Below are 56,999 nucleotides of genomic sequence, written 5' to 3' on the forward strand. Positions count from 1 at the left end.
CCGCCGCGCTGGCCGAGACCACCGCCGTCCTGACCCGACTGGACGTCGCCCAGTGGCGACCCGAACTGGCCGGGGCGCTGGCCGCGCTGCGCCGCCCCGACGGCACCACCGACCTGCCCCCCGGCTTCGACCCGCGCGCCCGACGGCTCTTCGCCCGCGCCGCCGTCCTCGACCGGGTCCTGGCGTTGGCCGGGCACGCCGCACCCGGCGGGGCGGTCAACAACTACGAGGCACAGCTGCGCGACGCGGCCCTGCGCCCCCTCACCGCCGCCTGCCGACAGGCCCTGGTCGCCGCCTGCAACGCCCCGCTGCGCCCCTGACCGTACGGGTAGCGCTCCGCCTCCGCCCGGGAGCTGATCCCGGTCAACACCCGGATCGTCTCCAACCCGGCCCCCAGACCACACAGGACGTCGGTGTCCATCCGGTCACCGATCATCGCGGTGCTCTCCGAGTGGGCGTCGATGGTGTTCAACGCCGACCGCATCATCATCGGGTTGGGCTTGCCCACGAAGTACGGGTCGACCCCCGTCGCCTTCGAGATCATCGCCGCCACCGACCCGGCCGCCGGCAGGGTGCCCCCGGCACCGGCTGCCCCTCGTGCACCAGCACGCCGTCCATGTCGGTCAGCCAGCTCTCGACCGGCTTGCGTTCGGTCATCGTCCCTCCCCTCGCGGCGTCGTCGACGCGGGCGAGGGTCGACGGGCGGGCACGCAGCACACCGTCGGGCAGGTGTCCCAGATCGGCAGCTCACCGAGGCGGCGTCGCCGGTCCACCCCGTCCGGGTCGATCCGCTCCTGGACCAGTTCCCGGATCATCGCCACGAACCGGGGATCGGTCTCGGGGGTGCCGGCGCGGACGAAGTCAAGGCCGAGCCGGCGGGCGGTCTCCAGCGCCTCGGTGTCGAGGTCCCACACCACCTCCAGGTGGTCGGAGACGAAACCGATCGGGCTGACCACCACCGACGAGGTGCCCCCCTCGGCAAGGGCGGCCAGGTGGTCGTTGACGTCCGGCTCCAGCCACGGCACGTGCGGCGGGCCGGAACGGCTCTGCCACACCAGGTCGTACGGCAGGTCCGGGGCGGCCTCGGTGGCCACCAACCGGGCCGTCTCCCGCAGCTGGGCCTCGTACCGGCCGCCGTGCGGACCGGCGTTGGCCGCCATCGAGGTGGGGATCGAGTGGGCGGTGAACACCAGCCTGGTGGTGTCCCGGCGGGCCGGGTCGAGCCGGGTCAGCGCCGCCCTGACCGCGTCGGCGTGCGGCTGGACGAAACCCGGGTGGTCCCAGAACTGCCGCAGCTTGTCGATGGCCGGCGCGTCCGGGCCGACCGCCGCACGCGCGGCGACGACGTCCTCCTGGTACTGCCGACACGACGAGTACCCGCCGTACGCGCTGGTGACGAAGGCCAGGGCGTGCCGGACCCCGTCGTCGCGCATCTGTGCCACGGTGTCGGCGAGCATCGGGTGCCAGTTCCGGTTGCCCCAGTACACCGGCAGGTCGAGACCGTGCTCGGCGAAGTCCTCACGGATCGCGGCGAGCAGGTCCCGGCACTGCTGGTTGATCGGGGACACCCCACCGAAGTGCTGGTAGTGCTCGGCCACCTCGGCGAGTCGCTCCGGCGGGACCCCCCGCCCCCGGGTCACGTTCTGCAGGAACGGCATCACGTCCTCGGGCCGTTCGGGGCCACCGAAGGAGACCAGCACCACCGCGTCGTACGCCATGGCACCATTCTGGCCCGCCCATCCCGACGGCCCGCCGACACCCCTCACTTCCTCACATCTCAGGCGCCGGTGGCGTGGTACCCGCCGTCGACGTGGACGATCTCGCCGGTGGTGGCCGGGAACCAGTCCGAGAGCAGGGCCAGGCAGGCCCGGGCGGCCGGCTCGGCGTCGGTGAGGTTCCAGCCCAGCGGGGACCGCTCGGTCCAGGCCTGCTCGAACCTGTCGAAGCCGGGGATCGACTTCGCGGCGATGGTCCGCAGCGGTCCGGCGGCGACCAGGTTGCTCCGGATGCCCTTCGGCCCCAGGTGCAGGGCGAGGTAGCGGGAGGCTGACTCCAGGCCGGCCTTGGCCACGCCCATCCAGTCGTACACCGGCCAGGCCTTGGTGGCGTCGAAGGTCAACCCGACAACGGCCCCGCCGGGGGACATCAGCGGCAGCGCCGCCATGGCCAGGGACTTGTACGAGTACGTCGACACCTGCAACGCCGTCGCCACGTCCTCCCACGGCGCGTCGAGGAACCCACCGCCGAGGCAGCTCTGCGGGGCGAACCCGATCGAGTGCACCACCCCGTCGAGCCCGTCGACGTGCTCGCGTACCTTCCCGGCGAGTCCGGCGAGCTGCTCGGCGTCGGTGACGTCGAGTTCGATCACCGGGGCCGGTTCGGGGAGTCGCTTGGCGATCCGCTCGACCAGGGAGAGCCGGCCGTAGCCGGTGAGCACTACCTGTGCGCCGTTCTCCTGGGCGAGCTTCGCCACCGAGAAGCCGATCGAGGCGTCGGTGATGACGCCGGTGACCAGCAGTCGCTTACCGGCCAGCAGTCCGGACATGTGGTGTTCCTCCGTGTTTTCTCAGTGACCCATACCCAGGCCGCCGTCGACCGGGATCACGGCGCCGGAGATGTAGCTCGACCCGTCCCCGCCCAGCCAGGCGACCACTGCGGCGACCTCCTCCGGGCTGGCCAGTCGGCCGGCCGGGATGGCCTTGACGTACTCGGCCCGACGCTCCTCGGGCAGGGCGGCGGTCATGTCGGTGTCGATGAAGCCGGGCGCGACCACGTTGGCGGTGATGTTGCGGCTGCCCAGTTCCCGGGTGATCGACCGGGCCACGCCGACCAGGCCGGCCTTGCTGGCCGCGTAGTTCACCTGACCGGGGCCGCCGTAGAGACCGATCACCGAGGAGATGAAGATCATCCGACCCCACCGGGCCCGCAGCATCTTTCCCGAGGCCCGCTTGGCGCAGCGGAACGCGCCGGTCAGGTTGGTGTCCAGCACCCGGGTGAACTGTTCCTCGCTCATCCGCAGCAGCAGGGTGTCGTCGGTGATCCCGGCGTTGGCCACCAGCACCTCGACCGGCCCCAGCTCGGCCTCGACGGCGGTGAACGCCGCGTCGACCGAGGCGGCGTCGGTGACGTCGCATTTGACCCCGAAGAGTCCCTCCGGCGCGTCGCCGGAGCGGTGGGTCACCGCCACCCGGTCGCCCTGCTTGGCGAAGGCCTGGGCGATGGCCAGGCCGATCCCCCGGTTGCCACCGGTCACCAGCACGGTACGGGCCACGGGTCCCCCTCGGAGTGTCGCTGATCCACGTCGGTGGGGAGCCTAGGCGTTACCGGCAGGTAAGCGCTAACCCACCACGCCCGGCACCCCACCGGCTGGAACCGGTGCCACGTCGGGCTCAGATGATCCGGGAGGTCCAGAGCAGGCTCGTCGCCCCGGCGCAGAGCGCCAGCAGCAGCGCCAGGCCGGCGTACCACTGGGTGATCTCGCGGGCCTCGGTCCGGAACCCGATCGAGCTGCCCATGTCCTGGTAGACCTGCTTGAGTTCGGTGACCGAGGCGGCCTCGTAGAAGTAGCCCTCGGTGGTCTCGGCCAGTTGGGCCAGGGCCATCCGGTCCACAGGCACCCGCTGGAGCTGACCGCCGATGTCGACCATCCCGGTGTCGGTGCCGAAGGCGATGGTGGAGACCGGGACGTTCGCCGCCTGCGCCGCGCTGGCGGCCTCCTCGACCGACCGGCCGGAGGTCCGGAACCCGTCGGAGAGCAGCACGATCCGCGCCGGGGGGATGCCCGCCGCCCCGTCGGCCGGCACCGACCGGATCGCCTCCAGGCAGGTGAAGACCGCCTCACCGGTCGCCGTCGCCTCGGCCAGCACCAGCCCGTCGATCGCCCCGGTCACCGCGGCCCGGTCCTTGCCCGGCGGCACCAGGACGTTCGCCGACTTGGCGAACGACACCAACCCCAGGTTGTACGTCTCCGGAAGCTCGTCGACGAACTGCTTTGCCGCCTCCTGGGCGGCCTCCAACCGGTTCGGGGAGACGTCGTCGGCCTGCATCGACAGGGACACGTCGATGGCCAACATGATGGTGGCCCGCTCCAACGGCTCCCGGGTGTCCAACGCGGGCCGGGCCAACGCGCTGGACAGGACCAGCAGACAGAGCAGGAACGCGGTGGCCGGCACGTGCCGACGCCAACCCAACCCCTTCGGCGCGACGGTACGCAACAGGTCCACGTTGGCGAACCGGACCGCGTACGCCCGCCGGTTGCGCTGCCGCCACACGTAGAGGGCGGCGAGGGCCAGCACCGGCAGCACGGCCAGCAGCCACCACGGTTGCAGAAATCGGATCATCGTGTCGTCCCCCGGGTGCGGGCGTGCCGCTGTGCGGCGACGAAGCGCACCATGTCCAGCAGCCAGTCGGTGTCGGTACGCAGACGCAGGTGCGCGGCCCCGGCCCCGCGCAGCTCCCGGGCGATCGCCGTCCGCTGGGCCGCAGCCGCCTCGGCGTACCTGCGGCGCAGCCCCGGATCGGCGGTCTGCACCTCGTGCAGCTGCCCGGTCTCCGCGTCGACCACCGGGAGCACCCCGACGTCGGGCAGTTCCAGCTCACGCGGGTCGACCACCTCGATGGCCAGCACGTCGTGGCGGACCCGAAGCTTACGGACCGGTCGGCTCCACTCCTGCGGCGGGGCGAGGAAGTCGGAGATGACCACCGCGACCCCCCGCCGTCGCGGCGGCCGGTTCAGCATGTCGACGAGCGCGCCGAGGTCGCTGCGTCCCGGCCGGACCGGGGTCCGGGCCAACGCCCGCAGGAGCCCCTGCGCCTCCTTGCGGCCGGACCGGGCCGGAACCCGGACGGTCACGCCCGGCCCGGGCTCCGGGGGTGGGGTGGATCGTCGCCACCGCCGGGCCGGTGCCGGCGGCGTCGCCGGGCCGGTGCCGATCACCGCGCCGATCCGGTTGCCTCCACGCACCGTCAGGTGGGTCATCGCCGCGGCCGCCGCGATCGCCACGTCCCGCTTGAGCCACTGCCCGGTGCCGAAGTCCAGGCTCGCCGAGAGGTCCACAGCGAGCCACGTCTCCAACTCCCGGTCGGCCACGGTACGCCGCACGTGCGCGGTGGTGGTCCGGGCGGTGACCGGCCAGTCCATCCGGCGTACGTCGTCACCGGGGCGGTACTCCCGCGACTCCCCCGCCTCGCTGCCCGGTCCGGGCAGCAGACCGGCGTAGTCGCCCTGGAGCAGGCCGTCGAGTTTGCGGGTCACCATCAGTTGGAGGCGGGACAGGACGGCCTCGGTCCGGGGCGCGACAGCCGGGGTGGAGGGTCCCGAACCGGTGGGGGTGGACTCGGTCACGGCTACTGTCCGGGCCACCCGCCGCCCGGCGCACCGACCGGGGGTGGGGTGGCCTGCTGCCGGGGGGCCACCGAGGGCAGCGGGATCGTCGACATCACCCGGTGCACCACGTGGTCGGCGGGCACGTCGTCGGCGAGCGCGTCGTAGCTGAGCACCAGCCGGTGCCGCAGCACGTCCGGCGCGATGTCCTGCACGTCCTGGGGCAACGCGTAGTCCCGACCGCGCAGCAGGGCGATCGCCCGCGTCGCCCGGACCAGCCCGAGGGAGGCGCGCGGGCTGGCACCGTACTGGATCAGTTGCGCGACGTCGGGCATCCCGTGCTCCGCCGGGGTACGCGTGGCGAGCACCAACCGGACCGCGTAGTCGACGAGCGCGTTGTGCACGAAGACCTGGTCCGCCTTGCGCTGGAGGGCGATCAGGTCGGTGGTGGTGAACACCCGCGCCGGGACCGGTGGGGCCACGCCCATCCGGTAGACGATCTCCCGCTCCTCGGCGTCGGTCGGATACCCCACCACCACCTTCATCAGGAACCGGTCCCGCTGCGCCTCGGGCAGCGGATAGACCCCCTCCTGCTCGATGGGGTTCTGGGTGGCCATCACCAGGAAGGGATCCGGCACCCGATGGGTCTCACCGCCGATGGAGACCTGCCGCTCGCTCATCACCTCCAGCAGGGCGGACTGCACCTTCGCCGGCGCCCGGTTGATCTCGTCGGCGAGGAGGAAGTTGACGAACACCGGCCCCAGCTCGACGTCGAACTTCTCGCTGGACTGCCTGTAGATCCGGGTGCCCATCACGTCGGCGGGCACCAGGTCCGGGGTGAACTGCACCCGGGCGAACGAGCCGCCGACCACAGTGGCCAGGGTCTCCACGGCGAGGGTCTTCGCCACCCCGGGCACCCCCTCCAGCAGGCAGTGACCCCGGGCGAGGAGCGCGACGAACATCCGCTCCACCATCCGGTCCTGCCCGACGATCACCCGCTTGATCTCGAACAACGCCCGCTCCACCAACGTGGCGTCCTCCGCCGGGGTGGTGACCGGAGCGGAGGGGCCCTGCGGGTCGCCGTCGGTCGGCGTCGGGGCGTCGGGTGTGGTCGGCTGGGCCACCGGTCCTCCACAGCGTGGTCGGTCGTCGTGTCGTCGTGCCGTACAAGACTCGCATGCCCGGCTGAGAGCCGAGACACGGAGAAGCCGATTTTCGCCCTCCCGTCCCGGGTGCCCGAAACGCCGCCACGGGTGGACACGGAGGGGTCCGGCACGTGTACGATTCATCCCGTCGCCGGGCGGCTCCCCCCGTGGCCGCCCGGCGCTCGAACTCCCGGCCGCCCGACCTGATCCGGCCGCCGGTCACCCCCACCGCACAGGCGTTCTCGCCGCCCTCCCCCTGCGTTCTCGCCGCCTCCCCGCCACCTGCCCGCGTCGCCCTGCCCGGTGCCCTGCATCGCTCAGCCGGTCGGGTGCCTCCGCCGCTCAGCCCAGAGCCTTCGCCGCTCAGCCGGTCGGGGCCTTCGCCGCTCAGCCGGTCGGGGTCGACGGCGTTAGACTCGCTCGGATGAGCGCCCCCGTCGAACCGCCGCCCGTCTGTTCGGCCCGCGGCTGCCGCGCCGGGGCCACCTGGGCGTTGCACTGGAACAATCCCCGCCTCCACCAGGCCGATCGGCGCAAGACCTGGATGGCCTGCCCGGAGCACCGGGCCTTCCTCGGGGACTTCCTCGGTGCCCGTGGCTTCCTGCGGGAGGTCGCGGCGGCACCCGGATCGCCTACGCTCGACACGTGAGCGCACCCGACAGATCACCGACGGTCAGTGGCGGCGAACCGGCCGGGGCCGCCCCGGTCAGCCCGCTGGAGCCGTGGCCGGCCACCGTACGCTGGCAGTCGATCTCCCACGACCAGATCTGGGTGGAGTTGATCCGGTTGTCGATGACCCTGGCCGTCCTGCTGTTCGGCACGGCAGTGGGGTGGGCGTGGACGGGTCACTGGCTCTTCGGCACCGCGCTCGGTCTCGTGGTGCTGATCGGGGTCCTGCGGGTGATCGGGATCGTCCGCGCGGTCAGGGCCTGGGGGTACGCCGAACGCGAGAACGACCTGCTGGTCCGGCACGGGCTGCTGGTCCGACGGCTCTCCATCGTGCCGTACGCCCGGATGCAGTTCGTGGACGTCAGCGCCGGTCCGCTGGAGCGCGCCTTCGACCTGGCCACCGTGCAGTTGCACACGGCAGCGGCGGCCACCGACGCCCGGGTGCCCGGGCTGCGTCCGGCCGAGGCGTCCCGGCTCCGCGACCGGCTCACCGCGCTCGGCGAGGACCGGGCGGAGGGGCTGTGACCGCAGCCGCCGGACCGGCACCGTCGAACGGCCGACCCGACCCCGATCCGACGACCGGACAGTTCGGCGCGGAGCCGGCAGACCGGCCCGTCCCCGCCCCACAGCCCGGACAGTTCGGCCCGGAGCCGACAGACCGACCCGTCCCCGCCCCACAGCCCGGACAGTTCGGCCCGGAGCCGACACCGCCGCCGGGCGAAGCGTTCGACCCGACCGACGCCGGCACCCCGACCGACGACGCACCAGCACCGGCACCGGCACCGGCACCGGCGGTACCCGACGCTCCGGTGCCGTCCGACGCTCCGGTGCCGGCGGTGCCCGGCGTTCCGGTGCCGGTGACGACCGGGGTGGTGCACGCCCTCGCCGGAGGGGTGATCAGTGGGCCGGCCGGACAGCCGGTCCACCCGCCACCCGGTGGGCCGCACGTCGGCGTCGGCCCGACCGTGGAGCCCCGGCAACGACTGCATCCGCTCAGCCCGGCTCTGCAGGGAGCCAAGTCACTGGTCGTGGTGATCGCCGGGCTGTCCTGGTCGACCCTGTCCCGGGTGGGCTTCGGCTGGTTCGCGGTGATGGTCGCCGTGCTGGCCCTGGGCGCCACCATCCTGGCGGTGATCAGCTGGTACAACACCGGATACCACGTCGTCGGCCGGGAACTGCGGGTCTACGAGGGGCTGCTGTGGCGGCGTACCCGGGCCATCCCGTTGGAACGGTTGCAGGCCGTCGAAGTGGTCCGGCCGCTGCTCGCCCAACTCACCGGCCTGGCCGAGCTGCGGTTGGAGGTGGTGGGCGGCGGCAAGACCGAGGCCCCGCTGGCGTACCTGACAGTCGCCGACGCCACCGCGCTGCGCGCCCGGCTCCTCGCCCTGGCCGGCGGGGTGACCGCTCCGGCCAGGGCGAACACGCCCGAGTCCACCACCACCGACGCCGCCCCGGCACCCGCCCCGGCCGGTCGGCCCCTGCACGCGGTCCGCAACCAGCATCTGTTGATCAGCCAGCTGCTCACCCCGCAGGCGATCATGCTGCCCCTCGGCGTGGCGTTCGTGACGACCCAGTTCCTCTCCGAGGGTTCCTGGTCCTTCGTCGCGGTGGCGAGCACGCTCACCGCGATGGCCGGGGTCGTCCTGCAGCCGATCCGACGGGTCCTCGACGACTGGGCGTTCCGCATCGCCCGCGACGACGAGGTGCTCCGGATCCACAAGGGGCTGCTGGAGACCCGGGCGCAGACCGTTCCGCTCAACCGGGTCCAGACTGTCGCGGTCACCTGGCCGCTGCTCTGGCGGTTCAAGGGATGGCTGCGGCTACGACTGGAGGTGGCCGGCTACTCCGCCGGCGAGTCCGACGACCGCAACCGACCCGACCGACTGCTGCCGGTCGGTGACCTCCCCACCGGGGAGATGATCGTGGCCGAGGTGCTGCCCGGGGTACGCCTGGCCGACCTGCCGATGGCCCCGCCCCCGCCCCGGGCCCGCTGGCTGAACCCGCTGAGCCGGGCCCGGTTGGGCAGCGGACTCGCCGACGAGGTGTTCGCCGCCCGGTCCGGTCTGCTGACCCGGAACCTGGCCCTCGTGCCGTACGCCCGGATCCAGAGCGTCCGGGTGGTCCAGGGGCCCTTGCAGCGGCGGCTGCGCCTCGCCACAGTGCACGCCGACACCGCCGGTGGGGCGGGTGCCGCCGCCAAGGACCGGGACCTCGCCGAGGCGTGGGCGTTGGCCGCGGAGCTGACCGACAGGGCACACGCCGCTCGTACCCGCCAGTGACGGCCGCACCCGACACTGGCGGCCCCATCCGAACGTGGCGGCCGGGTTCGACAGTGGCGGCCGGGTTCGGTGCTGACTGTCGTATCCGACACTGACGCCCGCCCGGCCCGCATCGGTGCGGGTCGGACGGGCGTCGGGTGTCGGTGTCCGGGTTGGTCGGGGCGGGTTGCTCAGCTGACCGGCACGCCCGGGGTCCCGGTCGGGGGTCGGCCCTTGGTGTCCGGATCCACCCCCGGCTCCGGGTCTGCTGTCGGCTTCGGCTTCGGCTCCGTCCCCGGCTTCGATTCCGCCGTCGGCTCCGGCTCCGTTCCCGGCTCCGATTCCGCTGTCGGCGTCGGCTTCGGATCCGTCCCCGGCTCGGAGACAGCCACCGGCTGCCGGTCCGTCTCCGGGTTCGTGCCGCTCGTCGTCGGCGGGGTGGCCCCGGAGTCGGCGTCCCGGGCGGCGGCCTCCGCCCCCACCGCTGCCCGGTCGTAGTCCGGCCCGGCGGCCTCCTGTGCCGGCGTACGTCGTCCACGGCGCTTGCGCCACCACCGCTCGGCCAGTCCGACGACGAGGAACGTCATGCCGACGTACACCCAGCCGACCAGGACGTCGATGATGTAGTGCTCCCCGGAGTAGACCAGGGTGAAGGTCATCGCCAGCGGGTAGAGCAGCAGCAGCGGCCACCAGCGGCGGCGTACCGAGGGGAAGAAGAACAGCACCACGAACAGCGCCCAGGCGGTGTGCAGCGACGGCATCGCCGCGACCGGGTTCGAGGCGATCTGGCCGGCGTTGAGCAGGTTGCCCGCCCCGCCCATGCCGAACGCCCGCCAGCCTCGCGTGGAGATCCGGGCGACCTCCTCGATCAGCCCGTACTGCGCCGCCCACCAGGGCGGGGCGGCCGGGTAGATGAAGTAGGTGGCCAGCCCCGAGGCGCACAGGAACCCGAACCGGCTGATGAACGCGATCCACCGGGCCCGGTTGCGCATCCAGAGGACGGCGGCGGCGGCGAAGGCCACCACGAAGTGGGAGAAGTACACCCAGCTGACCAGTACGTCGTACCACTGGACGGTCGGCTGGTAGAGGTGCTGCTGGAGCCAGACGGTCGGCACGACACCGCCGGTGAGCCACCCGAACATCACCAGGTCGGCGACGATCAGGTCGTACGAGTACGGGATCGCGCCGTTGTCGGCGAAGCCCCGGGAGAGGTTGTAGATGACGAGCAGGATCACCACCGGCGCCCAGTCCCGACCGAACCGCAGGTGGCTGCGCCACGGGCGGGCCGAGTTCCAGGCGATGGTCGCCGCCCAGATCCACACGAAGGCATAGACCGGGTCGGTGGGCAGGCCGATCGTCAGCCAGCCGGTGACGAAGGCGACACTCCAGATCGACATGGCGATCAGGCGACGTCGCCCACCGTCGTCCGGTACGGGCGTGTCGGTGCGGGCGGGGGGCTGGGGGTCAGTCACGACGGCCATCGCGGTCAAGGTTAACGGCGTAAGTCGTATCGATGGACGCCGACCACCCCCGATGACCGACCCCGCTGCTCGGGTACCGGATGGTCCTGCTCCCCGGCGGGCCCGGACCCGCCTAGGCTGTGGGGCATGCGGGAGGAATCCCTCGCCCCGGGGTTGAGCGGCCGGGTCGAGCTGACGGTGACCGAGTCCGACACGGCACTGGCTGTCGGCTCGGGGGACGTGCCGGTGCTCGGCACCCCCCGGGTGCTGGCCCTGACCGAGGCGGCCACCGTGGCGGCCCTGGCACCCCGGCTACCTCCCGGGTCGACGAGCGTGGGGGTCCGGGTGGAGTTGGAGCACCTGTCGGCCACCCCGGTGGGCCGGACCGTGGTGGCCGAGGCCCGGCTGACCCACGTACAGGGACGGCGGTTGACCTTCGAGGTGACCCTCACCGAGGGTGCCGAGACGGCGGCCCGGGGGCGGGTGGAGCGGATGGTCGTGGACCGGCGACGCTTCCTCGACCGGATCGGCCAGGCAGCCCCCGGTACGCCCCCGGACGGGCCCGGTCCCACCGGAACCCCCGGTCCCACCGAGACGGCCGGTCCCGCCGGAAATGCTGGTCCCGCCGGAACGGCCGGTCCCATCGGGGGGTCGGCGTGAGCCTGCGCTTCGTCGAGGTCGCCGACCGGGTGTACGTGCTGCAGGAGCCCCTGCTGCGGGTCAACGTCACCCTGATCTGCGGGGAGGGTGCGGCCCTGCTGGTGGACACCCTCTCCACCCCGGGGCAGGCCGCCGCACTGGCCGCCGCCGCCCGGGAGGTGACCCCCCACCCGTGGAGCATCGTCAACACCCACCACCACTTCGACCACTGCTTCGGCAACGCCACACTGGCCGGGGATCCTCCCTGCCCGGTCTGGGCCCATCCGTTGGCCGCCGAGGCCCTCCGGGAGCAGCCCGGGCGGATCCGTCGGGAGGGGGCCGAGGAGATCCGGGCCGAGCTGCCGGGGCTCGCCGCCGAGCTGGCCGAGGTGGAGGTGCTGGCCCCGAACCGGACGGTGCGTACCGAGGAGTGGATCGACGTGGGGGGTCGGCCGGTGCTGCTGCGCCACCCCGGTCGGGGGCACACCGCCGGGGACGTGGTGGTCCGGGTACCCGACGCGCAGGTGCTCGTCGCAGGGGACCTGGTGGAGCAGGGGGCACCCCCGGACTTCGCGGACTCGTACCCCCTGCACTGGCCGGAGGCGGTCGCCGACCTGCTCCGGTCGAGCACCCCGGGGACGCTCGTCGTCCCCGGCCACGGGGATCCGGTGGATGTGGCCTTCGTTCAGGAGCAGCACAGCCGGCTCGCCGAGCTGGCCTGGCTGATCCGGTCCGCCCACACCGCCGGGGCCCCGCCGGAGCGGGTCGCGGCGGAGGCCCCCTTCGGGGCCCGTGCCGCCCTCACCGCCGCCCGACGGGGCTACCGCCACCTCGACGGCGAAGACTGACCCGGGCACCTCCCACCCGCGCGCACCCCGGACCCGCCCACCTCGGCATCGCCTGCGCGGGTGACGGGAAAGGGGTGCCCTTCTCTACCGGAGGCGTTAAGAAGGGGCCCTTCCTTACCCAGGGAAGCGGGTGTGGACCTGGGGGCGGGTGGGCATGGACGTCGCCCCGCCGGGGGACTCGCAGACCACCGCGGCGACCCGGAGGGCGAAGGCCACCCGGTCGGCCCATCCGGCGAGGTCGGCGGGTTCTCCGTCGGCGAGCAGGTCGGCGACGAGCGCGGCCATCACCGAGTCACCGGCCCCGGTGGCGTCCACCGCCTCGATCTTCGGGGCGGGTACGCGTACCGTCTCGGTGCCGGTGGCGACCAGCGCGCCCTGCGCACCGAGGGTGACCACCACTGCCTTCGCCCCGAGTTCCCGCAGGTACGCCGCGACCGACTCGACGGGCTGGCCGGGGTAGAGCAGTTCGGCGTCGGCGGCGCTCAGCTTGACCAGGTTCGCCCCGGCGGCGAACTCGGCGACCACCGCCCGCAGCGCGTCCCACGCGTCGGGGCCGTCGAGCAGGCGGGGGCGGACGTTCGGGTCGAAGACCCGCAGCCCACCGGCGAGCGACCAGGCTCGGCGGGCGGCGGCGAGGGTCGCCGGGCAGAGCAGCACTATCGACCCGGCGTAGAGGACGTCGGCCCCGGCGACCAGGTCGGTGTCGAGCGCGTCGGCTTCGAGCAGCCCGTAGGACGGGGGGTCGCCGTAGAAGCGGAAGTCGGGTTCGGGACCGGCGAAGGTGGTCACGGCCAGGGTGGTCGGGGCGGCGACGGTGACGGTGCCGGCCAGTCCGACGCCGGCGTCGGTGAGGAAGGACCGGATCCGGTCGGCCAGGGTGTCCTCGCCGAGCGAGCCGACGAACTGGACCTGTCCTCCGAGGCGGGCCACGCCGACGGCCACGTTGAGGGGGCCGCCGCCGATCGCCTGTCGGAAGACGGGGGCTCCGTCGTGCTCGGAGTCGAGCAGGTCGACAAGTGCCTCGCCGAGCACCACCGCGTGTCCCATTCGGAGTCCCTTCACCGCACCGCGTCCGTACCGCCCGCCGGTCGGGGCCGACGGCGTCTTGATCACCGTACCGGTGTCGGGGCGGGCGCGCCCCGCGCCCGGGGCGGGGGTTCCACCGGTCTGGGCTGTGCCGCCCCTGACGTGGGCGATCACCCCCGACACATCGAAGTGAGGCTATTGCACGTGGGGGGTTCGGCGTGGTGAGATGAGGGTGGTCGGACGACGCGGGGGGCTGCCGCGTTCGCCGATCGCGGGTAAGAGCCAACGCGAGGGCACCCGGTCCGTGTGACGGACCGACGCGACAGACGCTCGCCCGGCCCCACCGGGGCTGTGGTGCGTCACGCGATCGTCGATTCCGCTCGTCAGCGGGTCGGTCGGTGACGGCCGTTCCGCGAGTCAGGAGAACTTCCGTGAACCGTTCCCGTACGGCTGCGTTGCTCACCGCGGCCGTGACCCTCGCCGTCGGTGCCCTCACCGTGGTGATCCACTCTTCCCCGGCCGCCGCGCACGGCGCGGCCATGACCCCGGGCAGCCGCACCTACCTGTGTTGGCGCGACGGCCTCAGTCAGACCGGTGAGATCAGGCCCAACAATCCGGCCTGCTCCTCCGCCGTCAACACCAGCGGGACCAACTCGCTGTACAACTGGTTCAGCGTGCTGCGCTCCGACGCCAACGGCCGGACTGTCGGCTTCATCCCGGACGGCAAGCTGTGCAGCGGCGGCAACACCGGTTTCAGCGGGTACGACGCGGCCCGTAACGACTGGCCGCTGACCCACCTGACCGCCGGGGCCCGGATGGAGTTCAAGTACTCCAACTGGGCACACCACCCGGGCACCTTCTACTTCTACGTCACGAAGAACAGTTGGAGCCCGACCCGGCCGCTGGCCTGGTCCGACCTGGAGGAGCAGCCGTTCCTCCAGGTGACCAACCCGCCGCAGCGCGGCGCTGTCGGCACCAACGACGGTCACTACTACTTCAGCGGGAACCTGCCGGCCAACAAGAGCGGCCGGCACATCATCTACTCCCGCTGGGTCCGCTCGGACAGCCAGGAGAACTTCTTCGGTTGCTCGGACGTCACCTTCGACGGTGGCAACGGTGAGGTCACCGGGATCGGCTCGGGCGGCAACCCGCCCACCACGCCGCCGACGACCCCGCCGACCACTCCTCCCACCAACCCGCCGACGACTCCGCCGACGACGGGCCCGACCACCCCGCCCACCACGCCCCCGAACAACGGTGCCGGCTGCATGGCCGTCTACAAGGTCACCAGCACCTGGTCCGGTGGGTTCCAGGGTGAGGTGGAGATCATGAACCACACCTCCAACACGTGGTCGGGATGGTCGGCGACCTGGACCCTCCCGGCGGGACAGACGATCCACAGCGTGTGGAACGGCTCGTCGACCCTCTCCGGTTCGACGATCACCGTCGCCAACGCGGGCCACAACGGCGCCCTCGCACCGGAGGGACGGACCAGCTTCGGGTTCGTGGCCGGCGGTACGGGCGCACTGCCCACTGTCACCTGCACCGGCCGGTGACCTGAGTCCACCACGACGGACCGAGGGGGCCGTTCCCGTGACGGGATCGGCCCCCTCGTTCGCTGCCTGTAGGGCCGCAGGACGACGGACGGGTCAGCGGACCATCGAGCCGACCACCGGCTTGGTGAGCAGGGCGGACTGGTTGCGCTGGATACCCGGGTCGAGGGTCTTCGCCACGAAGATCGAGTGCCAGATGCAGAAGATCAGGACGGTCCACACCTTGCGGGAGTGGTCGGCCTCCTCCCGCTTGTGCTCCTCCAGCAGCCGCATGGCGTACGACAGGTCGATCAGGTCACCGGCACCGGAGTTGGACAGCACCCACCGGGCCCACTCGTACATCTCCCCGCGCAGCCAGACCCGGGTCGGGGTCGGGAAGCCCAGCTTCTTGCGGTTGACGATGGCCGGGGGGACCACGCCCTGCAACGCCTGACGCATGGCGTACTTGGTGGCCTCCGAGCGCGGCGGGAGCTTGAGGTCCACCGGGATGGTGGCCGCCACGTCGAACACCTCCTTGTCAAGGAACGGGACCCGGACCTCCAGGGAGTGCGCCATGGAGATCCGGTCGGCCTTGACCAGGATGTCGCCCCGCAGCCAGGTGTACAGGTCGACGTACTGCATCTTGGTGACGTCGTCGAGTTCGGTGCACTCGGCGTAGATCGGGGCGGTGACGTCGGTGTAGCGCACCGAGGGGTCGTAGCGGCGCAGCAGGTGCTGCTTCTCCTCCTCGGTGAACATCCGGGCGTTGCCGTAGTAGCGCTCCTCCAGCGGGGTGGTGCCGCGCTCCAGGAAGCTCTTGCCCTTGACGCCCTGCGGGATGGCCCGGGAGACCGCCCGGAGCCCCTTCTGGACCCCGCCGGGCAGGCCGTTGACGCTGCTGAGGGAGAGCGGCTCCCGGTAGATGGTGTACCCGCCGAAGAACTCGTCGGCCCCCTCGCCGGAGAGGACCACTGTGACGTGCTCGGCGGCCTTCTTCGCCACGAAGTAGAGCGGCACCAGCGCCGGGTCTGCCACCGGGTCGTCGAGGTGCCAGATGATCTTCGGCAGGGCGTCGATCATGTCCTGCGGCCCGATCTTGGTCGGGATGGTGGTCACGTCGAGGTGCCGCGCCGAGTCCTGGGCCACGTCGATCTCGGAGTAGCCGGGGACGTCGTACCCGACGGTGAAGGTGAGGATCTTCGGGTTGAACTCCCGCGCCAACGCCACCACGGCGGTGGAGTCGATGCCGCTGGACAGGAACGAGCCGACCGGCACGTCGGAGCGCATGTGCATCCGGACGCTCTCCCGCAGCGTCTCCCGGATCTGGTGGTAGAGCCGCTGCTCGTCGGCGACCGGGGCGGGCCGGAACACCGGGCGGTACCACCGGCGCACGTCCAGTCGCCCGTTCGGTGCCCAGGAGAGGTACTCCCCCGAACCGATCCGGTTGATCCCCTTGTGCAGGGTCCCCGGCTCCGGCACGTACTGGAGGGTCAGGTAGTGGCTGAGGTTCGCCGTGTCGATCCCGGCGTCACCGGCGTACGCGGACTGGGCGAACGGCAGCAGCGCCTTCTTCTCCGAGGCGAGGTAGAGCCCGTCGGCGGTCTCCAGGTAGTGCAGGGGCTTGATGCCGAAGTTGTCCCGGGCACCGAAGGCCCGCCGTTCCTGGCGGTCCCAGATGACGAAGGCGAACATACCGCGCAGCCGGGTGAGCACCTGCTCGCCCCAGTAGTGGTAGCCCGCGACGATCACCTCGCCGTCACCGGCGGTGGCGAACTGTGCCCCGTACTGCCGGATCAGCTCCTCGCGCAGCTCGATGTAGTTGTAGATCTCACCGTTGAAGGTGAGCAGGTAACGGCCGCCCGCGTACGGCAGGGGCTCGTGACTGGAGGCCACGTCGATGATGGCCAACCGCTTGTGCGCGAAGACCCCGTCCGCGTAGTGGCCGGTGGCGTCGCCGATGACCTCGACCCCTGTCTCGTCCGGTCCGCGGTGGTGCAGGCATTCCAACGCCCCCGCGATGTGGTCGCGGTGGGCGGCGGCGTTGCCGTTCGCGCTGAAGAAGGCCAGGAGTCCGCACATGGCCGCCATCTTTCCACGTGCCCGCGACTCCCCGTCGCGGCACCGGAGGGTCTCCACCCCACCCCCGCACGCAGGTACCGTCTGGACCAGTGGGCGACGGAAGGGAGCGGACTGATGAACGAGGAGCGGACCGGTGGAGAACCCACCGACGGCACCGAATCGCACGACCCTGATTTCCCGGAGGCCTTCCTGTCCTTCATGCGGCAGGGATGGCGGGACACCACCCTCCCGGTGGCCCCCCGGCCGCAGGCGCCCGACCACGCCAAGCGCCGGGCCGCGCTCTCCGCGGCCTTCCCCGGCGAGACGCTGGTCATCCCCACCGGCGGGGAGAAGGTACGCGCCAACGACACCGACCATCCGTTCCGCCCCGGCAGCGACTTCGTCTACCTGACCGGTGACCACGACCCGGACAGCGTGCTGGTGATGCGGCCCACCGGATCGGGGCACGACGCCACCCTGTACATGCGACCCCGGTCGTCCCGGCAGACCGACGAGTTCTTCCGCAGCCGCCACGGCGAGCTGTGGGTCGGCCGACGGCACACACTGGCCGAGAAGTCCACCGAGCTGGGTCTGCCCACCGCCGACCTGACCGAGTTGGAGGCGGCGCTGGCCGACCTCGCCCCGGCCCGTACCCGGGTGCTGCGCGGCTTCGACGACCGGGTCGACGCCGGGGTGCGCCAGTACGACGGTCCCCGCGCCGAGGGGCGGCCCGCCCGCGACCGGGAGCTGGCCGTCGCCGTGTCGGAGCTGAAGCTGGTCAAGGACGAGTGGGAGATCGCCCAGCTCCAGGAGGCGATCGACGCCACGGTCCGGGGGTTCGAGGACGTGGCGCGGGTCCTCCCGGCCGACCGGTCGGTCTCCGAGCGGCTGTTGGAGGGGGTCTTCGCGCTGCGGGCCCGACACGACGGCAACGACGTCGGATACAGCTCGATCGTCGGGGCCGGCGAGCACGCCACGATCCTGCACTGGGTGCACAACCACGGTGCCACCCGACCGGGTGACCTGCTGCTGATGGACATGGGGGTGGAGGGGCGCAACCTCTACACCGCCGACGTCACCCGGGTGCTGCCCGTCGACGGCCGGTTCACCCCGTTGCAGCGCCAGGTCTACGACATCGTGTACGCCTCACAGCAGGCCGGCATCGACGCCGTCAAGCCGGGGGTGGCGTTCAGGGAGGTCCATCTGACCTGCATGCGGGTCCTCGCCGAGGGGCTGGCCGACCTGGGGCTGCTGCCGGTGAGCGTGGACGAGGCGATGGACGAGAAGTCGTCGGTCTACCGGCGGTGGACGCTGCACGGCTTCGGTCACATGCTCGGCCTCGACGTGCACGACTGCTCCAACGCCCGCAGGGAGACCTACCGGGACGGGGCGCTCGGGGAGGGCTACGTGCTCACCGTCGAGCCGGGGCTCTACTTCCAGCCCGAGGACGAGTTGGTCCCCGAGGAGCTGCGCGGGGTGGGCGTCCGGATCGAGGACGACGTCCTGGTCACCGCGACCGGTGCGGTGAACCTGTCGGCCGCGCTGCCGCGTCGGTCCGACGAGGTGGAGACCTGGTTGGCCCAGCAGCGGGAGGCCGGACCCCGGCTGCCCGGGTGACCCGACGCCGACAGGCGGCTCGTCCCCGGACGGCAGGTACGCCCCCGATACGGACTTTCCTCGGTTAAGTCCGCCTAGTGGCGATTCGCCCGCTACGGTGGGTTTCAGGACGTGAACACGACAGTCCTTCTGCTCCACCCGTTGGTTGCCGTCGCCGGACCGTACCGGCGAGCCGCGCCGAGACCGCCCCGACGGTGCTCGGCTGATCCACATAGCTCGGGGCCCATGCCGACGGAGACCCTCCGTGGCACGGGCCCCGACCCGTACCCGGCCGGGTCGCGGCATCTCCCGAGAACCGGCCTTTTCCTCCCGCTCTCGCCCATAACCAGGCGGTAAATGCCCGGTTGTGGGCTTTTTTCGTATATGCCCTCGAAGCGAGGGATGCTCTCCTACGGTGGTTTTCAGCAGCTACAACCGATTTGTAGCCAAGGGGCGCCTCGCCATGGCGGAGCGACCTTGTCTGAATACAAGGAGAGGGCAGAGAGCTCCGATGTCCAATCACCTGAACACCAGCGACGCCGTCGACCCGACGGCGCGCAACCGCCGTAAGAAGTGGCTCGCCACCGGAATCGCCGGGTTGACCGGCGTGGTCAGCCTCGGCCTGGTCGCGGCCACCAACGCCGGTGCCGTCACCCGTGTCGACGACCTCGGCGGCCAGCAGAGCCAGCGGGACGACTCGGCCCGGGGCGAGGGCCAGAACGGCCGCGAGGGTGACGGCGACCAGGTCCTGAACGTCACGAACGTGCCGTGCGACGTCAACGAACTGTTCGCCGCGATCAACCTGGCCAACCAGCACCTGGGCGGGACGCTGAAGCTCGCCCGGGACTGCACGTACGAGCTGCGCAACGGGACCGCCACAACGGGCCCGTCGACAGGCAGCAACGCGCTGCCCCCGATCACCACCGACATCACCATCCTGGGCGAGCACTCGTCCCTGGAGCGGGCCTTCGACCTGCCGAGCGCGGCACCGGCGTTGTTCCGCATCTTCCAGGTCGGCCCCGGTGGCAACCTGCGCCTGAGCGACCTCACCCTGCGCAACGGTCTGGTTACCGGAGGGAACGACGGTGGGGCCATTCTGGTGCAGGCCGGCGGGCGGGCCGAGCTCAACGGCGTCAAGCTGACCCAGAACAACGCCGCCGGGGGCGGAGCTGTCGGCGGGGCGATCGCCAACCTGGGCACCACGGTCCTCAAGGACAGCAGCCTGACCCTGAACAACGCGGGGGGCAGCGGCGGTGCCGTCTCCAACACCGGCACGCTGACCGTCGAGAAGACCTACTTCGAGGCGAACAAGACCTCCAGCATCGCACCCAACGGGGGCGGAGCGGTCGCCAGCACCGGCGGTACGGTGCAGGTCAGGGAGAGCACCTTCGTCGGCAACCAGACCGCCGGCAGTGGAGGTGGACTCCAGCTCACCGCCGGCTCCGGGTCGGTCACCGACACCACCTTCCGACTGAACATCGCCACCTTCAACGGCGGCGGCATCGGCAACACCGGCGCCGACCTCCAGCTGCGCAACGTCAAGTTCGTGCAGAACACCGCGATCCTGTCCGGCGGTGGCCTCTTCACCTCTCCCGGAACGACCACCACTGTCCTGCCGGGTGAACCCACGTTGCCGACCGACCAGGTCCAGCAGTCCGAGAACGGGTCCAGCGAGGCCGGCGGGAACCGGTCCGAGTCCGGCAAGGGCGAGGACGGCAAGGGCAAGGGCGAGGACGGCAAGAGCGAGTCCGGCAAGGGCGACGAGCGCAAGGGCGAGGACGGCAAGGGTTCCCAGCGCGAGTCCGGCAAGGGCAGCACCGCGGAGAAGTCCGGCGGCAAGGGCGCCGGTGAGGGCGGCGAGCGCCGCGGCGACCAGAAGGGCGAGCGCGGCGACCAGAAGAAGGACGAGCGCGGCGGCGACCAGAAGAAGGACGAGCGCGGCGGCGACCAGAAGAAGGACGAAGAGGGGAAGAAGCAGGAGGAGAGCCAGGGGATCGAGGTTGCGGGCTCGGCTATCGAGCAGCGGATCGAGGAGCACCGGGGCACCACGTTCTTCGGCAACGTCGCCGGTCTGCTCGGCGGGGGCGTCACCAACAACGGTGTGCTGACCCTTGCCGACACCGCGATCCTGCGCAACCAGGCCACCCAGACCGGTGGCGGGATCCACAACGGTGTGACCGGCACCGTCGTGATCCAGCGCAGCATCATCACCGAGAACCAGGCCGGTGCCGAAGGCGGCGGCAACTTCAACGCCGGGCCGACCGGCAGCGTCACAGTGGACATCCGGTCGCGGGTGTTCAAGAACAACCCGGCGAACTGCGCCCCGCTGGGCAACATCGCCAACTGCCAGGGCTGAGTACCAGCAGGACGGCCGGTGATCCAACGGCTGAGTGGGGCACCGGCCCCGTCGGGAGCGGCCTTCACGGCCGCCTCCGGCGGGGTCGGTTCCCGTCCGCCCGCGCCCGGGGTGGACGGCTGCGGTGTCAGGAACCGGAGCAGGGCGCGCCGTTGACGGTGCAGCTCACCGGGGTGTGGTCGGTGGTGGTCCGTTCGATGTGGAAGCGCAGGGGTGCCGTGCCCCCGGGGGGCAGGTCGACGCCGCCGACGTAGGTGAAGACGCCACCGTCCATGCCGGCCCGTCCCTGCTCGGTCCCGTCCACCCAGGCCGTGACCAGTCGGCCACGGGGAAAGACCAGCCTGACCTTCCAACCCTCGTCACCGGAGCCGGTGTTTGTCACCATCACCTCGCCGATGAAGGCGTCACCGTAGCTGTTCGTCACCCGGTACCGCCCGGTCATCGTCGCCCGGCGGGGTGGTGCGGGACGGGTGGTGATCTGGTCCGGCTCGGTCGGCCGGGCCGCCTCCCCCTCCTCGACACGCTCGGTACGGGGCGGCGTCTTCGGCGACGACGGGGACGGGGACGGCGACGGGGGTTCCGTCGTCCTCGACACGGTCGAGCGGGGCGACAGACCCGGGACGGGCGGCGGTGCGGGGGTGCGGACGACCACCTCCGGCGCGGCCGGTGCGAACTCCTCCTCCGACGGGGGCAACGCGGGGAACGAGACGGTGTTGTCGGCCGAGCCGAAGCTGACCTCCCCGTCGGGCCCTCGGCCCTGACCGGACCAGGACGCCACCCCGAAGAGCACCACCATCACGACGACGCCGACCGACACCACGATCCAGGGCGAGGACGCCACGACTCCGGTACGAACCGAATCTTGACCACCGCGCATGCCGGACATAACCCTCCCCGGTCGGTCCCGTCCGGAGAGCGTAACGATCGTGGGCATTGTCGGAAAGTGGCAGGGTCGATACGTTCCACCGAATCCGGGCCGTCCGGGCTCCGCAGTGGAGTCTCCGTGGTGGTCCGCAGTGGAGTGTCCCGCCGCCGTCCCCGGTGGGACCGACGTCACCCGGTCCGGATGACGGTGCAGATCAGCGGCCCGGTGTCGGTCTGGCGCAACAGGTAGCGGTAGTGCTCACCGGGCACCCGCCGACCTGCGGTGTCCAGGAACTCCCACTCGATCGCCACCTCGGTCAACAGGGCCGAGACCTGCTGCACGTCCTCGATGACCGCGTTCGCCGCGATCAGTTCGTGCTCCTGGTAGTCGGGGGCGGCACCGACGAAGGACAGCGCCACCGCCGCCGGGGTGCTGAACGAGAAGCTGTAGGTGTCGGCGACCACCAGCCCGGGCAACGCGTAGCAGGCGGCGACGGACGCCACGTCGCCGGTGGTCAGCGCGACGCCGTACCTGTCGAAGAAGTCGGTGAGGGTGTCGAGATCGGTCGAGGCTGTCACGACACTGCAATTGCCGTCCGGCCCCCGCGTCAAACGTCCCGCCCCGCGTCACACAGCGCAGGCCCGGCTCAGCGTGGCGGAACCCGTACCTCGATCTCCCTGCCCAGCTGGGCACCTCCGTCGAGGCCGAGGTCGTCGCCGCTCCAGAACCGTCCCGGGTCGTACCAGTTCGGTCGACGCCCGGCCGGGAGCAGCCCCATCGCCTCGTAGGTCACAGCGACCACCTCGGCGCAGTACGCCGTCTCCAACGTGGCGTCACCGACCGGGACCTCCCCGGGCGTCTCCGGCGGGGACCCGGCGGGCGGGGGCTGCGGCGGGTCGGCCCGGCGTCCCAGCACCGGCACCCGGATCGCGGGCATCCGGACGGCCGGCACCCGACCCCGGAACCACCGCCAGGCCAGCTGCGCGGTGGAGGGGAAGGGGGTGCCGTCCAGGCGGGCGACAGTCCGCAGTACGGCCTGTTCCATCTCCTCGTCCGCCGATGGTTCGAGTTGGCGCAACCAGGCTCGCTGGCCGTACCGGTTGGCCCAGACGCAGACGGCGTCACGCAGGTCGTGCAGCTGGACGCCACGGTGGTGGGTGCCGGTCCACATGTCCGGCAGCGACCTGCCCAGTTCGGCGTGCCACATCAGCGGCGGCATGTCGTCGAGCACCACCGCCATCCCGACGTGGTTCACCGGACTGTTCGTGGTCAGTTGGATGGCACGGTCCGGCACACTGCGCCCCCGGAACACCCACACGTCGCCGGTACGGGTCAGTTCCACGGCCTCGTCCAGGCTGATGCTCATGCCGCCCGTGCTCCCCTGGTGGTTCGGTCACCCATCGGCGTCTACCCTAGGCCGATGCGGCAACGGGTGCGGTGGTGGAAGGTGCTCGGGCTGGCCGGTCTCGCGGGGGTCGCCGCCTCCGGAGTGGTCATCGCCCGGGCCGAGCGGCGGCGCAGGGCGTACACCCCTGAGGAGATCCGGGACCGGCTGCGCAGCCGGCACGCGGCGGTCACCTCCGCCGACCCCACCGGCGAGGCCCCCACCTCCTGATCCGCCGGGGGTCTCCCGTGGCGGAATGGCGACGGGAGGCAGGGGTGTTGCACCTGCCGGATGCCCGCATCGACGCGTCGGCCTCCGCACTCCCCTGCCCGACCCCCGTCGCCCCCCGGCCCGGGTGTCGCATCCCCGACCGGGAGGAGTCGCCGTGGTCCTCGACCCCAGCAGGAACCCACCTGGCACCACCGACGGCGCCGTAGCCGTCCCGGTGGCCACCCCCCAGGACGCCGGGCACCCCAGCCCCGCCGTCCAGAGCCCCACCATCCCGACCCAGACCGGACGTCGGCCGCAGGCCGCCGGTGGGGTCGACATCCGGTACGAGGCTCAGGCCACCTTCTTCTACTGCGGACCCGCCGCCACCCGGCACGCCCTGAGTGTGCGGGGCACAGTGGTCGACCAGGAGACCCTGGCCCGGGAGCTGGGCACCACCGAGGCCGGCACCGGGTCCCTGCACGACGTCGTACCGGTGTTGAACAGGGAGTTCGGGGACGGGACGTACCGGATCACCGAGATCGCCGGCGGGCCGGTGGCGTCACCTCTGATCGAGACCCTGCGGGCCGACGTCGTCCGGACCGTCTCGGCGGGGCGGGCGGTGGTGGCCAACACCGGCGGCACCGGCACCGACACCTCGGGCACCCGGCACACCTTCGCGTTCGGCCACTACGTCTGTGTGGTCGGGTACGCCGAGGGTGGCCGCCTCGTCACGATCGCCGACTCCGCCGACCCGGCCCGCGCCTCCTACCTGATGACAGTGCAGGAGTTGGCCCGCTGGATGGCCGGACGGGGCTACGCCCACTGACAGTCACCGCCCGGCCGGGTCGAAACCGGTCATGGCGGCGGATCCCACCGGTCCGGTCGGGCACCCCCACGCAAGCCCGGCCGGATGTCCGGTATCGCCTACGCCGGGGGGTTCTCCGGGTGGTCGGGGTCACCACCGGGACGGAATCGCTGTGGGGGGCGGGGCGTTGTAACCGGCATACCCGAGCGGTCCACGGGCCGCCCCGCTCCCCCGGCGACACCGACCCAGCCCCTGCGGCCCGGGCCGGACACCCCCCGCCGGAATGCGACCACCCCCCGGGGCGTTACACATCCCCGGACGCCCGAGCAGGCCGAGCCGCCGGGCACCTCCCCCGAACCTTCCCCCGCAGGACGGCACCGCCCGCTCCCCCGCGAGGCGTGCCGCGCACCCCCGACAGAGAGGAACCATTCATCATGCGTACCACTCTGCTTCGTAAGGCTGCCCTGACCGCTGCCGGCCTCGCCTTCACCGGCGGTGCCATCGCGGGCCCCGTGACCGCCGCCTACGCCGCCCCCGAGCAGGGGCGGGCCACCGCCGCCGTGCAGACCGAGCGTCGCCCCGGCGGGGAGCGTGAGCTGGACGTCCGGTACGAGGCCCAGCCCAACTTCTACTACTGCGGTCCCGCCGCCGCCCGTAACGCCCTGAGCGTGCTGGGCAAGAACATCTCCGTGGACGAGATGGCCAAGGAGATGCGGACCACCGAGGCCGGCACCGACTCGGTCGACGACATCACCCCCGTGATGAACAAGCACACCGGCAAGGACACCTACCGCAGTGTCGAGATCAGCAGTGGCAAGGCCGACGACAGGCAGACCGACCGGCTGCGGGCCGACATCGTGCGGACCGTCGACGAGGGTCGGGCCGTGGTGGCGAACATCGCCGGCACCGCCACCGACACCGACGGCACCGCCCACTCCTTCGAGGGTGGCCACTACATCAGCGTGGTCGGGTACTCCGACGAGGGCGCGACGGTGACCATCGCCGACTCCGCCGACCCGGCCCAGGCCAGCTACAAGATGGACGTCGAGGACCTGGCCGACTGGATCGCCACCCGCGGCTACATCCACTGAGCCACCGGCACGCACGTGAGGGCCGACCCCGTCCGGGGTCGGCCCTTCGTCGTGTCCGCGGGTCACCGCCGGGCCGACCGGCTACCGGGTCGTGGATCATGGCACCCGGCCCGTCCCGCAGGGTGGGGCCGAGGTTGCGCCAATAGCAAGACGGACGTACGGTTTTGTAGAGAGCGTGTCGGGCGGTAAGTGTCGCCTAACCTCGGCGGCGCCCCGGCCGGTGCGACAGACTGCTCAGGACTACTCACGGTCGCTGGTGTGAAGGAGTACGACGTGGCGAGCCTCGACACCTTCGGTGCGAAGACCCAGCTACGCGTCGGAGACGCGAGCTACGAAATTTTCAAGATCGGCAAGGTGGACGGTCACGACCGGCTGCCGTACAGCTTGAAGATTCTCCTGGAGAACCTGCTGCGGACCGAGGACGGCGCGAACATCACCGCCGACCACATCCGGCAGCTCGGCGGCTGGGACCCGACCGCCGACCCGAGCGTGGAGATCCAGTTCACCCCGGCACGGGTGCTGATGCAGGACTTCACCGGCGTACCGTGCGTGGTCGACCTGGCCACCATGCGCGAGGCGGTCCGTGACCTCGGCGGCGACGCCACGAAGGTCAACCCCCTCGCCCCGGCCGAGCTGGTCATCGACCACTCGGTCATCGCCGACCTGTTCGGCCGCGAGGACGCCTTCGAGCGCAACGTCGAGCTGGAGTACGAGCGCAACAAGGAGCGTTACCAGTTCCTGCGCTGGGGCCAGAGCGCGTTCAACGAGTTCAAGGTCGTCCCGCCGGGCACCGGCATCGTGCACCAGGTCAACATCGAGTACCTGGCCCGTACGATCATGGAGCGCAACGGCCAGGCCTACCCCGACACCGTGGTCGGCACCGACTCCCACACCACCATGGTCAACGGCCTCGGTGTGCTGGGTTGGGGCGTCGGCGGCATCGAGGCCGAGGCCGCGATGCTCGGCCAGCCGGTCAGCATGCTGATCCCCCGGGTCGTCGGGTTCAAGCTCTCCGGTGAGATGCCCGCCGGCACCACCGCCACCGACCTGGTCCTCACCATCACCGAGATGCTGCGCAAGCACGGGGTGGTGGGCAAGTTCGTCGAGTTCTACGGCCCCGGTGTGAGCGCCGTACCGCTGGCCAACCGGGCCACCATCGGCAACATGTCCCCGGAGTACGGCTCCACCGTGGCGATCTTCCCGATCGACGCCGAGACCGTGCGCTACCTGGAGCTGACCGGCCGGGACCCGCAGCAGGTGGCGCTCGTCGAGGCGTACGCCAAGGAGCAGGGCCTCTGGCACGACCCGGCCGCCGAGCCGGAGTACTCCGAGCGTCTCGAACTGGACCTGAGCACCATCGAGCCCTCCCTCGCCGGGCCGAAGCGCCCGCAGGACCGGGTGCCGCTGGGCAGCGCCAAGACGCTGTTCCGGGCGGCGCTCACCGACTACGTGGCCGCCGACGAGACCGGTGGCGACCCGGGTCGCAAGCCCGGCGTGCCCCAGCAGGGCAAGCCGTTCGGCGCCGCCGGTCCGGCCGACGAGGCCAGCGCCGAGTCCTTCCCGGCCAGCGACGCCCCGGCCAACACGGTCAACGACCCGGCCGACGCCCCCCGGGAGCTGACCAGGGCCGCGGCGGGGTCCGGGGGCCGGGCGAGCAACCCGATCCGGGTCACCGGGACCGACGGCGTGGAGTACGAACTGGACCACGGCGCGGTGGTGATCGCCGCCATCACCTCCTGCACCAACACCTCGAACCCGCAGGTGATGATCGGTGCCGCCCTGCTGGCCCGCAACGCCGTCGACAAGGGGCTGGCCCGCAAGCCGTGGGTGAAGACCACCCTGGCCCCGGGCTCCAAGGTCGTCATGGACTACTACGACCGCTCCGGCCTCACCCCCTACCTGGACAAGCTCGGCTTCAACCTGGTCGGGTACGGCTGCACCACCTGCATCGGCAACTCCGGCCCGCTGCCGGAGGAGGTCTCCGCCGCCGTCAACTCCAACGACCTCGCCGTCGTCTCGGTGCTCTCCGGCAACCGCAACTTCGAGGGCCGGATCAACCCGGACGTCAAGATGAACTACCTGGCGTCCCCGCCCCTGGTGGTGGCCTACGCCCTCGCCGGCACGATGGACATCGACCTTGCCAACGAGCCGCTCGGCGAGGACACCGAGGGCAACCCGGTCTTCCTGCGCGACATCTGGCCCAACACCGCCGAGATCCAGGACGTCGTCGCCTCGGCGATCGGCGCGACCGGGTTCAGTGCCGCCTACGCCGACGTGTTCGCCGGTGACCAGCGGTGGCAGTCGCTGCCCACCCCGACCGGGGACACCTTCGCCTGGGCCGGCGAGTCGACCTACGTCCGCAAGCCCCCGTACTTCGAGGGCATGGGGCTCCAGCCGTCGCCGGTCTCCGACATCGACTCGGCGCGGGTCCTGGCCAAGCTCGGTGACTCGGTCACCACCGACCACATCTCCCCAGCCGGTGCGATCAAGGCGGACTCCCCCGCCGGGAAGTACCTCGCCGACCACGGGGTGCCGCGCCACGAGTTCAACTCGTACGGCTCCCGCCGGGGCAACCACGAGGTCATGATCCGGGGCACCTTCGCCAACATCCGCCTGCGCAACCAGCTCGTCCCCGGGGTGGAGGGTGGGTTCACCGTCAACCACCTGACCGGCGAGCAGACCTCGATCTACGACGCCTCGACGGCGTACCAGGAGGCGGGCATCCCACTGGTGGTGCTGGCCGGCAAGGAGTACGGCTCAGGGTCGTCGCGGGACTGGGCGGCAAAGGGCACCATGCTGCTCGGCGTGAAGGCGGTCGTCGCCGAGTCGTACGAGCGGATCCACAGGTCGAACCTGATCGGCATGGGTGTCCTGCCCCTGCAGTTCCCGGCCGGCGAGACCGCCGAGTCGTTGGGTCTGACCGGCACCGAGACCTTCGCCGTCTCCGGGGTGACCGAGCTGAACGAGGGGCGGACCCCCCGTACGGTCAAGGTCACCACGGACAGCGGCGTGGAGTTCGACGCGGTGGTCCGGATCGACACCCCCGGTGAGGCGGACTACTACCGCCACGGCGGCATCCTGCAGTACGTCCTGCGGCGCATGATCGCCAACTGAACGAGAACGCACGACGGGTCGGGTCCCTCGGTCACCGGGGGACCCGTCCCGCGTTCAGGACGACGCCTGCGCCCGGAGTTTCTTGGCGTGCTCCAGCAACGCGATCAGCACCTGCTTGCCGGAGGAGCGCTGCCGGGCGTCGCAGAGCAGCACCGGCACCTCGGGGTCGAGGTTGAGGGCCGCCTTGACCTCGTCGAGTTCGAACCGGCGGGCCCCCTCGAAGCAGTTCACAGCGACCAGGAACGGCGTCCCCCGCCGCTCGAAGTAGTCCACCGAGGGGAAGCAGTCGGCCAGCCGCCGGGTGTCGGCGAGGACCACCGCCCCCAGCGCACCCAACGTCAGCTCGTCCCAGACGAACCAGAAGCGGTCCTGTCCCGGAGTGCCGAACAGGTAGAGCACCAGGTCGTCGCTGATGGTGATCCGGCCGAAGTCCATCGCCACGGTGGTGGTCGTCTTCTCCTCCACCCCGGACAGGTCGTCCACCGCGGCACCGCCGGCGGTCAGCACCTCCTCGGTGCGCAACGGCCTGGTCTCGCTCACCGCGCCGACCATCGTCGTCTTGCCCACGCCGAAGCCGCCGGCGACCAGGATCTTGACCGCCGTGGGGAGCGGTGCCGAGTCCGCAGGTCGCTCAGAGTGCCCGTAGTCCATTGATGATCGCCTCAAAGATGCTGTCGTCGGAAGGGTCGGCCGGGATGCGTGGCTGCTGGACCCGGACGAGGTCACCGGCCACGAGGTCGCCGAGGAAGACCCGTACGGTCCCCACCGGCAGGTCGAGGTGGGCGGCGATCTCGGCGACCGACTGCACCCGCTGGCAGAGTTCGATGATCGTCTGGTGCTCGGGGCCGAGCCCGGCAGCGCTGGTACCGGCCGTCGGCCGCTTCGCCGTCACCAGCGAGATCAGGTCGAAGGTCCCGGCGACCGGCCGGGCCCGGCCCCTGGTGAGCAGGTACGGGCGGACCACCGACCCCGCCTGCTCGTCGACCCACTGGTCCGGTTCGGCTCCCCCGTTGACGGTCACCGTCGGCTACCGCCCCTCGGCCGGGAGCTCGGCCTGCCGGGACGGGGTGTTGACGTACCGGCCGACCCGGGTGACCAGCATCGCCATCTCGTACGCGATGAGCCCGACGTCGGCGTCCTCGGAGGCGAGTACGGCGAGACAGGCGTTGTTCCCGGCCGCCGTGACGAAGAGGAAGGACGTCTGCATCTCGATGATGGTCTGCTGGACCCGCCCGCCACCGAACCGTTTGCCGGCTCCCCGGGCCAGGCTCTGGATGCCGGCGGCCATGGCGGCCAGGTGTTCGCCGTCGTCGCGTCCCAATCCGGTCGAGGAGGCCATCAACAGGCCGTCGGCGGAGAGCGCGACGGCGTGTTCGGCCTGTTTGACCCGACCGACAAGGTCGTCGAGTAGCCAGGCGAGGTCTGCGCTCTGAACGGTCTGCTGTACCACTGGTCGTCCTCTTCTCCCGGGCTGGCGTGCGGGTCGGCCGGTCCGGGGCGTACCCGGCGGTCGGCCCGGACCGGGTACGGCCCGGCACGGCCGGCGGCGGCTGTGGGCCCGGGTGTCGGCACCATCCGCCGCCCACCCGATCATCCATTATGGACGTGCTGTCGGCACGGGGAGTCGGCCGGTCCCGCCCGGCCGGGCGACCTCCTGGTCACCACGGCCGGACCGGAATCGGCACCGGGACCGGGACGGCCCCGTCGGCACCGCTGCCTCCGACCGGGCGGCACCGTTGGGATCGGCGTCCAGCCGACGTGTCAGGCCCCGCTGTGCCACGCTCAGGAGATGGACGACAAGAGCATTCTCAACCGGATCTCGGAGCTGGTCGACGAGGAGCACCGGCTGCGCTCCACGGCCCAGACCAGGGAGTCGGGCACCGAGGACGACCGGGACCGGCTCCGCGCCCTGGAGGAGTCGCTGGACCAGTGCTGGGACCTGCTGCGCCGGCGGCGGGCCGCCCGGCAGGCCCACGGCGACCCGGACGCCCAGGGCACCCGGGCCGTTCCCGAGGTCGAGCGGTACCTCCAGTAGTCACCGGGACCGCTGTGGTCAGCGCAGACCCGCCTCCCCCAGCAGCACCTCGGTCAACCCGGCCGGATCCACCTCGTCGGGGGGCAGCCCCCGCGCGGCGAACCAGGCGGCGACGACCCGGACGTCGCGGGCCAGGAACTCCGGCCCCTGCGGATTCGCCACCACGTCCACCACCTGCGGCAGGTCGATCAGCACCAGCCGCCCGTCGTGCACCAGCAGGTTGTACGGCGACAGGTCACCGTGCGCGTACCCGGCCCGGGCCAGGACCAGCAACGCGTCCACCAGCTGGGTCCAGAGGTTGCGCGCCGAGTCCGGGTCGGGACGCAGCTGGGCGAGGCGGGGTGCGGCCTGCCCCGATTCGGCGTCGCCGACGAACTCCAGCATCAGCTCGGTGCCGAGCAGCTGGACCGGGTACGGCACCCGTACCGCGCCGGTCCGCGACCCGATCTCCCAGAGCCGGGTCAGCACCGCGAACTCCGCGGCGGCCCACTGGCCGGCGATCAGCTGGCGACCGAAGGCGGTCCGGCCGGCCATCGCCCGGTTCTCCCGGGACCGGCGGACCCGCCGCCCCTCCAGGTAACCGGCGTCCCGGTGGAAGAGCCGGTGGTGGCTGTCCCGGTACCGCTTCACGGCCAGCAGACAGGACCTGTCGGTGTCCGGCACACCCCGGCGGACCAGGTGGACGTCGGCCTCCTTGCCGGACTTGAGGACGCCGAGTTCGGTGTCCCGGGCGGCGAGGTCGGTGACCAGCCAGTCGGGGTACGGCTCGGGACCGTGTACTGCGGCGTCCCAGGAGGACCAGGGGTCCCCGGCCTCCGGGTCGGCGGTGTCGTCCTGCTCGGTCGGGCCGTGGTCGGCGGCCCGACCGCGCCTCAGGAAGGGCTGTTCGTCGTCGAAGCGGCTCCGGCCGCGGGTACGGCGCTCCCGCGCCGGAAGGTCGTGTGATTCGCGCACGTCGGTGGTGATCCCTTGGTCGAGACGGGTGAGGGCGGGTGGAGGAACCCTGCAAAGACGGCCATGACCGACCTCCTCACCACTCGACCGGGCGACACCCGGACGCGTACGCACGCGTGCCGCCCATCCTGTCCGGGACCGGCCGAGCGGGCAACGGATTAACCGCACCCCGGACCCGACGTCACCGGCCCCGCTCAGCCGCCCATCACCACGGCGACGGCGGCGATCAGACCACCGGCGACATGGGTCGGCGCGAACCGGGAGTCCGCCCAGGTCCGGCCCCGGTGCAGCCAGACGCTGGGCAGGCCGACGGCGGTGGCCCCGCCGATGTCGGACTCCGGGCTGTCACCGATCACCCAGGCACCCCGCAACGGCATCCGCACCCGCTGGGCGGCCAACGCGAAGATCCGCGGGTTGGGTTTGCTGACCCCGGCCGCCTCGGAGATCACCCAGTCGGCGACGTACCGGTCCAGCCCGGTGCGTCGGATCAGGTCCTCCTGGTGGCGTACCGTGCCGTTGCTGACCACCACCGGAACCCACCCCACGTCGTCGGCGATGCGCAGCGCACAGGCGACGAGGGGGTCGAGGCGGGTGTGCGTCAACAGACCTTCGCGCAGCTCCTCCACCAGGTCGATGGCGGGCACGAGCAGGCCGTACCGGTCACGGATGGCGTCGGCGAGGTCCCACCGGTCGGTGAGCCCGTCCGCGTCGATGGAGAGCAGCCAGTCCAGGTCGGTGGCCGGGGCACCGACGTCGTCGAGGAAACGCCGCGCCCAGGCACGAAAGGACCCGGTCCGGTCGAGGAGGGTGTTCTCCAGATCAAGCAGGAGCAACGGCACCCGCCGAAGGGTACGGGACAGTACAGCTCGGCGAACAGTGCCGGGTAGCCCACAGTGGTCCGTCGACGCCGCCCCGTGCACCGGTCGCCACCGGCGGACTCCAAGCCGTACGTACGGTTTGCACCGGCCTGCGGCACCTGACACGATCGACCCGTGCCCAGAGTAAGCCAGGACCAGCTCGACGCCCGGCGCCAGGAGATCCTGGCCGCCGCCCGGGCCTGTTTCGCCCGACACGGCTACGAGGGTGCCACGGTCAGACGGCTGGAGGAGGCCACCGGGCTCTCCCGGGGCGCCATCTTCCACCACTTCCGGGACAAGGACTCCCTCTTCCTGGCCGTCGCCGAGGACGACGCGGCCGCCATGGTGGAGACGGTCGCCCGCAACGGTCTGGTCCAGGTGATGCGGGACCTGCTCGCCCGAGCGGTCTCCCCGGACACCACCGGCTGGTTGGGCAGCCAGTTGGAGGTGTCCCGACGACTGCGGACCGATCCGGCCTTCGCCCGCCGGTGGGCCGAACGCTCGGCGGCGATCGCCGAGGCGACCCGGGACCGGCTGGCCCGCCAACGCGACGCCGGGGTGCTGCGCGAGGACGTACCCATCGACGTGCTGGCCCAGTTCCTGGAGCTGGCGTACGACGGGCTCGTGTTGCACCTGGCGATGGGGCGCCCCGCCGGTGACCTCGGCCGCGTCCTCGACCTCGTCGAGGAGGCGGTCCGCCGCCGCTGAGGACCGTCGCGAGGCGGACAGCCATCTCCACCCAGCGGTGGATCCGGCCTGTGGCGTGACTGCTCCACACTGGTGCCAACGCACCGCGCACGAGCTTCGGGAGCCGAGCATGACCGTCCTAGCCGCACCCGGTGACACCTGGGGCATCCCCGGCCCGGTGTTCCTCGGGATCTACCTGTCGGCGGTCGTCGTCACGATCGTCTGTTCCGTGATCCACAGGCACTATCTCCTCGACGGACATTACGGTCAGCTCCACCAGCCGCTCGACGCCCAGCAGCTCGCCTACCTCAACGGTGGCGAGAAACTCGTCGTCTGGACCGCCCTGACGGGTCTCCGAGCCAGTGGCACAGTCGACGTCACCCCGGACCGGCGGCTCCGCGCCGTCGGCGACCCACCGGCCGGCCTCACCCCGGTGGACCGGGCCGTGTTCCACGCGGCGCAACGGCGGCGAGCCCCTCGTCTCCTGGGCCGGGAGGTGCAGGTGATCGACGCACTGGAGCACCTGCGGACCGCTCTCCAGGAGCGCGGCCTGATCCTCACCCAGGCCCAACGCCACCGTCTGCGGCTCGGCGCGTACCTGCTCATGGCCCTGGCGCTGGTCGGCCTGGTCCGTCTCGTCGCCGGGCTCGCCAACGACCGGCCGGTCGGATACCTCCTCCTCGGCATCCCGGTCGCCGTCGTGGCCGCCGTCGTCCTCACCCGGGCTCCCTGGCAGACCCGGGCCGCGAAGGCCACGCTGCGCGTCCAGCGCCAGAAGCACCGTCACCTATCCCCCGGTTCCACGCCCTCGTACACCACCTACGGGTCCAGCAGCGCGTCCATGGGCGTTGCCCTCTACGGCACCGCGGCGCTCTGGGCCTTCGACCCGGCCTTCGCCGAGCAGGCCGAGATCCAACGCGAAGGGGCGGCCTCCGGGGCCACCTCCTCGGGAGGCGGCGGCGGTGACGCCGGAAGCGGTTGTGGCAGTGGCGGAGGAGGCGGCGGCGGTTGTGGTGGTGGCGGGGGCGGGTGCGGCGGGTGACCGGCGCGGCCCAGCCGACCGTCCGCACGGGCCTGGCCGGGGTGGGCATCGGGTGGCGGCCGGAGATCGCCGGTTTCGTCGCCGAGCTGCCGGGCCTCCGGTTCGTCGAGGTGATCGCGGAGAGCATCCCGCCCACCGGTCCGCTCCCCCCTGGCCTGGACACCCTCCGCGACGACGGCGTCGTCGTGGTGCCGCACGGCGTCCGGCTCTCCCTCGGCGGCGCGGAGCCGGTCGAGGCGGACCGGGTGGCCCGACTCGTCCGGGCCGTCGAGCGGACCGGCGCTCCCCTGGTGAGCGAACACGTCGCCTTCGTCCGGGCCGGTGGACTGGAGGCAGGGCACCTGCTGCCGCTGCCCCGCACCCGGGCGGCGGTGGCGGCCACCGTGGCCAACGTCCGACGGACCCAGGCCGACCTGCCGGTGCCGATCGCCCTGGAACCGATAGCGGCGCTCTTCGACTGGCCGGACGACGAGCTGGACGAGGCGGCGTTCCTGACCGAGATCCTCGACCAGACCGGGGCGCTGCTCCTGCTCGACCTCGCCAACGTCTACGCCAACGCCCGCAACAGGGGCACCGACCCGGTGGCGCTCCTGGATCGGCTTCCCCTGGACCGGATCGCGTACGTGCACGTCGCCGGGGGTGCCGAGGACGGGGGTTTCTACCACGACACGCACACCGACCCGCTCCCGTCGGCGGTGCTCGACCTGGTCGGCGAGCTCTGCGCCCGCCGGAGCCGTCCCCCGCTGCTCCTCGAACGGGACGGACGGTACCCGCCCGCCGCCGACCTCCGTACCGAACTGGACGCGCTGGCCACCGCCGCCGGCCACCCGGTGATCACGTGAGCGGGTCCGGGGCCGACGACCTCGCCGCCCGACAGGCCGCCCTGGTCGCGGCGCTGGTGACGGGTGGTCCCGTCCCGCCCGGGTTCCGGTCGGCACCGTGGGAGGCGGCCCGCGCCGCCCTGCTGCGCAAGCGCGCCGGGGAGGTGGCTCGACACTGGCCCCTGCTCGCCGCCGGTCTCGGAGCCCTGTGGGTGCCGAGTTTCACCGACTGGGCCGCCCGACGGCCGACCCAGGGCGGGCTGCGTGACGGCTGGGACTTCGCCCGTCACCTGCGCGACCGGGCACAGCTGCCGACCCTGGGCGCCGACGAGCTGGCCGCCCGGGAGGCGACAGGTCGGTACGACGGGCACACGACCCCCCGCCCCCGCCGGTTCCCGGCGCTGGGCCGGGCCGCCGGGGCCGTCGCCGTCGGGTTCGCCGGACGGGTACGCCTGCTCCGGGCGGCCCCCCGACCCCCCGCCCCCTGACGCGACACCTACCGTCCCGATGCGGCAGGATCCCCGCCATGGAGAGCGGACACTCCGAACGGGGGTCGGTGCCGGCCCGCAGGCCGAGCCGGGAGGACCTGACGGCGGCGGTCGACCGGACCATCCCGGACGTCATCGGGCCCGGCCTGACGGTGCTGTTCGTCGGGATCAACCCCGGGCTCTGGTCGGCCGTCACCGGACTGCACTTCGCTCGGCCGGGGAACCGGTTCTGGCCGGCCCTGCACCGCAGCGGGTTCACCCCGTACCAGCTGCCCCCGAGTGAGCAGGAAACCCTGCTCGGGTACGGGTTGGGCATCACCAACCTGGCGGCCCGAGCCACCGCCCGCGCCGACGAGCTGGCCGCCGAGGAGCTGGTCGACGGGGCGTCGATCCTCACCGAGAAGGTACGCCGACACCGGCCCCGGTGGGTGGCGGTGGTGGGAGTGACCGCCTACCGGACGGGGTTCGCCCGCCCCCGGGCCCGCTTCGGGCCACAGCCGGAGCTGCTGGGCGACGCCGGGCTCTGGGTGCTGCCCAACCCGAGCGGCCTCAACGCGCACTTCCAGCTCCCCGAGCTGGCAGCCGAGTTCGCCCGCCTGCGGGTCGCGACAGGTCAGTTCGCGGCGGCCGGGGGCAGCGCCTCCGACACGTAGCCGCTCACCGACGGCACGGTGGTGACCAACGGCTCGGGACCGGTGGCGTCGGCGTACGGGCTCGGCGAGTCGGCGACGGCGAACTGGGTCCGGTACAGCTCCGCGTAGAGCCCTCCGACGGCCACCAGGTCGTCGTGGCGGCCCCGCTCGACGATTCGCCCCCCGTCGAGCACCAGGATCTGGTCGGCGTCGCGCACCGTGGAGAGCCGGTGCGCGATCACCAACGCGGTACGCCCGGTCAGCGCCACCGACAGGGCCCGCTGGACCGCCGCCTCGCTCTCCGAGTCGAGGTGGGCGGTGGCCTCGTCGAGGATCACGATCGACGGGGCTTTGAGCAGGAGGCGGGCGATGGCGATGCGCTGTTTCTCCCCGCCGGAGAAGCGGTAGCCCCGCTCTCCCACAGTGGTCTCCAGACCGTCGGGGAGCGCCCGGACCAGGTCGGCGACCTGGGCCCCGGCCAGCGCCGCCCAGAGGTCGTCGTCGGTGGCGTCGGGTTTGGCGTAGCGCAGGTTGGCGGCGATGGTCTCGTGGAACAGGTGGGAGTCCTGGGTGACCACGCCGATCTCGTCGCGCAGCGAGGCGAGCGTGGCGTCCCGGACGTCCACGCCGCCGACCAGGACCTGCCCGTCGGTGACGTCGTAGATCCGGGAGATCAGCATCGACAGCGTCGACTTGCCGGCACCGGAGGGCCCGACGAGGGCGACCATCTGGCCCGGCTCCACGGTGAACGACACCCCACGCAGGACCGGCTCGTTGACGGTCCGCTCCAGGGCGGAGACCTCCTCCAGCGAGGCGAGGGAGACGTCGGCGGCGCTCGGGTAGCGGAACCGGACGTCACGGAACTCGACCCGCCCGGCGGCCCGGGGCACCTCGACGGCGTCCGGCTTCTCCTCGATGCCGGGGCGCAGGTCGAGCACCTCGAAAACCCTGTCGAAGGAGACCAGGGCGCTCATCACGTCCACCCGGACGTTGGAGAGCGCGGTCAGCGGGCCGTACAGCCGGGTGAGCAGCAGGGCGAGGGTGACGACGGTCCCGGCGCTCACCGCGTCGTTGACGGCGAGCCAGCCCCCCAGCCCGTAGGTGAGCGCCTGGGCCAGCGAGGCGACCAGCATCATCGCCACGAAGAACGTCCGCGAGTACATTGCCGACTGGATGCCGATGTCGCGGACCCGCTCGGCCCGACCGGCGAACCGGCGGGCCTCCTCGTCGGGCGCGCCGAAGAGCTTGACCAACAGCGCCCCGGCCACGCCGAACCGTTCGGTCATTGTCGCGTTCATCTTGGCGTCGAGGTCGTAGGACTCCCGGGTGATCTCGGCCAACCGGCGGCCGACCCGCCGGGCCGGGACGATGAAGATCGGCAGCAGCACCAGCGACAGGGCGGTGATCTGCCAGGAGAGGGTGAACATCACCGCGGCGGTGAGCACCAGCTGGATGACGTTGCTGACCACGCCGGAGAGGGTCGAGGTGAACGCCCGCTGGGCGCCCAACACGTCGTTGTTGAGTCGGCTGACCAGGGCGCCGGTCTGGGTCCGGTTGAAGAACTGCAACGGCATCCGCTGCACGTGGTCGTAGACCCGGGTCCGCAGGTCGAGGATGATCCCCTCGCCGATCCGGGCCGAGTACCACCGCTGGGCCAGCGAGAGCAGCGCGTCGAGCACTGCCAGCCCGGCGATGAACAGGGCGATCCGGACCACCAGCGCCCCGGCGTCGGCACCCCCCTGGTTGATCGTGTTGATGACGTCACCGGCGAGCACCGGGGTGGCGACGCCGATGACGGCGGCCAGGACGACGGTGACGAGGAAGACCCCGATGTCGCGCCGGTACGGCCCGGCGAAGGCCACGATCCGTCGACCGGTGCCACGGGTGAGCCGGTGGGCGGAGACCTCGTCGGAGTTGCGCATCGACCGGAGCATGCTGCCCATGCCGCCGCCGGACATCGAATGGGACACTGTCACCTCCGGGTTGTCGCGACCGTCGGGTCGATTCTCCTGCCGAGTACGACAACTTCCGCGGCGACCCGGCTGTTCCCGGCGGCCCGCGCCCCCGGGCACTGGCGGATTGTCGTTCACCTCGCCCGGCGCCACGAACGACCCCACCCGCACCCCGTGGTACGAGTGGTGGTCGACCCGGCTGCGCCGGGCTACTCGCCGCTGCCGGTGAGGTCGCGCAGCCGACGGGTCTGCGCCTCCCGTTCGGCGCGCTGCTGCTGCGCCGGCGTACGCCCGGACGCCCCGGCCAGCAGGGCCTTGATCTCCACGACGGCGTCGCGGGGGTGGGCCAGCAGCCCGGCGGTGAGGTCACGAACGGTGTCGTCCAGGTCGGCGGGGGGCACGACGAGGGTGGCCAGGCCGAGCCGGTCCGCCTCGGCGGCGTCCATCCGCCGACCGGTGACGCAGATCTCCAGCGCCCGGGCGTAGCCGACCAGGTCCACCAGGCGTTTCGTGCCGGCCAGGTCAGGCACCAGACCGAGGGTCACCTCGGCCATGGACAGGCGCGCGTCCTCGGCGAGGATCCGCAGGTCACAGGCGAGGGCCAACTGGAATCCGGCCCCCACGGCGTGCCCCTGCACGGCGGCCACCGAAATGAGGTCGGGCCGGTGCAGCCAGGTGAACGCCGCCTGGAACTCGGCGATCCGGTCGGCGCACTCCGCCTCGGGCAGGCCGGCCAGTTCGGCGAACGAACCGGGTCCGGTGGTGCCGACCACCGCGCGGTCCAGCCCGGCCGAGAAGGCCCGCCCCTCACCGCGTACGACGACGACCCGGACGTCACCGGGCAGGTCCCGGGAGAACTCACGCAACGCCCGCCACATCGCCGGGGTCTGGGCGTTGAGTACGTCGGGCCGACACAACGTGACCGTCGCGACCGGCCCGGCGCAGTCGATGCGTACCCCGTCGGTGCCCGCTGTCACCGGGCTACCCGCCGGGGGCGTTGCTTGACGATGCCGGGCGGGTCACGCCTTCTTGCGACGGCGGGCACCGCCCCGCTGACGCAACTGCACCCCGGACTCGGTGAGCACCCGGTGGACGAAGCCGTACGAGCGGCCGGTCGAGGCCGCGAGCGCCCGGATGCTCTCGCCGCCGGTGTACCGCTTTACCAGGTCCTTGGCGAGCGTCTGACGCTCGGCCCCGACGATCCGGCGACCCTTCTCAGTGCTGGTGGCTGTGCCAGTGGCTGCCATGCTGATTCCTCACGTCCCAGACTGTGCGGTTCGGATACGGTCCCACCTATTAGACCGCCTCCAACGATCATGCGCCAGATATCAACTCTTCGCCAACCGACACGCTCTGCATTGTCAGGTACCCGATAGAGTGACGTTCCCGGTGACCGTCCGCCGGTCGGTTCAGGCCAGCTCGACCAGTTCCAGCAGGTCATCGCTCCAGGCGTCCTCGTCGCCGTCGGGAAGCAGGATCGCCCGGTCCGGCTTGAGCGCGGCGACCGCCCCCGCGTCGTGGGTGACCAGCACGATCGCCCCGGGGTAGCGGGCGATCGCGTCGAGGACCTGCTCCCGGCTGACCGGGTCGAGGTTGTTCGTCGGCTCGTCCAGGAGCAGGACGTTCGCACCGGAGCAGACCAGGGTGGCCAGGGCGAGCCGGGTCTTCTCCCCACCGGAGAGGACCCCGGCCGGCTTCTCCACGTCCTCGCCGGAGAAGAGGAACGCACCGAGGATCTTTCGCAGCTCGGTGTCGGTCTGCTCGATCGCGGCGGCCCGCATGTTCTCCAGCACGGTCCGCTGGACGTCGAGGGTCTCGTGTTCCTGGGCGTAGTAGCCCAGCCGCAGCCCGTGCCCGGCGTGCACCCCACCGGTGTCCGGCGGGAGCAGGCCACCGAGCATCCGCAGCAGGGTGGTCTTCCCGGCACCGTTGAGGCCGAGGATGGCCACCCGGGAGCCCCGGTCCACTGCCACGTCCACGTCGGTGAAGATCTCCAACGATCCGTACGACTTCGACAGCCCGGACGCCGTCAACGGGGTCTTGCCGCAGGCCGCCGGGTTCGGGAAGCGGACCTTTGCCACCTTGTCGGCGACGCGGACCTCCTCCAGCCCGGAGAGGAGCCGCTCGGCCCGGCGGGCCATGTTCTGCGCCGCCACGGTCTTGGTGGCCTTGGCCCGCATCTTGTCGGCCTGGGCCTTCAGCGCGCCGGCCTTCTTCTCGGCGTTGGCCCGCTCCCGGCGACGTCGCCGCTCGTCGGTCTCCCGCGCCGCCAGGTACGCCTTCCACCCGAGGTTGTAGACGTCGACGACGCTGCGGATGGCGTCGAGGTACCAGACCTTGTTGACCACCGCGTCCAGCAGGTCCCCGTCGTGGGAGATGACGATCAGGCCACCCTTGTGGTTGGCGAGGAAGCCGCGCAGCCAGGTGATCGAGTCGGCGTCGAGGTGGTTGGTCGGCTCGTCGAGCAGGAGGATGCCTCCACCGTTCTCCCCCGCGTCCCGGAACAGGATCCGGGCCAGCTCGATCCGGCGACGCTGCCCGCCGGAGAGGGTCCCGATGGTCTGGGCCAGGGCCCGGTCGGGCAGTCCCAGGTTGGCGCAGATCCGCGCCGCCTCGGCCTCGGCCGCGTACCCGCCGAGGGCGGCGAACTGGTCCTCCAGGACGCCGTAGCGACGGACCAGCTTCTCGTCGGTGTCCTCGGCGAGCCGGGCCTCCAGCTCCGACATCTGGGACATCAGCACGTCGAGACCCCGGGCGGAGAGGACCCGGTCCCGGCCGGTCACCTCCAGGTCACCGGTACGGGGGTCCTGCGGGAGGTATCCGATCGCGCTGCGCCGTTCGAGCTGACCGGCGTACGGCTGCCCCTCACCGGCGAGCACCTTCAGTGTGGTGGTCTTGCCCGCACCGTTGCGGCCGACCAGGCCGATCCGGTCACCCGGCTGCACCCGCAGCGTGGTGTCGGACAACAGGATCCGGGATCCGGCACGCAGTTCCAGGCCGGTGGCAGTGATCATTTCGGGGAAACTCGCTCTCGGGGTCCGGAAGGGCTGACTCGGGGCACGCGAAACCGCCGGCGAGCCGTGGGGCCCGTCGGCGGGGGCGGTTCAGCCTTCGCAGAGCAGCACCCGACAAGTGTACCGGGCGTCGGTTAACCGTTCGTCCGGATTACCGGGCAAGATCATCGGGTACCGGGAGCGGCGGTACCGACACCGATCCTCGATACGAGGTCGGTACGGGCCGGGTCCGGTACCGGAACGTCCTTGCGGTCAGATCGGCGATCAGGGGTCGACATGGAGCTGAACGAGAACGCGCGGATCGACACCAGCCAGGTGGACGACCGGCGGGGATCCGGTGGTGGCGGACGGGCCGGCGGCATTCCCATCCCGATCGGTCGAGGGCCGGGCGGCCTCGTCGGTCTCGCCGTCATGCTGGTCATCGCCCTGGTCGGCGGCGGTTTCGGGCTGAACGCGGCCTTCGACGACGGCGGAGAGGCGACCGGAGACAACAGGGGCCTGGAACAGCGGTGCTCGGCCGAGGACGCCCTCAAGCAACTCGACTGCCGCAACACCCTCTACGTCAACTCGATCCAGGCGTACTGGCGGACCGCCCTCCCCCAGGCCTTCGGCCAGCAGTACACCCCGACCAGGACCGTCTTCTTCGAGCAGGCCGTCGACACCCGCTGCGGCCGGGCCGACTCCGGCGTCGGGCCGTTCTACTGTCCGGCGGACAGCCAGGTCTACATCGACCTGAGCTTCTACCGGGTGATGGCCGACCAGCTCGGCGCGTCGGGCGAGTTCACCCAGCCGTACATCCTGGCCCACGAGTACGGCCACCACGTGCAGAACCTGCTGGGCACCAACGAGCAGGTCCGCCGTCAGCAGCAGCGTGACCCCGGCAACGCCAACGACCTGTCGGTACGCCTGGAGTTGCAGGCCGACTGCTACGCCGGGGCCTGGGCGAAGAACGCGACCGGGACGGCCGACGACCAGGGGCAGCGGATCTTCACCAGCATCGGCGAGCAGGACATCCGGCAGGCCATCGACGCGGCCGAGCGGATCGGCGACGACGCGATCTCCGAGCGGGCCAACCGCCCGGTGAACCCGGACGAGTTCACCCACGGCTCCTCCGCCCAGCGCCGCGACTGGTTCACCAGGGGCCACTCCACCGGTGATCCCCGGCAGTGCGACACCTTCTCCGGCGCCATCTGACACAACGACAAAAGGCCCCTTCTCGATGCGTACGGGTCGAGAAGGGGCCTTTTCTCGATTCGTAGGCCCGGGGGTTCAGGCAGGGTCGCGGACCAGGACGTGGACGGCGCGGGCGGCGGGGATCGCCGCGAGCAGGACGGCACGCCGGGGTTCGGGGACGTCGAGCAGCCGGTCGGCGCGCAGGGCGGCCAGCGGGGCGAGGCGACGGTCGGCCAGGACGAGGTCCACCGCCCGCCGGTCCCCACCGCAGACCAGGGTGGTGAGGGTCGACACCTCCGGCAGCAGGAGTCGGACTGCCAGGTCGGCGCCGTCGGCCAGGGCGGCCTTGGCCTGGTTGTCCCGGCGACGGGCGAACCGTTGCTGGGACCAGCCCCCGGCGGCGGTCCGCCCCTGCACGTACCGGGTGTCCACCTTGGATACCACCAGGTCGTCCCCGTGGGCGACGCCCACCGCGACCGCTCCCTTGCGGGCCAGGAGGAGACCGATCCGGCGGGGGGCCGCCGCGCTGCCCGCCAGCCCGGGGACGTCCGGGGCGGGTCGGGCACCCGGCGGGGTGTGCACCTCGGCGGTCGCGCCGTCCGGGGCGGTGAGGAGCAGCCCGTACCCGAGGGGGGTGGTGGTGGGCGGGCCGTGCCGGTCGGCGAAGCCGTCGACCCAACGGACCACGCGCGCCGGGTCGACCTCGACCCACCGGCCGCCCCCGGCAGCCTGTCGACTGGACATCTCCCGACGGTACGTCACCTCACCCGACGGGAGATGTCCAGCCGCCCCCGCACACACCGCCACCCCGGGGTCCCGGGACCCGGTCAGCCGACCTCGAGCGGCAGGGAGGGGTCGCTGGTCCACTCCATCAGCGAGCCGTCGTAGACGGCGACGTCGGTCTCGCCGAGCAGCCGCAGGGCCAGGGCGTCCCCGGTGGCGGCGATCCCCCCACCGCAGTAGGTGACCTTCCGCCCCGGCTGGGTCTGGACGTCCTGGAAGATCTCCCGCAGCTCCGGAACCGACCGGAACGTCCCGTCGGTCGGGTCGAGCAGGGCGGCGACGAAGACGTTGCGGCTGCCCGGGATCCGGCCGGGGCGCGGGTAGTTGATCGTCTCGGTGGCGTGGTAGTCCTCCGGCGACAGGGAGTGGATCAGGCAGGCTCCGCTGCCGCTCTCCACCACCTGCTTGACCTCGTCGAGCTCGGCGAAGAGTTCCGGCCGGGGGGTGCCGACGAACTCCGCCGCCGGGTAGGTCTCCTCGCCGGAGCGGGTCGGCCGGTCCTCGGCGGTCCACTTGCCGAGGCCGCCGTCGAGGACTGCCACGTTGTCGAAGCCGTTGGCGAGCAGGAGCCACCAGACCCGGGTGGCCCAGAAGACGTTGACGGCGTACACGACGACTGTGGTGTCCGGTCCGATGCCCAGCCGACCGGCGGCTGCCGCGAACCGCTCCGGCGACGGCTTGGTCAGCCACGCGCCGTCCGGCTCCGAGAGGTCGTCGATGATGTCGGCGAACGCCGCCCCCGGGATGTGCGCCGCGAGGTACTCCGGCTTCCCGGAGCTCTGGCTCCACTGGCCGCCCGCCTCGGTCGGCGGGGCCAGGTGCACCGTCGCGTCGAGGATCCGCAGGTTCGGGTCGTCGAGGTGTTCGGCCAGCCACTCGGTGGAGACGAGCGGGGTGGGCAGGTCGGATGTGGTTGCCATGGGTCCTCCCGGTCAGATCGACGCTATTCCCTATCGGAATAGCCGACATCACGTCCGGGACAAGCTTCTTGCTTTCCCCCGCATTCCCGCAGGTGGCAAGCCTCACGCCATCGACCGTCGGCACCACCGGGCCCGACGCACACCGTCACCGGCACCACCGGCGGGACGACGCACACGCCCGGCCCGACGCACGACCCGGCCGGAAAGACGCCGAGCGCGCCACCCTTCGGTGGCGCGCTCGGCGGACGTCGGTGCGGGTCGTCGGGTCAGACGTTGAACCCGAGGGTACGCAGCTGGTCCCGACCCTCGTCACTGATCTTGTCCGGGCCCCACGGCGGCAGCCAGACCCAGTTGATCCGGATGTCCTTCACCAGTCCCCCGCCGGGCCCGGTGGTCAGCGCCGACCGGGCCTGGTCCTCGATGACGTCGGTCAGCGGACAGGCCGCCGAGGTCAACGTCATGTCGATGGTGGCGACGTTGTCGTCGTCGACGTGCACGCCGTACACCAGACCCAGGTCCACCACGTTGATGCCCAGTTCCGGGTCGACGACGTCCTTCATCGCCTCCTCCACGTCGGCGAGGTTCGCCTTCGCCCCGCCACCGGCCGGCGCGGTGCCCGCCTCGGCGGCCGGCTCACCGGCCGACGTGGTGTCCTCGGTCGCCAGCGCGCCGGTCGCCGGCGTCACAGCGCCCTCGCCCGCCTCCGGCGTCGCCGCAGTCGCGGTGTTCTCGCTGCTCATGCCTTCACCTCCGTCGAATTGGCACCCACACCGGCGCGCGCCGCGGCGTCCTTGAACGCCATCCACGGCAGCAGCGCACACTTGACCCGGGCGGGGTAACGGGCCACCCCCGCGAACGCCACCCCGTCGCCGAGGACGTCCTCGTCCGGCTCCACCTGGCCCCGGCTGGACAGCAACTCGACGAACGCCTGATGAACGGCGAACGCCTCGCCCGCGTCCCGGCCGCGCAGCAGCTCGTGCAGCACACTCGCCGAGGCCTGGCTGATCGAGCAGCCCAGGCCGTCGTACGAGACGTCGTGCAGCACCTCACCGTCGGTGGCCACCCGTACGGTCACCTCGTCCCCGCAGGTCGGGTTGACGTGGTGCGCCTCGGCGACCCGGTCGTCGGGTGCCTCGGCGTCCCGCAGCCCCCGACCGTGCGGGTGCTTGTAGTGGTCCAGGATGATCTCCTGGTAGAGCTGGTCCAACTGCATCAGCCGAACACCTTCCGCACCTGTTCCAGACCACCCACCAGCGCGTCGATCTCCTCGGTGGTGGTGTAGAGGTAGAACGACGCCCGGGTCATCGCCGGCACCCCGAACCTCGTGCAGACCGGCTTCGCACAGTGGTGACCGACCCGGACCTGCACCCCGAGGGAGTCGAGCACCTGCCCGACGTCGTGGGGGTGCACGTCACCGAGGGCGAAGGAGATCGTCCCACCCCGGCCCACCGGCACCGCCGGCCCGAAGATCCGCAGCTCGGGTACGGTGGCCAGGGCGTCCAGCGCGTACGCTGTCAGCTCCTTCTCGTGCCACTGCACCGCCCGCATGTCCAGGCCGGTGAGGTAGTCCACCGCCGCGCCGAGCGCCACCGCCTCGGCGATCGGCGGGGTACCCGCCTCGAACCGGGCCGGCGGCGCGGCGTACGTCGAACCCGCCATCGACACGGTCTCGATCATCGACCCGCCGCCGAAGACCGGGGGCATGGCGGCGAGCAGCTCGCCCCGGCCCCACAGCACCCCGACACCTGTGGGACCGCACATCTTGTGCCCGGTGAAGACGACGAAGTCGGCGTCGAGGTTCACCACGTCCACCGGCATGTGCGGCACCGACTGCGAGCAGTCCAGCAGCAGCAGCGCCCCCACCTCACGGATCCGCGTGGTGATCCGGGAGGTGGCGTTGACGGTGCCGAGGATGTTCGACACGTGCACCAGCGACACCAGCTTGGTGCGCTCGTTGACCAGGTCGTCGAGGCCCGACTCGTCCAGCCGGCCGGCGTCGGTCACCGGGAACCACCGCAGGGTCGCGCCGGTCCGCTCGGCCAACAGCTGCCACGGGACGATGTTCGAGTGGTGCTCCATCTCGGAGATGACGATCTCGTCACCGGGGCCGAGCCGGAACCGGGGATCGGCGTCGGGCCGCAGCGAGGCGTTGGAGAACGCGTACGCCACGATGTTGATCGCCTCGGTGGAGTTCTTGGTGAAGACCACCTCGTCCACGCTGGGCGCGTTGACGAACGCGGCGATCTTCGCCCGTGCCCCCTCGTACGCCTCGGTCGCCTCGGTGCCCAGGGTGTGCACCGAGCGGGACACGTTGGCGTTGTGCCGGGCGTAGTGCTCGGCGAGGACGTCGAGCACCTGGCGGGGCTTGTGCGAGGTGTTCGCACTGTCGAGGTAGACCAGCGGGTGCCCGTTGAGCTCCCGGTCCAGGATCGGGAAGTCGGCGCGCACCCGGGCCACGTCGAGGCGGGGCAGGTCCGCGTACTGCGGCATGCCCTCCGGGATCGCCAGTGAGGTCATGCCCGCGCCGAACCGGCCCCGGCGACGTAGCGCTCGTAGCCCTCTTCCTCAAGCTTGTCGGCCAGCTCCGGGCCGCCCTCCTCGACGATCCGGCCGGCGACGAAGACGTGCACGTGGTCCGGCTTGATGTAGCGCAGGATCCGGGTGTAGTGGGTGATCAGCAGCAGACCGGTGTCGCCGGTCTCGCGGACCCGGTTGACGCCCGCGCTGACCACCCGCAGGGCGTCCACGTCGAGGCCGGAGTCGGTCTCGTCGAGGATCGCCATCTTCGGCTTGAGCAGCTCCAGCTGCACGATCTCGTGCCGCTTCTTCTCACCGCCGGAGAAGCCCTCGTTCACGTTGCGCTGGGCGAAGGCCGGGTCCATCTGGAGGCGCTCCATGGCCCCCCGCAGCTCGCCACCCCAGGTACGCAGCTTCGGGGCCTCGCCGTCGATGGCGGTCTTGGCGGTCCGCAGGAAGTTCGCCACCGACACCCCGGGCACCTCGACCGGGTACTGCATGGCCAGGAAGAGCCCGGCGCGGGCCCGCTCGTCGACCGACATGGCCAGCACGTCGGTCCCGTCGAGGGTCACCGAGCCGCCGGTGATCTCGTACTTCGGGTGGCCGGCGATCGAGTACGCCAGCGTCGACTTGCCGGAGCCGTTCGGGCCCATGATGGCGTGGGTCTCCCCGGACCGGACGGTCAGGTCGACACCGGCCAGGATCGGCTTGAGCTCACCCTCGGGCAGCTTGACCGACACCTTCAGGTCGCGGATCTCCAGGGTGCTCATTATCGGGTCACTCCATTGCTCGGCGTGAGGCTGACGTAGATGTCGCCGTCGCGGACGTCGACGGGGTAGACGGGTACGGGTTCGGTCGCGGGGAGCCCGGTCGGCTCACCGGTCCGCAGGTCGAAACGGGATCCGTGCAGCCAACATTCCAGCGTGCACCCCTCGACCTCCCCCTCGGAGAGGGCGACCGAGGCGTGCGAGCACTCGTCGTGGACGGCGTGGAAACCGTCGTCGGTGTGCACCACGGCGACCTTGGTACCGTCGACGTCCGCGCTGATCGCGGTCCCCTTCGGTACGTCCTCGGTCGAACAGATCCGGATCATCTCAGGCACCGACCTCGGCTGCGTCCGCGACCGGGCGGCCCGCGAACTCGCTCGTCCCGCCGGTGAGACGGTTCTCGACGGCGGCACCGAGCCGCTCGCGCAGCGACTCGACAGGGATCCTGTTCAGCAGCTCGGCGAAGAAGCCACGGACCACCAGGCGACGCGCCTCGGCCTCCGGGATACCCCGGGCCATCAGGTAGAACAGCTGCTCGTCGTCGAAGCGACCGGTGGCACTGGCGTGCCCGGCACCGGCGATCTCGCCGGTCTCGATCTCCAGATTGGGTACGGAGTCCGCCCGCCCGCCGTCGGTGAGCAGCAGGTTCCGGTTGATCTCGTACGTCTCGGTGCCAGTCGCCTCGGCCCGGATCAGCACGTCACCCACCCAGACGGTGTGCGCCTGCTCGCCCTGGAGGGCACCCCGGTACCCGACGTGGCTGCGGCAGTCCGGGACCGTGTGGTCGACCAGCTGCCGGTGCTCCAGGTGCTGACCGGAGTCGGCGAAGTAGAGGCCGTACAGCTCCGCCTCGCCACCACGGTCGGTGTACTCCACTGTGGTGTACTGCCGGACCAGGTCACCACCGAGGGTCACCTGCACGTGGGACACCGACGCGTCCCGTCCCAGCCGCACCTTCAGGTGCTGGGCCTGGACCGCGTCGTCGGCCCAGTCGGCCACCGTGACCAGGGTCAGCTTCGCCCCGTCGGCCACCGTCACCTCGACGTTGTCGGCGAGGGTAGCCGACCCGACGTGCTCCACCACCAGGGTCACCTCGGCGAACCGGCCCACCTCGACGACGGTGTGCGCGAAGGCCAGCCCGTCGGCGCCCTCCCCGACGACCTGCAGGGTCACCGGTTCGTCGACCACGGCCTCCCGGTCCACCGAGACCAGGAGAGCGCCGTCCGCGCCGCCGTACGCCAGGGCGCTGACCCGGTCGACGGGGGTGAGCACACTGCCCACCCGGGCGTCGTCGGAGCCGATCCGGGTGACTGTGACCCCGGCGGGCAGCGCGCCGTACGAGTGCCGGACCGTGCCGGTGCCGGACTGGTCGGCACCGACCAGCCCGCGCAGCCGCTTGAGCGGGGTGAAACGCCACTCCTCCTCCAGGCCGGTCAGGGCCGGGAAGTCGGCGACGTCGTACGAGCGGAGCGCCTGCGACTTGGTGCTGGGCGGCGCGGAAGCCTGAGTGGTCATCTCTTCCTTGGTCTGTTCCGTGTCGACGGTGTCGAAATGGGCGGACGGCGGGCCGAGCCGGGGCGCGGCCCGCCGGACGGACGGTGGCCTCAGCCGACCGCGCCCTCCATCTGCAGCTCGATCAGGCGGTTGAGCTCCAGGGCGTACTCCATCGGGAGTTCCTTGGCGATCGGCTCGATGAAGCCGCGCACGATCATCGCCATCGCCTCGTCCTCGCTCAGGCCCCGGCTCATCAGGTAGAAGAGCTGGTCCTCGCTGACCTTGGAGACGGTCGCCTCGTGCCCCATCGACACGTCGTCCTCGCGGATGTCGACGTAGGGGTAGGTGTCCGACCGGGAGATCGTGTCGACCAGCAGGGCGTCGCACTTGACGGTGCTGGCGCTGTGGTGGGAGCCCTCCAGCACCTGCACCAGCCCCCGGTACGAGGTCCGACCGCCGCCCCGGGCGATCGACTTGGACACGATGGTCGAGGAGGTGTGCGGGGCGGCGTGCACCATCTTGGCGCCGGCGTCCTGGTGCTGGCCCTCGCCGGCCATCGCCACCGAGAGCACCTCGCCCTTGGCGTGCTCGCCGGTCATGTAGACCGCCGGGTACTTCATGGTCACCTTGGAGCCGATGTTGCCGTCGATCCACTCCATGGTCGCGCCCTCGTGGCAGACGGCGCGCTTGGTGACCAGGTTGTAGACGTTGTTCGACCAGTTCTGGATGGTCGTGTACCGGCACCGGGCGTTCTTCTTCACGATGATCTCCACGACGGCGCTGTGCAGCGAGTCGGAGGAGTAGATCGGGGCGGTGCAGCCCTCGACGTAGTGCACGTACGCGCCCTCGTCGACGATGATCAGCGTCCGCTCGAACTGGCCCATGTTCTCGGTGTTGATCCGGAAGTACGCCTGGAGCGGGATCTCCACGTGCACGCCCTTCGGCACGTAGATGAACGACCCACCGGACCAGACGGAGGTGTTCAGGGCGGCGAACTTGTTGTCGCCGACCGGGATCACCGTGCCGAAGTACTCCTTGAAGATGTCCTCGTGCTCCCTGAGGGCGGTGTCGGTGTCGAGGAAGACGACACCCTGCTCCTCCAGGTCCTCACGGATCTTGTGGTAGACCACCTCGGACTCGTACTGGGCGGCCACCCCGGCGACGAGGCGCTGCTTCTCCGCCTCGGGGATGCCCAGCCGGTCGTAGGTGTTCTTGATGTCCTCGGGCAGGTCCTCCCAGCTGGCGGCCTGCTTCTCGGTGGACCGGACGAAGTACTTGATGTTGTCGAAGTTGATGCCGGTGAGGTCGGCGCCCCAGGAGGGCATCGGCTTACGGCCGAACAGCCGCAGGCCCTTGAGCCGGAGGTCGAGCATCCAGTCCGGCTCGCTCTTCTTGGCCGAGATGTCGCGCACCACCGCCTCGTTGAGGCCGCGCTGGGCGACGGACCCGGCGACGTCCGGGTCGGCCCAGCCGTACTCGTAGTTGCCCAGGGCGGCGAGCTGCTCCTCCTGGGTCAGGGGCTGGACGATCTGCTCGGTCATCTATCTGTCCTCACAGTGGAGACGGTCTTACCGGACTGGGCGCGCCCCGGCTGGGTGGGGATGTGCGTGGTGCACACCCCGTCGCCGTGCGCGATGGTGGCCAGGCGCTGCACGTGGGTACCGACCAGACGGGAGATCACCGTGGTCTCGGCCTCGCACAGCTGGGGGAACTCGGCGGCCACGTGCGCCACCGGACAGTGGTGCTGGCACAGTTGCCCGCCCGAGGCGATCGTTGTCGCGTTCGCAGCGTATCCCTCTGCGGTCAGCGCGGTGGCCAGTGCCTCGGCACGGGCCAGCGGATCGGCACCGGCGTCCTCCATGGCACCACGGCAGCGCGCCTCCAGGGCGGCCACCTGGTCCGCGGCGAACGCCTCGACGGCGGTGGAACCACCCGTACGGGCGATCCAACGCAGCGCGGCGGTGGCCATGTTGTCGTAGTGGTGGGTGCCGCAGCGGACCCGGGCCGCGTCGGTGAGCCCGAAGACCTTTGCCGGTCGGCCCCGACCCCGGTGCCCCCGGACGGCCTGTTCCCGGGCGGTCACGTCACCGTCGGCGAGCATCGCGTCCAGGTGCCGACGGATGGCCGCCGGGCTGAGCCCGAGCGCGGCACCGAGCTGACCGGCGGTGGTCGCGCCCTGTTCCAGCAGCAACCGGGTGACCCGGTCACGGGTGGAGACGTCCGCCGGTGCGGCCCCGGCGTCCGGGGTCGACGACGCCGACACCTGTGCACCGGCGGCCGGACCGGCCGTCGGTCGGTGCCCGTTCAGCGCCGCCGCTTTTTTCACAACGCCAACGTTACGTATTTCCCGGAGGCCCTGCAAACTCGGGTCCGGGTGATCCGAACCACCGGGACACCGGAGCCGCTCCGGGACCGACAACTACGGTGCGTAGGATTCGCTGTGTGACGCTTGCCGCCCGGTTCCCGGTCTCCACCACCCTGCTGCGCCGCCTGGCCTTCGCGTCGATCGTGGCGAACGTCGGGATCGTCGGCACCGGCGGGCTGGTCCGCCTGACCGCCTCCGGCCTCGGCTGCCCCACCTGGCCCCGGTGCACCGACGAGTCGTACACCAGCACGCCGGAGATGGGCATCCACGGGGTCATCGAGTTCGGCAACCGGCTCCTCACCTTCGCGGTGGGGGCGATCGCCCTCGCGGTGGTGGTGGCGGTGCTGCTGCACCGGCCCCGACGGCGGGGGCTGCTGCCCCTGGCCCTCGGGGTGCTCGCCGGGATCCCGGCACAGGCGGTGCTCGGCGGGATCACCGTGTTGACCGACCTCAACCCGTGGGTGGTGGGGCTGCACTTCCTCGCCTCGATGGTGGTCATCGCTGTCGCGTACGCGCTGTGGCGACGGATCAAGGACCCGGACGGCCCGGTGGTGCCGACGGTGCCGGGGCCGCTGCGGACCCTGGCCCGGCTGACCACCGCGGTCAGCGCCTCGGTCCTGGTGGTCGGCACCTGGGTCACCGGCAGCGGACCACACGCGGGCGACCACGGTGCCGCCCGCAACGGCCTGGACCCGGAGAACATCTCCCAACTGCACGCCGACGGGGTCTTCCTGCTGGTCGGGCTCTCCGTGGGGCTGGTGTTCGCCTTCCGCGCGGTCGGTGCGGCCCGGGCCACCCGGGCCGCCGTCATCCTGGTCGCGGTGGAACTGGGGCAGGGTGTGATCGGGTTCGTGCAGTACTTCACCGAACTGCCCGCACTGCTGGTCGGCGCGCACATGGTCGGTTCCTGCCTGGTCCTGATCGCCACCCTGAACATGCTCTGGTCCACCCGCGAACGCCGTCCGGTGGCCCCCGAGAGCGCCGATCCGACAGCGACCGGGACCTCGACGACGTCCGACACCCCGGTACCCGCCACCGCCTGACCCACCCGGCCCCCGCGCCCCGACCGCAGCGGCGGGCCAGCCCACGAGAGCGGCCCGGGGCGGCCGGGTCAGCCCACGAAAGCGGCCCGGGGTCTCCCCCGGGCCGACTGGTGGTGGACGGTCACGCTTCGCGGGTCAGCGGGTCAGCGGGTCAGCGGGCCAGCGTCCGGCGGGCCATCGAGCGCCACAGGTCGTTGCTCGGCCGCATCTGGTCCATCAGTTCACGTTCCCAGGCGTTCTCGACGGGGACTCCCGCAGTCGCACAGGCCTGCCGGGCCACTCCCGTGTCGTCGGTGAACTGGTCACCCCAGGCCCCGTCGGAGCCGACCAGGACGATCCGGGCTCCGCGCTTGCCGACGTACTCGATGACCGCCTTCGCACCGCCGTGCTCGGCGGCGAAGGACCGGAGGCTGGCGACCACCCCGTTGGGGGCCTGTTCAACCGCGGTCTGCTCGGCGGTCAGGGTTGTATCGGAACCTTCTGCCATGACGCGAAGCCTAAGCAGACTTCCACTCGCCTGTGCGAGAACCATGAACTATTTGTGATGCCGATTACGAAGAGGTTTACCCATTTCGCCGACCGATTTGTCGGACTTTTCCCGATTTACCCGGGCGCTTCGGTCTGGAAATATCGCCGGAATCCTGACCGATGACATGGATCCGACACAAAGCTACGGTAATGGACCCCACCTGACTGTCGAGCCCCGGCCCGCGTCAGAGCAGGGCGTCCAGGGCGACCGCGCCGAAGACGATGGTCAGGTACGTCGTCGACCAGTGGAACAGCCGCATCGGCTTGACCGCCTCGCCCCGGGTCACCCGACCGGCGAGCTTGTGCGCCTCGATCACGAAGATCGCACCGACCACCAGGCTGGGCAGACCGTAGATCGGGCTCATGCCCAGCGGCCAGAGCGCCAGGGAGGTCAGGACGGTCAGCCAGGCGAAGATCACGATCTCGGCGTTGACCCGCCGGGGCGAGGCCACCACCGGCAGCATCGGGATCCCGGCGCGGGCGTAGTCGGCCTTGTACTTCATCGCCAGGGGGTAGAAGTGCGGCATCTGCCAGAAGAAGACCACGGCGAACAGCACCCAGGCCGCCGGGGCCAGCGAGCCGGTGACAGCGGCCCAGCCGATCAACACCGGGGCCGCCCCGCACGCCCCACCCCAGAAGGTGTTCAGCGCCGTGGTCCGCTTCAACCAGAGCGTGTAGACCACGTCGTAGTAGAGGATCGCGGCCAGGGTCAGCCCGGCGGCGAGCAGGTTGGTGAAGACGGCCATCGACACCACCGACACCGTGGCCAGCACCAGTCCGAAGATCAGCGCGCTGCGCGGGGACACGGTGTGCGCCGGCAGGGGGCGCCGCTTCGTCCGGCGCATCAACTGGTCGATGTCCCGGTCGATGTAGCAGTTGAGCACGCTCGCCGCACCGGCGGCCAACGCCCCACCGACCAGCACCACAGCCATCAACCACAGCGAGGGAAGCCCGCCGGCGGCGAGCATCATCGCCGGCACCGTGGTCACCAGCAGCAGCTCGACGATGCGGGGCTTGGTGAGCGAGACGTACGCCGCGACGACCGCCCGCACGTCACGCTTGGTGACCGGCGGCGCACCTTCCGTCTGCACCGGCGGGGGCCCGGCAGGTTTACTGACGGGGCGCTCGGTGATCATGCTCACGGATTGCCACCTTCCGGCATCGGCGGAGGATCGGTCCGGTCGGGCTCGACTCGGAGCCACACACCGAACGACAGACTACGCGTCGTCGTTTTCGCTGCCCGGGCGACCCGACAACGGTGCGGGCCGTCACAGTCCGCGGTGAACGCCGCACGGGTGTGTCCCGTACCTCGAACCGTGCGCAGATCCGCAGGCGGAGGTTTAGATCCGCTCGATAGGGTCATGACCGAGGGTTCCGCCGACCGAGGAGTACAGACAACGTGGCTGTCAATCGACCCGAGCACCCGACACTGAACTGGACCGACCTCGACCGCCGGGCCGTGGACACCGCCCGCGTGCTCGCGGTCGACGCCGTGGAGAAGTCCGGCAACGGCCACCCCGGCACCGCGATGAGCCTCGCGCCCGCGGCCTACCTGTTGTTCAACCGCGTCATGCGGCACAACCCGACCGACCCGAACTGGGGCGGACGCGACCGGTTCGTCCTGTCTGCCGGTCACTCCAGCCTCACGCTCTACATCCAGCTCTTCCTCTCCGGCTACCCACTGGGCCTGGACGACCTCAAGGCCCTGCGGCAGTGGGACTCGCTGACCCCCGGGCACCCCGAGCACGGCCACACCCCGGGCGTGGAGACCACCACCGGTCCGCTCGGCCAGGGCGTGGGCAACGCCGTCGGCATGGCGATGGCGGCCCGCCGCGAGCGCGGCCTGCTCGACCCGGACACCGAAGCGGGCACCTCGGTCTTCGACCACCGGATCTGGTGCATCGCCTCCGACGGCGACATCCAGGAGGGGATCAGCCACGAGGCCAGCGCGCTCGCCGGGCACCAGCAGCTGGGCAACCTCACCCTGATCTACGACGACAACGAGATCTCGATCGAGGACGACACCCGGATCGCCATGAGCGAGGACGTCGCCGCCCGCTACGAGGCGTACGGCTGGCACGTCCAGACCGTCGACTGGCGGGCCGGGGACGCCGACCAGGGCGAGTACCACGAGGACGTCGAGGCGCTGTACGAGGCGCTGCTGGCCGCCAAGGCGGAGACCACCCGCCCCTCGTTCATCGCGCTGCGCACCATCATCGGCTGGCCCGCGCCGAACAAGCAGAACACCGGAAAGATCCACGGCTCCGCTCTCGGTGCCGACGAGGTAGCCGCCACCAAGCAGGTCCTCGGCTTCGACCCCAACGTCACCTTCGCCGTCGACGAGGAGGTCCTGGGCCACGCCCGGCAGGTCGTCGGCCGGGGCGAGCAGGCCCAGCAGGAGTGGGAGCAGGCGTACGCCACCTGGGCCGAGGCCGACCCGGAGCGCCGGGCGCTGCACGACCGGCTCACCGGCCGGGTCCTGCCCGACGGCTGGACCGACGCGCTGCCGACCTTCCCCGCCGACGCCAAGGGGGTCGCCACCCGGGCCGCCTCCGGCAAGGTCCTGGAGGCGCTCGCCCCGGTCCTGCCCGAGCTCTGGGGCGGCTCGGCCGACCTGGCCGAGAGCAACAACACCACGATGAAGGGTGAGCCGTCGTTCGTCCCGGCGGTGCACGCCACCAAGGGCTTCCCCGGTCACGAGTACGGCCGGACCCTGCACTTCGGCATCCGTGAGCACGCCATGGGTGCGATCCTCAACGGCATCGCCCTGCACGGCGGCACCCGCCCGTACGGCGGCACGTTCCTGGTCTTCAGCGACTACATGCGCCCCTCGGTGCGGCTCGCCGCGCTGATGAAGCTGCCGGTGACCTACGTGTGGACGCACGACTCGATCGGACTGGGCGAGGACGGCCCGACCCACCAGCCGGTGGAGCACCTGACCGCGCTGCGGGCCATCCCCGGGTTGGACGTGGTCCGTCCGGCGGACGCCAACGAGACCGCCTGGGCCTGGCGGCAGGCACTGCTGCACACCGACCGGCCGACGGCCCTGGCGCTGAGCCGGCAGGCGCTGCCGACCCTGGACCGGTCGACCCTGGGCAGCGCCGAGGGCGTCGCCAAGGGCGGTTACGTGCTGGCCGAGGCCTCCACCGGCAAGCCGCAGGTGATCCTCGTCGGCACCGGGTCCGAGGTGCAGATCTGCCTGACCGCGCGGGAGCGCCTCGAAGCCGACGGCACCCCCACCCGGGTCGTCTCCATGCCCTGCCAGGAGTGGTTCTTCGAGCAGGACGAGGCGTACCGCGAGACCGTCCTGCCGCGCGCGGTGAAGGCCCGGGTCAGCGTGGAGGCCGGCATCGGGATGTCGTGGCGGGCAGTCGTCGGCGACGGCGGCGAGTGCGTGAGCCTGGAGCACTACGGTGCCAGCGCCCCGCACTCGGTGCTCTTCGAGCAGTTCGGATTCACGCCCGACCGGGTCGTGGCCGCCGCACACGCGGCGTTGACCCGACAGGGCGACATCACCGGTTTCACCACCGGCAACTGAGGGAGCGTGAGCAGCATGACGGACAGACTGGGTGAGCTGACCGCAGCGGGTGTGGCGGTCTGGCTCGACGATCTCTCAAGGGTGCGGCTCAGCTCGGGCGGGCTGGACCAGCTGCGTCGGGACAAGCACGTGGCCGGCGTGACCACCAACCCGACGATCTTCGCCAAGGCGCTCGGGGACGCCGCCGAGTACGACTGGCAGCTGCGTGACCTCGCCACCCGGGGGGTCGACCTCGAAGAGGCCGTCCGGATGCTCACCACGTACGACGTGCGGTGGGCCTGTGACGTGATGCGCCCGTCGTACGACGGCAGCGCCGGGGTCGACGGTCGGGTCTCCATCGAGGTGGACCCGCGGGTGGCCCACGACTCCGAGAAGACCGTCGCCGAGGCCAAGGCGTTGTGGTGGTTGGTCGACAGGCCCAACCTGTTCATCAAGATCCCGGCCACCGAGGCGGGTCTGCCGGCGATCACCGCCACCCTCGCCGAGGGGATCAGCGTCAACGTCACGCTGATCTTCGGCCTGGACCGGTACTCGCAGGTGATGGAGGCCTTCCTGGCCGGTCTGGAGCAGGCGAAGGCCAACGGCCACGACCTGTCCACGATCGGCTCGGTCGCCTCGTTCTTCGTCTCCCGGGTCGACTCCGAGGTCGACAAGCGCCTGGAGAAGATCGGCTCGACCGAGGCGAAGTCGCTGCTGGGCAAGGCCGCTGTGGCCAACGCCCAGCTCGCCTACGAGCGCTACAACGAGGTCTTCTCCTCGCAGCGGTGGCAGGCCCTGGCCGAGGCCGGTGCCCACCCGCAGCGCCCGCTGTGGGCCTCCACCTCGACGAAGAACCCGGACTACCGGGACGTCGTCTACGTCGAGCAGCTGATCGCCCCCGGTACCGTCAACACCATGCCGGCGTCGGTGGTGGACGCGTACGCCGACCACGGGGAGACCCGGCCGGACACCATCACCGGGTCGTACGACGCGGCCCGGGGGGTCTTCGACTCCCTCGCGGCGGTGGGCGT

Annotated in this window: 54 protein-coding genes and 3 pseudogenes (1 of these 57 running past the window's edge); 23 read left to right on the top strand and 34 right to left on the bottom strand. The window is 71.5% G+C overall.

The features are described 5' to 3' along the window. Nucleotides 1–320, top strand: a 320-nt coding sequence (locus tag ABT336_RS03550; RefSeq protein ID WP_502891092.1) for an Rv1486c family protein, incomplete at its 5' end; no start/stop codon positions are given. On the opposite strand, the pseudogene ABT336_RS03555 reads toward ABT336_RS03550, so the two are convergent. The 7 genes and pseudogenes from ABT336_RS03555 to ABT336_RS03585 form a co-directional block, all read right to left on the bottom strand. Then, nucleotides 224–577 (bottom strand): annotated as a pseudogene (locus tag ABT336_RS03555) (HAD hydrolase-like protein); the annotation flags it as partial. The gene ABT336_RS03550 and the pseudogene ABT336_RS03555 overlap by 97 nt on opposite strands. 76 nt (nt 578–653) lie before the next feature. Next, the gene (locus ABT336_RS03560) at nt 654–1,718 is read right to left on the bottom strand and encodes a ferrochelatase (protein WP_350894908.1); all 1,065 of its coding nucleotides are present in this window, start codon (nt 1,716–1,718) and stop codon (nt 654–656) included. 59 nt (nt 1,719–1,777) lie between these two features. Beyond that, complete coding sequence (gene fabI, locus ABT336_RS03565) at nt 1,778–2,545, bottom strand: enoyl-ACP reductase FabI (RefSeq protein ID WP_350894909.1); 768 nt, start codon at nt 2,543–2,545, stop codon at nt 1,778–1,780. A 21-nt stretch (nt 2,546–2,566) separates the two neighbouring features. Then, nucleotides 2,567–3,271, bottom strand: coding sequence for a 3-oxoacyl-ACP reductase FabG (gene fabG / locus ABT336_RS03570; RefSeq protein WP_350894910.1), 705 nt, complete (start codon nt 3,269–3,271; stop codon nt 2,567–2,569). 118 nt (nt 3,272–3,389) lie between these two features. Then, complete coding sequence (locus ABT336_RS03575) at nt 3,390–4,340, bottom strand: VWA domain-containing protein (protein ID WP_350894911.1); 951 nt, start codon at nt 4,338–4,340, stop codon at nt 3,390–3,392. Then, on the bottom strand, nt 4,337–5,362 hold the full coding sequence (locus ABT336_RS03580) for a DUF58 domain-containing protein (protein WP_502891093.1): 1,026 nt from the start codon (nt 5,360–5,362) through the stop codon (nt 4,337–4,339). The genes ABT336_RS03575 and ABT336_RS03580 overlap by 4 nt, the downstream gene beginning before the upstream one ends. Next, nucleotides 5,347–6,447: an AAA family ATPase gene (locus tag ABT336_RS03585; protein WP_350894913.1), complete on the bottom strand. Its 1,101-nt coding sequence runs from the start codon at nt 6,445–6,447 to the stop codon at nt 5,347–5,349. Before ABT336_RS03585 ends, ABT336_RS03580 begins: the two co-directional genes overlap by 16 nt. Nucleotides 6,448–6,892: 445 nt before the next feature. Here ABT336_RS03585 and ABT336_RS03590 point away from each other — a divergent pair, with 445 nt between their 5' ends. The 3 genes from ABT336_RS03590 to ABT336_RS03600 all read left to right on the top strand — a co-directional run bounded on the left by ABT336_RS03590 (nt 6,893) and on the right by ABT336_RS03600 (nt 9,416). Further along, nucleotides 6,893–7,117: a hypothetical protein gene (locus ABT336_RS03590; protein WP_350894914.1), complete on the top strand. Its 225-nt coding sequence runs from the start codon at nt 6,893–6,895 to the stop codon at nt 7,115–7,117. Next, nucleotides 7,114–7,662 (top strand): PH domain-containing protein, encoded by a 549-nt coding sequence (locus tag ABT336_RS03595; protein ID WP_502891094.1) that lies wholly within the window; start codon nt 7,114–7,116, stop codon nt 7,660–7,662. The genes ABT336_RS03590 and ABT336_RS03595 overlap by 4 nt, the downstream gene beginning before the upstream one ends. A 344-nt stretch (nt 7,663–8,006) precedes the next feature. Continuing rightward, entirely contained in the window at nt 8,007–9,416 is a 1,410-nt protein-coding gene (locus ABT336_RS03600; RefSeq protein ID WP_502891100.1) for a PH domain-containing protein, read from the top strand. A gap of 425 nt (nt 9,417–9,841) precedes the next feature. On the opposite strand, the pseudogene ABT336_RS03605 reads toward ABT336_RS03600, so the two are convergent. Beyond that, nucleotides 9,842–10,876: pseudogene (locus tag ABT336_RS03605) on the bottom strand (phosphatase PAP2 family protein); the annotation flags it as partial. A gap of 126 nt (nt 10,877–11,002) precedes the next feature. Between ABT336_RS03605 and ABT336_RS03610 the strand changes: the two are divergent. Together ABT336_RS03610 and ABT336_RS03615 are read left to right on the top strand one after the other, a co-directional pair. Next, nucleotides 11,003–11,380: pseudogene (locus ABT336_RS03610) on the top strand (thioesterase family protein); the annotation flags it as partial. Nucleotides 11,381–11,511: 131 nt separating this feature from the next. Beyond that, complete coding sequence (locus tag ABT336_RS03615) at nt 11,512–12,342, top strand: MBL fold metallo-hydrolase (protein ID WP_350894915.1); 831 nt, start codon at nt 11,512–11,514, stop codon at nt 12,340–12,342. A gap of 114 nt (nt 12,343–12,456) precedes the next feature. On the opposite strand, the gene ABT336_RS03620 is transcribed toward ABT336_RS03615, so the two are convergent. Next, nucleotides 12,457–13,389 (bottom strand): carbohydrate kinase family protein, encoded by a 933-nt coding sequence (locus ABT336_RS03620; protein WP_350894916.1) that lies wholly within the window; start codon nt 13,387–13,389, stop codon nt 12,457–12,459. Nucleotides 13,390–13,799: 410 nt separating this feature from the next. Here ABT336_RS03620 and ABT336_RS03625 point away from each other — a divergent pair, with 410 nt between their 5' ends. Next, nucleotides 13,800–14,924 carry a lytic polysaccharide monooxygenase gene (locus ABT336_RS03625; RefSeq protein ID WP_350894917.1) on the top strand — a complete coding sequence of 375 codons (1,125 nt, stop codon included), beginning with the start codon at nt 13,800–13,802 and terminating at the stop codon, nt 14,922–14,924. 93 nt (nt 14,925–15,017) lie between these two features. Here ABT336_RS03625 and asnB read toward each other — a convergent pair whose 3' ends face one another. Beyond that, nucleotides 15,018–16,979, bottom strand: coding sequence for an asparagine synthase (glutamine-hydrolyzing) (asnB, locus tag ABT336_RS03630; RefSeq protein WP_350894918.1), 1,962 nt, complete (start codon nt 16,977–16,979; stop codon nt 15,018–15,020). 114 nt (nt 16,980–17,093) lie between these two features. Here asnB and ABT336_RS03635 point away from each other — a divergent pair, with 114 nt between their 5' ends. Beyond that, nucleotides 17,094–18,575 (top strand): aminopeptidase P family protein, encoded by a 1,482-nt coding sequence (locus tag ABT336_RS03635; protein WP_350894920.1) that lies wholly within the window; start codon nt 17,094–17,096, stop codon nt 18,573–18,575. Between the two features lie 490 nt (nt 18,576–19,065). After that, on the top strand, nt 19,066–20,910 hold the full coding sequence (locus ABT336_RS03640; protein ID WP_350894921.1) for a hypothetical protein: 1,845 nt from the start codon (nt 19,066–19,068) through the stop codon (nt 20,908–20,910). A 127-nt stretch (nt 20,911–21,037) separates the two neighbouring features. Here the strand turns inward: ABT336_RS03640 and ABT336_RS03645 are convergent, their stop codons facing one another. The 3 genes from ABT336_RS03645 to ABT336_RS03655 all read right to left on the bottom strand — a co-directional run bounded on the left by ABT336_RS03645 (nt 21,038) and on the right by ABT336_RS03655 (nt 23,141). Next, nucleotides 21,038–21,751 carry a cellulose binding domain-containing protein gene (locus tag ABT336_RS03645; protein ID WP_350894922.1) on the bottom strand — a complete coding sequence of 238 codons (714 nt, stop codon included), beginning with the start codon at nt 21,749–21,751 and terminating at the stop codon, nt 21,038–21,040. A gap of 212 nt (nt 21,752–21,963) precedes the next feature. Beyond that, nucleotides 21,964–22,353 (bottom strand): DUF6841 family protein, encoded by a 390-nt coding sequence (locus ABT336_RS03650; protein WP_350894923.1) that lies wholly within the window; start codon nt 22,351–22,353, stop codon nt 21,964–21,966. Between the two features lie 68 nt (nt 22,354–22,421). Next, entirely contained in the window at nt 22,422–23,141 is a 720-nt protein-coding gene (locus ABT336_RS03655) for a hypothetical protein (RefSeq protein WP_350894924.1), read from the bottom strand. Nucleotides 23,142–23,195: 54 nt separating this feature from the next. Here ABT336_RS03655 and ABT336_RS03660 point away from each other — a divergent pair, with 54 nt between their 5' ends. From ABT336_RS03660 to ABT336_RS03675, 4 genes are all read left to right on the top strand, one after another. Then, a complete protein-coding gene (locus ABT336_RS03660) occupies nt 23,196–23,390 on the top strand; it encodes a hypothetical protein (RefSeq protein ID WP_502891095.1) in 195 nt (64 codons plus the stop codon). 154 nt (nt 23,391–23,544) lie between these two features. After that, complete coding sequence (locus tag ABT336_RS03665; RefSeq protein WP_350894925.1) at nt 23,545–24,195, top strand: C39 family peptidase; 651 nt, start codon at nt 23,545–23,547, stop codon at nt 24,193–24,195. 413 nt (nt 24,196–24,608) lie between these two features. Continuing rightward, a complete protein-coding gene (locus ABT336_RS03670; protein ID WP_350894926.1) occupies nt 24,609–25,265 on the top strand; it encodes a C39 family peptidase in 657 nt (218 codons plus the stop codon). Between the two features lie 258 nt (nt 25,266–25,523). Further along, a complete protein-coding gene (locus tag ABT336_RS03675; protein WP_350894927.1) occupies nt 25,524–28,379 on the top strand; it encodes an aconitate hydratase in 2,856 nt (951 codons plus the stop codon). Between the two features lie 54 nt (nt 28,380–28,433). Here ABT336_RS03675 and ABT336_RS03680 read toward each other — a convergent pair whose 3' ends face one another. Genes ABT336_RS03680 through ABT336_RS03690 form a run of 3 tightly spaced genes read right to left on the bottom strand, consistent with a single transcriptional unit; the run spans nt 28,434 to nt 29,829 of the window. Next, nucleotides 28,434–29,030, bottom strand: a complete 597-nt coding sequence (locus ABT336_RS03680) for a GTP-binding protein (protein WP_350894928.1) — start codon at nt 29,028–29,030, stop codon at nt 28,434–28,436. After that, nucleotides 29,011–29,400: a DUF742 domain-containing protein gene (locus ABT336_RS03685; RefSeq protein WP_350894929.1), complete on the bottom strand. Its 390-nt coding sequence runs from the start codon at nt 29,398–29,400 to the stop codon at nt 29,011–29,013. Before ABT336_RS03685 ends, ABT336_RS03680 begins: the two co-directional genes overlap by 20 nt. A 6-nt stretch (nt 29,401–29,406) precedes the next feature. Then, nucleotides 29,407–29,829 carry a roadblock/LC7 domain-containing protein gene (locus ABT336_RS03690; RefSeq protein WP_350894930.1) on the bottom strand — a complete coding sequence of 141 codons (423 nt, stop codon included), beginning with the start codon at nt 29,827–29,829 and terminating at the stop codon, nt 29,407–29,409. A gap of 339 nt (nt 29,830–30,168) precedes the next feature. On the opposite strand from ABT336_RS03690, the gene ABT336_RS03695 reads away from it, so the two are divergent. Continuing rightward, a complete protein-coding gene (locus tag ABT336_RS03695) occupies nt 30,169–30,414 on the top strand; it encodes a DUF2630 family protein (protein ID WP_350894931.1) in 246 nt (81 codons plus the stop codon). 18 nt (nt 30,415–30,432) lie between these two features. Here ABT336_RS03695 and ABT336_RS03700 read toward each other — a convergent pair whose 3' ends face one another. Together ABT336_RS03700 and ABT336_RS03705 are read right to left on the bottom strand one after the other, a co-directional pair. Further along, the gene (locus tag ABT336_RS03700; RefSeq protein WP_350894932.1) at nt 30,433–31,368 is read right to left on the bottom strand and encodes a serine protein kinase RIO; all 936 of its coding nucleotides are present in this window, start codon (nt 31,366–31,368) and stop codon (nt 30,433–30,435) included. A 194-nt stretch (nt 31,369–31,562) separates the two neighbouring features. Continuing rightward, complete coding sequence (locus ABT336_RS03705; protein ID WP_350894933.1) at nt 31,563–32,207, bottom strand: HAD family hydrolase; 645 nt, start codon at nt 32,205–32,207, stop codon at nt 31,563–31,565. A gap of 153 nt (nt 32,208–32,360) precedes the next feature. On the opposite strand from ABT336_RS03705, the gene ABT336_RS03710 reads away from it, so the two are divergent. From ABT336_RS03710 to mug, 5 genes are all read left to right on the top strand, one after another. Then, nucleotides 32,361–32,933 carry a TetR/AcrR family transcriptional regulator gene (locus ABT336_RS03710; protein ID WP_350894934.1) on the top strand — a complete coding sequence of 191 codons (573 nt, stop codon included), beginning with the start codon at nt 32,361–32,363 and terminating at the stop codon, nt 32,931–32,933. A gap of 109 nt (nt 32,934–33,042) precedes the next feature. Next, nucleotides 33,043–33,954, top strand: a complete 912-nt coding sequence (locus ABT336_RS03715; protein WP_350894935.1) for a TIGR04222 domain-containing membrane protein — start codon at nt 33,043–33,045, stop codon at nt 33,952–33,954. Continuing rightward, nucleotides 33,951–34,796: an MbnB/TglH/ChrH family RiPP precursor modification enzyme gene (locus tag ABT336_RS03720; RefSeq protein WP_350894936.1), complete on the top strand. Its 846-nt coding sequence runs from the start codon at nt 33,951–33,953 to the stop codon at nt 34,794–34,796. Before ABT336_RS03715 ends, ABT336_RS03720 begins: the two co-directional genes overlap by 4 nt. Beyond that, entirely contained in the window at nt 34,793–35,263 is a 471-nt protein-coding gene (locus ABT336_RS03725; protein WP_350894937.1) for an SCO6045 C-terminal-like domain-containing protein, read from the top strand. The genes ABT336_RS03720 and ABT336_RS03725 overlap by 4 nt, the downstream gene beginning before the upstream one ends. 38 nt (nt 35,264–35,301) lie before the next feature. After that, nucleotides 35,302–35,916 carry a G/U mismatch-specific DNA glycosylase gene (gene mug, locus ABT336_RS03730; protein ID WP_350894938.1) on the top strand — a complete coding sequence of 205 codons (615 nt, stop codon included), beginning with the start codon at nt 35,302–35,304 and terminating at the stop codon, nt 35,914–35,916. Here the strand turns inward: mug and ABT336_RS03735 are convergent. The 4 genes from ABT336_RS03735 to ABT336_RS03750 all read right to left on the bottom strand — a co-directional run bounded on the left by ABT336_RS03735 (nt 35,877) and on the right by ABT336_RS03750 (nt 40,861). Then, nucleotides 35,877–37,853, bottom strand: a complete 1,977-nt coding sequence (locus ABT336_RS03735) for an ABC transporter ATP-binding protein (RefSeq protein ID WP_350894975.1) — start codon at nt 37,851–37,853, stop codon at nt 35,877–35,879. The genes mug and ABT336_RS03735 overlap by 40 nt on opposite strands. A 203-nt stretch (nt 37,854–38,056) precedes the next feature. Continuing rightward, on the bottom strand, nt 38,057–38,824 hold the full coding sequence (locus ABT336_RS03740; protein ID WP_350894939.1) for an enoyl-CoA hydratase/isomerase family protein: 768 nt from the start codon (nt 38,822–38,824) through the stop codon (nt 38,057–38,059). A 42-nt stretch (nt 38,825–38,866) separates the two neighbouring features. Next, nucleotides 38,867–39,094, bottom strand: a complete 228-nt coding sequence (locus tag ABT336_RS03745) for a helix-turn-helix domain-containing protein (RefSeq protein ID WP_350894940.1) — start codon at nt 39,092–39,094, stop codon at nt 38,867–38,869. A 162-nt stretch (nt 39,095–39,256) separates the two neighbouring features. Continuing rightward, the gene (locus ABT336_RS03750) at nt 39,257–40,861 is read right to left on the bottom strand and encodes an ABC-F family ATP-binding cassette domain-containing protein (RefSeq protein WP_350894941.1); all 1,605 of its coding nucleotides are present in this window, start codon (nt 40,859–40,861) and stop codon (nt 39,257–39,259) included. Between the two features lie 276 nt (nt 40,862–41,137). Here ABT336_RS03750 and ypfJ point away from each other — a divergent pair, with 276 nt between their 5' ends. Continuing rightward, nucleotides 41,138–42,055: a KPN_02809 family neutral zinc metallopeptidase gene (gene ypfJ / locus ABT336_RS03755; protein ID WP_350894942.1), complete on the top strand. Its 918-nt coding sequence runs from the start codon at nt 41,138–41,140 to the stop codon at nt 42,053–42,055. 75 nt (nt 42,056–42,130) lie between these two features. On the opposite strand, the gene ABT336_RS03760 is transcribed toward ypfJ, so the two are convergent. The 10 genes from ABT336_RS03760 to ABT336_RS03805 all read right to left on the bottom strand — a co-directional run bounded on the left by ABT336_RS03760 (nt 42,131) and on the right by ABT336_RS03805 (nt 50,841). Continuing rightward, complete coding sequence (locus ABT336_RS03760) at nt 42,131–42,778, bottom strand: acVLRF1 family peptidyl-tRNA hydrolase (protein WP_350894943.1); 648 nt, start codon at nt 42,776–42,778, stop codon at nt 42,131–42,133. An 83-nt stretch (nt 42,779–42,861) separates the two neighbouring features. Further along, the gene (locus ABT336_RS03765) at nt 42,862–43,737 is read right to left on the bottom strand and encodes a sulfurtransferase (RefSeq protein WP_350894944.1); all 876 of its coding nucleotides are present in this window, start codon (nt 43,735–43,737) and stop codon (nt 42,862–42,864) included. Nucleotides 43,738–44,003: 266 nt separating this feature from the next. Further along, nucleotides 44,004–44,477, bottom strand: a complete 474-nt coding sequence (locus tag ABT336_RS03770; RefSeq protein WP_350894945.1) for a metal-sulfur cluster assembly factor — start codon at nt 44,475–44,477, stop codon at nt 44,004–44,006. Continuing rightward, nucleotides 44,474–44,950, bottom strand: coding sequence for a Fe-S cluster assembly sulfur transfer protein SufU (gene sufU, locus ABT336_RS03775; protein WP_350894946.1), 477 nt, complete (start codon nt 44,948–44,950; stop codon nt 44,474–44,476). The genes ABT336_RS03770 and sufU overlap by 4 nt, the downstream gene beginning before the upstream one ends. Further along, on the bottom strand, nt 44,950–46,254 hold the full coding sequence (locus ABT336_RS03780; RefSeq protein ID WP_350894947.1) for a cysteine desulfurase: 1,305 nt from the start codon (nt 46,252–46,254) through the stop codon (nt 44,950–44,952). The genes sufU and ABT336_RS03780 overlap by 1 nt, the downstream gene beginning before the upstream one ends. Then, complete coding sequence (gene sufC, locus ABT336_RS03785) at nt 46,251–47,024, bottom strand: Fe-S cluster assembly ATPase SufC (protein ID WP_350894948.1); 774 nt, start codon at nt 47,022–47,024, stop codon at nt 46,251–46,253. The genes ABT336_RS03780 and sufC overlap by 4 nt, the downstream gene beginning before the upstream one ends. Next, nucleotides 47,024–47,347, bottom strand: coding sequence for a bifunctional 3-phenylpropionate/cinnamic acid dioxygenase ferredoxin subunit (locus ABT336_RS03790; protein ID WP_350894949.1), 324 nt, complete (start codon nt 47,345–47,347; stop codon nt 47,024–47,026). The genes sufC and ABT336_RS03790 overlap by 1 nt, the downstream gene beginning before the upstream one ends. Before the next feature lies 1 nt (nt 47,348). Beyond that, a complete protein-coding gene (gene sufD / locus ABT336_RS03795; protein WP_350894950.1) occupies nt 47,349–48,536 on the bottom strand; it encodes a Fe-S cluster assembly protein SufD in 1,188 nt (395 codons plus the stop codon). An 89-nt stretch (nt 48,537–48,625) separates the two neighbouring features. Beyond that, on the bottom strand, nt 48,626–50,056 hold the full coding sequence (gene sufB / locus ABT336_RS03800; protein ID WP_350894951.1) for a Fe-S cluster assembly protein SufB: 1,431 nt from the start codon (nt 50,054–50,056) through the stop codon (nt 48,626–48,628). After that, on the bottom strand, nt 50,053–50,841 hold the full coding sequence (locus tag ABT336_RS03805; RefSeq protein WP_502891097.1) for a helix-turn-helix transcriptional regulator: 789 nt from the start codon (nt 50,839–50,841) through the stop codon (nt 50,053–50,055). Before ABT336_RS03805 ends, sufB begins: the two co-directional genes overlap by 4 nt. Before the next feature lie 116 nt (nt 50,842–50,957). Here ABT336_RS03805 and ABT336_RS03810 point away from each other — a divergent pair, with 116 nt between their 5' ends. Beyond that, entirely contained in the window at nt 50,958–51,923 is a 966-nt protein-coding gene (locus ABT336_RS03810) for a COX15/CtaA family protein (RefSeq protein ID WP_350894952.1), read from the top strand. 151 nt (nt 51,924–52,074) lie between these two features. Here the strand turns inward: ABT336_RS03810 and ABT336_RS03815 are convergent, their stop codons facing one another. Then, on the bottom strand, nt 52,075–52,410 hold the full coding sequence (locus ABT336_RS03815) for a hypothetical protein (RefSeq protein ID WP_350894953.1): 336 nt from the start codon (nt 52,408–52,410) through the stop codon (nt 52,075–52,077). Nucleotides 52,411–52,636: 226 nt separating this feature from the next. After that, a complete protein-coding gene (locus ABT336_RS03820) occupies nt 52,637–53,593 on the bottom strand; it encodes a heme o synthase (RefSeq protein WP_350894954.1) in 957 nt (318 codons plus the stop codon). A 257-nt stretch (nt 53,594–53,850) separates the two neighbouring features. Here ABT336_RS03820 and tkt point away from each other — a divergent pair, with 257 nt between their 5' ends. After that, a complete protein-coding gene (gene tkt, locus ABT336_RS03825) occupies nt 53,851–55,989 on the top strand; it encodes a transketolase (RefSeq protein WP_350894955.1) in 2,139 nt (712 codons plus the stop codon). A gap of 15 nt (nt 55,990–56,004) precedes the next feature. Next, a protein-coding gene (gene tal, locus ABT336_RS03830; protein WP_350894956.1) for a transaldolase crosses the window boundary here: on the top strand, nt 56,005–56,999 show its 5' portion. The gene runs 124 nt beyond the window's last position; 995 of the gene's 1,119 nt are visible here — the first part of the coding sequence; it begins with the start codon at nt 56,005–56,007; its stop codon lies off the right edge, out of view.

Origin of the sequence: Micromonospora sp. NPDC000207, assembly GCF_040300925.1 — a bacterium.
Taxonomy (GTDB): domain Bacteria; phylum Actinomycetota; class Actinomycetes; order Mycobacteriales; family Micromonosporaceae; genus Micromonospora.

Coding starts and splice junctions, on each gene's coding strand:
- ABT336_RS03560 (WP_350894908.1), bottom strand. CDS start 1,718: ATGGCGTACGACGCGGTGGTGCTGGTCTCCTTCGGTGGCCCCGAACGG.
- fabI (WP_350894909.1), bottom strand. CDS start 2,545: ATGTCCGGACTGCTGGCCGGTAAGCGACTGCTGGTCACCGGCGTCATC.
- ABT336_RS03575 (WP_350894911.1), bottom strand. CDS start 4,340: ATGATCCGATTTCTGCAACCGTGGTGGCTGCTGGCCGTGCTGCCGGTG.
- ABT336_RS03590 (WP_350894914.1), top strand. CDS start 6,893: ATGAGCGCCCCCGTCGAACCGCCGCCCGTCTGTTCGGCCCGCGGCTGC.
- ABT336_RS03620 (WP_350894916.1), bottom strand. CDS start 13,389: ATGGGACACGCGGTGGTGCTCGGCGAGGCACTTGTCGACCTGCTCGAC.
- asnB (WP_350894918.1), bottom strand. CDS start 16,979: ATGTGCGGACTCCTGGCCTTCTTCAGCGCGAACGGCAACGCCGCCGCC.
- ABT336_RS03635 (WP_350894920.1), top strand. CDS start 17,094: ATGAACGAGGAGCGGACCGGTGGAGAACCCACCGACGGCACCGAATCG.
- ABT336_RS03640 (WP_350894921.1), top strand. CDS start 19,066: ATGTCCAATCACCTGAACACCAGCGACGCCGTCGACCCGACGGCGCGC.
- ABT336_RS03655 (WP_350894924.1), bottom strand. CDS start 23,141: ATGAGCATCAGCCTGGACGAGGCCGTGGAACTGACCCGTACCGGCGAC.
- ABT336_RS03660 (WP_502891095.1), top strand. CDS start 23,196: ATGCGGCAACGGGTGCGGTGGTGGAAGGTGCTCGGGCTGGCCGGTCTC.
- ABT336_RS03670 (WP_350894926.1), top strand. CDS start 24,609: ATGCGTACCACTCTGCTTCGTAAGGCTGCCCTGACCGCTGCCGGCCTC.
- ABT336_RS03680 (WP_350894928.1), bottom strand. CDS start 29,030: ATGGACTACGGGCACTCTGAGCGACCTGCGGACTCGGCACCGCTCCCC.
- ABT336_RS03695 (WP_350894931.1), top strand. CDS start 30,169: ATGGACGACAAGAGCATTCTCAACCGGATCTCGGAGCTGGTCGACGAG.
- ABT336_RS03715 (WP_350894935.1), top strand. CDS start 33,043: ATGACCGTCCTAGCCGCACCCGGTGACACCTGGGGCATCCCCGGCCCG.
- mug (WP_350894938.1), top strand. CDS start 35,302: ATGGAGAGCGGACACTCCGAACGGGGGTCGGTGCCGGCCCGCAGGCCG.
- ABT336_RS03735 (WP_350894975.1), bottom strand. CDS start 37,853: ATGTCCGGCGGCGGCATGGGCAGCATGCTCCGGTCGATGCGCAACTCC.
- ABT336_RS03745 (WP_350894940.1), bottom strand. CDS start 39,094: ATGGCAGCCACTGGCACAGCCACCAGCACTGAGAAGGGTCGCCGGATC.
- ABT336_RS03750 (WP_350894941.1), bottom strand. CDS start 40,861: ATGATCACTGCCACCGGCCTGGAACTGCGTGCCGGATCCCGGATCCTG.
- ypfJ (WP_350894942.1), top strand. CDS start 41,138: ATGGAGCTGAACGAGAACGCGCGGATCGACACCAGCCAGGTGGACGAC.
- ABT336_RS03760 (WP_350894943.1), bottom strand. CDS start 42,778: ATGTCCAGTCGACAGGCTGCCGGGGGCGGCCGGTGGGTCGAGGTCGAC.
- ABT336_RS03765 (WP_350894944.1), bottom strand. CDS start 43,737: ATGGCAACCACATCCGACCTGCCCACCCCGCTCGTCTCCACCGAGTGG.
- ABT336_RS03770 (WP_350894945.1), bottom strand. CDS start 44,477: ATGAGCAGCGAGAACACCGCGACTGCGGCGACGCCGGAGGCGGGCGAG.
- sufU (WP_350894946.1), bottom strand. CDS start 44,950: ATGCAGTTGGACCAGCTCTACCAGGAGATCATCCTGGACCACTACAAG.
- ABT336_RS03780 (WP_350894947.1), bottom strand. CDS start 46,254: ATGACCTCACTGGCGATCCCGGAGGGCATGCCGCAGTACGCGGACCTG.
- sufC (WP_350894948.1), bottom strand. CDS start 47,024: ATGAGCACCCTGGAGATCCGCGACCTGAAGGTGTCGGTCAAGCTGCCC.
- ABT336_RS03790 (WP_350894949.1), bottom strand. CDS start 47,347: ATGATCCGGATCTGTTCGACCGAGGACGTACCGAAGGGGACCGCGATC.
- sufD (WP_350894950.1), bottom strand. CDS start 48,536: ATGACCACTCAGGCTTCCGCGCCGCCCAGCACCAAGTCGCAGGCGCTC.
- sufB (WP_350894951.1), bottom strand. CDS start 50,056: ATGACCGAGCAGATCGTCCAGCCCCTGACCCAGGAGGAGCAGCTCGCC.
- ABT336_RS03815 (WP_350894953.1), bottom strand. CDS start 52,410: ATGGCAGAAGGTTCCGATACAACCCTGACCGCCGAGCAGACCGCGGTT.